The sequence below is a fragment of the Curtobacterium sp. 18060 genome (genome assembly GCF_902706105.1).
Classification (GTDB): domain Bacteria; phylum Actinomycetota; class Actinomycetes; order Actinomycetales; family Microbacteriaceae; genus Curtobacterium.
Genome location: NZ_CACSJV010000001.1, coordinates 56,470 through 111,663, shown reverse-complemented (window position 1 = coordinate 111,663; position 55,194 = coordinate 56,470). Strand labels below are relative to the sequence as shown.

Genomic DNA, 55,194 nt, shown 5'->3' with positions numbered 1-55,194 from the left:
GCGGTCACGCCTACGTCGCCGCCGACGACTCGGGCGACGTCTACTTCGACACCGGCAGCTGGGAGTCCTACGGGGCACTCACCCGGCAGCGTCGCGAGGACATGGTCGAGGCCGCCGACGCCGACCCCCGCGGCAAGCGGGACGCCCGCGACTTCGCGCTCTGGAAGGGTGCGAAGCCCGGCGAGCCGTCGACCGCGTCGTGGGACTCCCCGTGGGGCCCCGGTCGTCCGGGCTGGCACATCGAGTGCTCCGCCATGTCGCGGCGGTACCTCGGTCCGGCGTTCGACATCCACGGCGGCGGACTCGACCTGCGGTTCCCGCACCACGAGAACGAGCTCGCGCAGTCCACCGCGGCGGGCGACCCGTTCGCGTCGTACTGGTTGCACAACGGGCTCGTCACGGTCGAGGGCCAGAAGATGTCGAAGTCGCTCGGCAACTCGATCTTCGCCGCCGACTTCCTGGCCGCTGCCCGTCCGGCCGTGGTGCGGTACTTCCTGGGCGCCGCGCACTACCGCTCCTCGATCGACCACCACGACGGCTCGTTGGCCGAGGCCGAGGCGGCCTACGACCGCATCGACGGGTTCCTGCAGCGGGCCGAGGTGCGGCTCGAAGGCGTGCACCTCGCCGACGCCCCCGCCGTGCCGGACGCCTTCGCCGCCGCGATGGACGACGACCTCGCAGTGCCCCAGGCGCTGGCCGTCCTGCACGAGACCGTGCGCACCGGCAACGCTGCCCTGGACGCCGACGATGCGGAAACGCTCGGGGTCGCGTACCATCAGGTGGCCGCCATGGTAGAGGTCCTCGGCATCGACCCGCGAGCCGCCCACTGGTCGGGGGGCGGTCAGGACACCTCGGCAGGCCCGCTCGCCGCTCTCGTCGAACGCCTCGTGCAGGAGCGCGCGGACGCCAGGGCAGCACGGGACTTCGCTGCGGCCGACCGCGTGCGCGACGACCTCGCCGCCGCGGGCATCACGATCGAGGACACGCCGTCCGGAACACGCTGGAGCATCGCCTGAACACGGCAGTGCCGAACAGGAGCTACGCATGAAGAACGTCTCGGGAAGCAAGAAGGGTCGGCCCGGCGCCGTCCGCACCGGTCGCAAGGGCAACAAGCAGGTCGGTTCCGGTGGTCAGGGTGCCCAGGCGCTCGAGGGTCGCAAGCCGACCCCGAAGGCCGAGGACCGGCCGTACCACCCCGCCGGCAAGCGCAAGGCGGCGAAGGACCGCTTCGAGGCAGCCAAGGGCCGTCACGGTTCCTCGAGCACCCCGCAGGGCCGCACCGGTCGTCCGCCGGCCCGGAAGACCGATGACTCCGAGCTCGTGACCGGACGGAACTCCGTGCTCGAGGCGCTGCGCACGAAGACCCCGTCGACGACGCTCTACATCGCGTCGCGCATCGAGGTCGACGACCGCGTCAAGGAGATCCTGACGCTCGCGAACCACCGCAGCGTGCCGATCATCGAGCTCATGCGCCCCGAGCTCGACCGCATCACCGGCCACGACAGCGTGCACCAGGGCGTCGCGCTCAAGGTGCCGGCGTACCAGTACGCCGTGTCCGAGGACATCGTCGAGCAGGCCTTCTCGCGAGACCAGGTCCCGCTGCTCGTCGCGCTCGACGGCATCACCGACCCCCGCAACCTCGGGGCGATCATCCGCTCGACCGCCGCGTTCGGCGGACACGGCGTCATCGTGCCGCAGCGTCGTTCGGTCGGCGTCACCGCGTCGGCGTGGAAGACCTCCGCCGGTGCCGCGGCCCGCACGCCCGTCGCGATGGCCCCGAACCTCACCCAGACGCTGAAGTCCCTGAAGTCGATGGGCCTGTTCGTCCTCGGTCTGGACGGCGACGGCGACGTGGAGCTCGACGGCCTCGCGCTCGCCGACCGCCCGATCGTGATCGTCGTCGGTTCCGAGGGCAAGGGCCTGTCGCGCCTGGTCACCGAGACCTGCGACGCGATCGTGTCGATCCCGATCTCGAGTGCGACCGAGTCCCTCAACGCCGGCATCGCCGCGAGCGTCACCCTGTGGGAGGTCGCCCGGCGCCGTCGCGCCGAGTAAGCCCCCGCGCTTCGTCCGCAGGAACGGTCGCCTCCCCTCGTGGGAGGCGGCCGTTCCTGCGTGCGGTGCCGGCCGGGTCAGGCCGGACGGGTCAAGACACGTCGGATGATGCCCGCCGTGTGGTCACGAGTCGTCGCCGCGCGACGCCGTAGGCAACGGTCCGTGACCGGCCGACGTGCACCTGGCGGGGTGTCGTGACCGCTCGACGTCCAACGGCATTCACCGGCGGTGCAGGCGTGACGGTCTGGAGGCGCGGCGCCGGTCTCCGAGACGCGCGCCGGGCCTCCAGGCGGTCGCGTTCACGGACCCCGAACGGTCACGACATGTCGGCCGGTGTCCTCCGCGTGGTCGCGTGTCGTCGCTGCGCGACGCCGCCGGCGACGGTCTGCGACCAGTCGGCACCAACCCGGCGGAGTGTCGTGACCGACCGGCGACCGGGTCAGACGGTGGTGCGCCAGTCCTGGACGTCGGCGTCGTCGTCGGCGGGTTCCGCGTCGTCGACCACGGGGATCGGCAGCGTCATCGACGACGTCGGCGGATTGATGAGCAGGCGCTCGTCGCGGCGGTGGCGCAGCACGTCGTTGATGTACGCCGTGGTGGCCTCGGGCAGCGAGACCGACCGCTCCTCTTCCTGCGACATGAACCAGCGGTGCTCGAGCAGTTCGTGGAAGACCTCCGCGGGTTCGAGGCGACCGCGCAGGTCACGGGGGATCGAGCGGACGACGGGCTCGAAGACCCGCGAGACCCACTCGTGCGCCACCATCTCCTCGTCGAGTTCGTCGCGGCCGTTGCGTGCCCGGTACGAGTCGAGGTCGTTGAGCAGGCGTCGGGCCTGGTTCTCGCCGGCGTCCAGGCCGGTCAGCCGCAGCAGGCGTCGCTGGTGGTGTCCGGCGTCGACGACCTTCGGCTGGATCCGCACCTGCGAACCGCCCTCGGTCGTGTGGATCGAGAGCTCCTCGATGTCGAAGCCGAGCTCGTTGAGCCGCTCGACGCGGTCGTTGATCCGCCAGCGTTCCTTGATGTCGAACTGCTCGGTGCCCGTGAGCTCGGTCCAGAGCGTCCGGTACTGCGCCACGATCCGGTTGGAGACGTCCACGGGGTCGGCGTTCTCGTCGAGACGGCCGCCGGCCTCGAGGTCGAGGAGCTCGCCGGCGATGTTCACGCGCGCGACCTCGAGGTCGTTCTCGCGCTGCCCGTTCGACAGCCCGCCGGGGTAGAGCTTGCCGGTCTCGGCGTCGACCAGGTACGCGGCGAACGAGCCCGCGTCGCGACGGAACAGCGTGTTCGAGAGCGACACGTCGCCCCAGTAGAAGCCGATGACGTGCAGCCGGACGAGCAGCAACGCGAGGGCGTCGACGAGACGGGTCGCGGTCTCCGGGCGCAGGGTCTGCGAGTACAGCGCGCGGTACGGCAGCGAGAAGCGCAGGTGCCGCGTCACGAGCACGGGGTGCAGCTGCTCGCCGTCCGCGTCGACCCGACCGGTGATGACGGCGACGGGGTCGACGCACGGCACGTCCATGCGCTGCAGCGTGCGGAGCATCTCGTACTCGGAGCGCGCGATCTCCTCGCCCGTCTCCTTCACGGCGGCGACGTACCCACTCAGGTGCACGAAGCGCACCAGGTGCCGTGAGATGCCCTTCGGCAGGGCCACGATGGTCTCGTCCGGCCAGTCCGCCAGCGGCAGGTCCCACGGCAGGTCGAGCAGGCCGGGGTCGACGGTTGCTGCGGTGATGGACATCGAGTCGGGCACGGTGGATCCTTCGGTGTCGTGGGGGACAGCCGAGAGCCCGCGACCCGCCCTTGTGAGGCGGCGCGGGCTCTCGGGGAGTGCGCTTCGGTTACGCGCTGACGACGGCCTTGTCGTCCAGGCGCTCGCCCGACTCGGTGTCGAAGGCGTGCACGTGGCCCGACTTCGGCGTCACCACGATGGTGTCACCGATCGACGGGTGCGAACGGCCGTCCACGCGGGCGACGATGTCGACGCGCGTGCCCTTGACGTCGGCGTGACCGTAGAGGTAGCCGTCGGCGCCGAGTTCCTCGACCACGTCGACCGTGACCGGCAGGCCTTCGCCCGACTGCGCCACGACGACGTCCTCGGGGCGGATGCCCACGGTGATCTGGGCGGAACGCGCGTTGGAGAGCGTGTCGCGGTCGATCGCGTGGTTGAGCGTGCCGAACTTGATGCCGCCCTCGACGACGTCGGCCGGCAGCAGGTTCATCGCCGGCGAGCCGATGAAGCCCGCGACGAAGACGTTGTTCGGCTTCTCGTACAGGTCGCGCGGCGTGCCGACCTGCTGCAGGATGCCGTCCTTGAGCACCGCGATGCGGTCACCCATGGTCAGTGCCTCGGTCTGGTCGTGCGTGACGTAGACCGTGGTGACGCCGAGACGACGCTGGAGCGACGCGATCTGCGTACGGGTCTGGACGCGGAGCTTGGCGTCGAGGTTCGACAGCGGCTCGTCCATGAGGAACACCTGCGGCTGACGGACGATCGCACGGCCCATCGCGACGCGCTGACGCTGACCACCGGAGAGCGCCTTCGGCTTGCGGCCGAGGTAGTCCTCGAGGTCGAGGAGCTTCGCGGCTTCCTGCACGCGGGTGGCGCGCTCGTCCTTGCCGACACCGGCGATCTTGAGCGCGAAGCCCATGTTCTCGGCGACGGTCATGTGCGGGTACAGCGCGTAGTTCTGGAACACCATCGCGATGTCGCGGTCCTTCGGCGGGACGTCCGTGACGTCGCGGTCGCCGATGCGGATCTGACCGGAGTTGACCTCTTCGAGGCCGGCCAGCATGCGGAGCGAGGTGGACTTGCCACAACCCGAGGGGCCGACGAGGACGAGGAACTCGCCGTCGGCGACGTCCAGGTCGAGGGAGTCGACCGCGGGACGGTTGCCTCCGGGGTAGAGACGGGTTGCCTTGTCATAGGTGACGGACGCCATGAGCGTTCGGTCCTTTCTTCACCGGCAGGTACGTGCCGGACGATCCGAGTGAAGCGGTCAGCCCGCGAGGGCCCCGGATGGTCGTCGTCGACCATCGAGGTTCATACAACACGAGTTCTCGCGGGTGCGCCAGTGTTTTCCCCCTGGCCGGTCGGTTCCCAGAGCGTGGTTGGGTGGTTCCCAGAGCGGCCCACTACAATCGCCGGGTCCGTCCGCCGAGCGGGGGTAGGTCGTGCGGACGCCGATCAGGAGGACGACGCACCGATGACCAACCGCCCCGAGGGTGACGCCCGCGCCGCGCGGAACGAGCGCCGCGAAGCCGCCCGACAGCGAGCGCAGCGCCACAGGACACAGCAGAAGCGCCGCCAGCGCGGCACCCGGCTCGGACTCCAGATCGGACTCGGTGTCGTGCTGCTCGCAGCGGCCGCCGTCGTCACGCTCGTCCTGGTCGACTCCGTGAAGCCAGCAGGCCCCGGGCCCTCGACCATGTCGCAGGGCGGCATCACCCTCGGCGAGGGGCTCAAGCCCGTGACCGCGTCGAGCAGTGCGTCGCCGAGCGCCTCGGCGACCGCTGGTGCGGGCACGGTGCGCATCACGCTGTACGTCGACTACCTCTGCCCGACCTGCGGCGAGTTCGAACAGGCCAACGGCGACTACATCGAGAGCCTCGTCGACTCCGGCGCCGCCACCGTCGACATCCACCCGCTCGCGGTCCTGTCGAACCGATCGCAGGGCACCAAGTACTCACTGCGCGCCGCGAACGCCGCGGCCTGCGTCGCCGAGCACTCGCCGGACCAGTTCTACGCGGTCAACAAGGCGCTCTACGCCGAGCAGCCGGAAGAAGGCACACCCGGGCTCACCGACGCGCAGCTCACCAAGGTCGTCACCGGGGTCTCCGGCCTGCAGGACCGCCGGGCCGTCACGAGCTGCATCGCCGACCAGGACTACAGCAAGTGGGTCGACGAGCAGACGACCGCGGTGTCCGGCGGCGGCATCCCCGGGTCGACCCTGAGCGACTTCCCCGGCACGCCGCTGGTGCTCGTCAACGGGCAGCAGTACGAGCTCACGTCGCCGATCACGAACGACGACTTCCGCACCTTCGTGGTCACCGCGGCCGGTGCCACCGAGGCGACGCCCACCCCGACCCCCACGCCGAGCGCGACGCCGTCCCGCACGCGGAGCGCGACACCGACGCCCACGCCGACGAAGGGCTGATCGCTACAGCGACGAACCAGGGACGCTGAACGTGTCGCAGCTCGTCGCGCCCTGCTGGTAGCCGCGGACGAACCACTTCTGGCGCTGCTCACTCGAGCCGTGCGTGAACGAGTCCGGATCGACCCGGCCGCTCGAGCGCTCCTGGATGCTGTCGTCGCCCACGGCGCTCGCGGCGGACAGGGCATCGGCGATCTCGGACCGGCTGATCGGCTCGAAGAAGGTCTCGCCGCTCGCGTCCTCGGTGTTCGCCGCGTCGCCGACCCAGGCGCCGGCGTAGCAGTCGGCCTGCAGCTCGACGCGGACACTGCCGGACGAGGCCCCGGTGCCCGATCGGTCCGTGCTCGCGAAGGCACCCTGCAGCTGCTGGATGTGGTGGCCCCACTCGTGCGCGACGACGTACATCTGCGCGAGCGGCCCGCCCGACGACCCGTACTTCGACTGCAGGTCGTCGTAGAACGCGGTGTCGAGGTAGATCGCGCGGTCCGGCGGGCAGTAGAAGGGCCCGGTTGCAGCGGACGCCTGACCGCACGACGTGTCAGTCGAGCCGTCGAACAGGAAGAAGTCCGGCGCCGTGTACGAGATTCCGAGCTTCCGGGCCTCGGCCGTCCAGTAGCCGTCGAGTGACTCGGCTGCGCCCTCCATCCGGCACTCGACCTTGAGGTTGGCGTCTCGCCCGGTGCGGCACTCCGGCGCGGCGTCCACGGTCTCGCCCTGCTGCTGGATCTGCGTCGTGCCGCTGCCGCCGTCGACGAACCCGCTGAGGTCGAAGCCCGTGAACTGCGCGATCAGGAAGACGACGATCGCCGTGACGCCGACGGCGCCGCCGCCGACCGCGGCCGTCCGACCCCGGCGCTTCACCCTGCCGCCCTTGAGCTGCGAATCGTCGTTGAACGTCATGCCCCCGAATGTACGGCCCACGGGACTCGCACGCCGCACGCATGCCCCGCGCGTACCGTCTGGGACGTCGGCGACCCCGACACGTGTCGTACAACCGGAAGGAACCGCAACCATGGCCACTCCCATCAGCACCGTGATGAGCCCCGCCCGCTACGTGCAGGGCAAGGACGCGATCACCCGCGTCGGCGAGTTCGTCGCCCCCATCGGCAAGCGCCCCCTGATCGTCGCCGACGACGTCGTGTGGGGCATCGTCGAGGCCGCGGTGACGACGAGCTTCCAGGCGGCCGACCTGCGGGTCGAGCGGGTCGGCTTCGGTCGCTTCGCGACGCCGAAGGCGGTCGACGACCTCGTCGAGCAGATCCGGTTGACCGACGCGGACGTCATCGTCGGGCTCGGCGGCGGTTCGGCGATCGACGCGGCCAAGGCCTCCGGGCACCTGGCCGGCATCCGCTGGGCGAGTGTCCCGACGGCGGCGAGCACCGACGCCCCGACCTCGGCGCTCGCGGTGATCTACTCCGAGGAAGGGGAGTTCATCGAGTACCGGTTCTTCCCGCACAACCCCGACCTCGTCCTCATCGACACGAAGCTCGTCGCGAACGCTCCCGTCCAGTTCCTGGTCGCGGGCATCGGCGACGCCCTGGCCACCTGGGTCGAGGCCCGTGCCGCCAAGCGTGCGAACGCCGACACCATGGCCGGCGGGCTGCAGACCGAGACCGGCGTCGCGCTCGCCGAGCTGTCCTGGAAGCTGCTGCACGAGAACGCCCTGCAGGCCATCGAGGCCGTGAAGGCCAAGGTCGTCACGCCCGCGCTCGAGAAGGTCGTCGAGGCGAACACCCTGCTGTCGGGCCTGGGGTTCGAGTCCGGCGGACTGGCGGCAGCGCACGCGATCCACAACGGACTGACCGCCGCTCCGCAGGCGCACGGCTTGGCGCACGGGCAGAAGGTCAACATCGGCACGATCGCGCAGCTCGTGCTCGAGGGTGCACCGGCCGAGGAGATCGAGGACTTCGTCGTCTTCACCACGAAGGTCGGCCTGCCGAACACCCTGACCGAGATCGGCCTGACCGTCGACGACACGACGGAGCTCCGCGCCGTGGCCGAGGCCGCGACCGTCGAGGGCGAGACCATCCACAACATGCCGTTCCCGGTCACGCCGGAGCTCGTGGTGGACGCGCTCATCGCCGTCGAGGGCATCGCGCGGAGCATCCGCGCCGAGCACGGCCTGCCGGAGCCGGTCCTGTACCAGCACCACTGAGGGACGGCTGCGCTGACGGGTCGGGGTCAGGTGCGGACCAGCGGCTCCATCGTCGCCAGGTCCGCACCGATCCCGACGTCCACCAGCTCGATCCGTCCCGCGAGGGTGGCGGCCGGCCCCGTCAGCAACCCGGCCTTCACCCCGCCGAACGTGACCGTGACGTCGGCGTGCAGGACGTGGTCGTCCGCGATCCCGCCGGTGTCGACGTCGATGCCACTCGGCACGTCGACGGCGACGACGAACGGTGCACGCTGGTCGCGGGCGAGTTCACGGATGGCGTCGACGACCTCACGGGCGGGGGAGCGGAGGGCCGCAGGCCCCCGCACCCCGATCCCGAGGATCGCGTCGAGCACCAGGTCGGCGTCGAGTGCCGCGTCCGTCACCGCAGCCTCCGGTCCGGCAGGATCATCGAGGAGGCGCGCCCCGGCGTCCAGCGCCGCTGCCAGGCCCGCCTCGTGCACGCGTGAGCCGACGCGCAGGACTGCCACGTGCCTCCCGGCCGCCGCCAGCCGCGCACCCGCGAACAGGGCGTCTCCACCGTTGTCGCCGCTGCCCACCAGCAGCAGGACGGACCCCGGTCCGTCGCCCGGCCGGACGGCCGGGTCGTCGAGCAGGTCGCCGACGATGCGGGCCAGCCCGTCGGCCGCTCGTTGCATGAGGGGCTCACCCGCGTCGAGGTGCGGCCGCTCTGCCGCCCGGATCTGGTCACCGCCGTAGCCGTCCATGGCGACCACAGTGCCCCGGTACCCTGGAGGGGACATGTCACTCGTCCCCGAAGCGCCCCGTCCCCGCATCGTGATGTCGCCCGACGGCCTCCGGCTCGCGACCTACGACTTCGGCGATCCCGACGCCCCTGCGGTCGTCGCGGTGCACGGGTTCGCCTCCGGTGCGGTGCTGAACTGGCACGCCTCCGGCTGGACCCGCGACCTCGCCCGCGCCGGGTACCGCGTGCTGGCGTTCGACCAGCGCGGGCACGGCGCGAGCGCGAAGCCGCGCGACCCCGGTGCGTACTCGATGGACCTGCTCGTGGCGGACGTCACCACCGTGATCGACACGTACCTGCTCGACGAGGTGGCGTTCCTCGGGTACTCGCTCGGCGCCCGCGTCGGCTGGCACACCGCCGAACGGCTGCCGGACCGCATCACCCGCGCGGTGTTCGGCGGGATCCCCGACGCCGACCCGATGCGCCGCGTGCGGGTCGACCAGGCGAAGGCGTACCTGGCGGACGGCACCCCGATCGAGGACCGCGTGACCAACGGCTACCTGACCATGGCGGGGAACGTCGAGGGGAACGACCTCGCGGCGCTCGTGGCGATGGTCGAGGGGATGCGGAACAGCATCGAGCCGACGCCCGACAACGCCCCCGCGCAGCCGATCCTGATGGCCGCTGGCAGCGAGGACGGCATCCGCGACAGCGCCGTGCGGTTGGCGCAGGCGGCCCCGGACGCGTCGTTCTTCGAGATCCCGGGGCGCAACCACTTCAACGCGCCGACGTCGCGGGCGTTCCGCGAAGCCGCGCTGGCGTTCCTGCGCTCCTGACCGGCGCGCGTTGTCCGCCCCGCGCTGAGGGGTACTCGTAGGTCCTCGCTGTCGCCGGACACCGCGCGTACCGTCCCCGCCATGGACTACAGACTCCTCGGCAACAGCGGGACATCGGTGTCGACGCTGACCCTCGGCACCATGACGTTCGGCAGCGAAGCCGACGAACCCACCTCCCACACCATCATCGACACGTTCGTCGCGGCCGGCGGCACCCTGATCGACACGGCCGACGTCTACTCGGGCAACGAGTCCGAGCGGATCATCGGCCGCTGGCTGGCGGCGCACCCCACCGAGGCGCAGCAGGTCGTCCTCGCCACCAAGGGCCGCTTCCCGCAGGGTGACGGACCGAACGACGTCGGCCTGTCGCGCCGGCACCTTCGAGTCGCCCTCGACGCCTCGCTCGAGCGCCTGGGCGTCGAGCACATCGACCTGTACCAGATGCACGCCTGGGACGCCCTGACGCCGATCGAGGAGACGCTCCGGTTCCTCGACGACGCGGTCTCCGCCGGCAAGATCGGCTCGTACGGCTTCTCGAACTACCTCGGCTACCAGATCACGAAGGCCGTGTACGAGGCGAAGGCGCACGGTTGGGCGCCGCCGGTCACCCTGCAGCCGCAGTACAACCTGCTCGTCCGCGACATCGAGCACGAGATCGTGCCCGCCAGCCTCGACGCCGGGATCGGCCTGCTGCCCTGGTCGCCCCTGGCCGGCGGCTGGCTGTCCGGCAAGTACCAGCGCGACGAAGCGCCCATCGGCTCCACCCGCCTCGGCGAGAACCCGGCACGCGGCATGGAGGCCTGGGAAGCGCGGAACGGTGACGAGCGCACCTGGGCCGTCCTCGACGCGGTGTCCGCCGTCGCCGACGCGCACGGCGCCTCGCGGTCGCAGGTCGCCCTCGCCTGGCTGCTCGCCCGGCCGGCGGTGACGAGCGTGATCCTCGGCGCCCGGACCGTGTCCCAGCTCGAGGACAACCTCGGTGCGGCCGACCTCGTGCTGACCGACGCGGAGCTCACGCAGCTCACCGACGCCAGCGCGCCGCGCATCGACGACTACCCGTACGGCACCGCGGGCGTCGCACAGCGGGGGCGCAAGATCACCGGCGGGCGCTGAAGACCCGTGCACGTTCGTGCGGATTCGCGCTGATGTGGGGTCCGGGTGTGGACGCACGGTTCGATGAGGTGTCATCCTCTTCGCACGACCGGCTGGTTACCGCGTCCAGCGCCCGGAACACTCCCTGATCCGTGTTCCACACGCGCCGATGCCCCGGGTGAGTGATCACCCGGGGCATCGCTTCGTGCTCGGCAGTGCGTCGCGATCCCCGCCGCGCATGGTGTACGGCAGTATTCCAGCGTGCTGCTCTGTTTCGTCGACGAATCGTTCAAACCGGACCTCTACGGGTTCGGCGCCGTGATGGCGGATGCCTCGCAGACCCGCTGGCTCACGCAACGCATGCACGAGATCGTCGCCGCGCTCCAGGAGTACGGCGTCGAGCCGCAGACGGAGCTCCACGCCCATCCGATCTTCCACGGAAAGGGAGCATGGAGCGGGGTGCCTCCGCGCGTGCGCGTGAAGGTGTTCCTCGACGTCGTCGAAGCCGTTGTTGCCTCCGGCGCGACCGTGTTGCTCCGCGGCGCTCGGCCGGAGCAACTCCGCCGTTACCAGGACACGCGTGGGTTCCGCGATCGGCACACTCCGGAGCAGGTTGCGTTCCAGCACCTGCTGCAACGGGTGGACAGGAGGGCCGGCGACCTGGAGATGCACGCCCTGGTCATCGCGGACGAACGGTCGGATCGGGACCGTCATCGTGAGCGCTTCGCGGTGTACCAGGCCTACGGGACCCCGGGAACGTACATGCAAACCCGGCTTGAACGGCTTCTCGACACGGTGCACTTCGCGCCGAGCCACTACTCGAGGATGCTGCAGGTCGCTGATCTCGTCGCGTTCGTCTGGGTGCGGTCCCAGACCGTCGACGAACGGGATCATCGTCAGGCGCGGGTCCTCTCCGCACTCGTCTCGGACATCGAGAGCTGCGCGTACAGCGCGGGGGTCTGGCCCTGACGAGTGCGGGGTGGAAGAAGCCCTGGACGCACGACAGCCCCGCTCGCGGCGGGGCTGAAGGCGGTGCGGGCGGCGAAGAGGTCGCGGCCTGCGAATCCAGTATATGGGGCCGGCAGCGGGACTTGAACCCGCAACCCCCGTATTACAAGTACGGTGCGCTACCAATTGCGCCATGCCGGCTGACGCCGCTCATCTTACCGGTGAGGGCGTCGGGGTCTCACTCGGCCGGCTTCTCCGAGAAGTTCAGCGAGATCGAGTTCATGCAGTATCGGTCGCCGGTGGGCGTGCCGAAGCCGTCGGGGAACACGTGGCCCAGGTGCGAACCGCAGTTCGCGCAACGGACCTCGGTGCGCACCATGCCGAGCGACTTGTCGTCGATCAGCTGCACGGCGTCGGGGTTCACCGACTCGTAGAACGACGGCCAGCCGCAGCCGGAGTCGAACTTCGTGCCGCTCTTGAACAGCTCTGCGTTGCAGGCCGCACAGGTGTAGACGCCGGCACGCTCCTCGTCGAGGAGTTCACCGGTCCACGGCCGTTCGGTCCCCGCCTGACGCAGGACGGCGTACTGGTCCGGGGAGAGGTCCTCGCGCCACTGGGCGTCGGACTTGTCGACGTTGTATGCCATTGTTTCCTCCTGCTTCCGGTCGGGTTCTTCCGGGCACTCCCGACCACTTCAGTAAACTCGCGACGATGTCCGAGCATTCCGTGCACCACGCCCGCTGGACCCGTCTGACGACGGACGAACTGTACGGCATCGTGGTGCTCCGGAACCGCGTCTTCGCACTCGAACAACGGGTGACGGCCGAGGACTTCGACGGCCGTGACCGCGAGCCCGAGACCGAGCACTGGTGGTTCGGTACGGACACCGAAGCGGTTGGGTACCTGCGCCTGATCCGACCGGCTGCGGACGAAGAACACCCGGCGGACGCACCGCCGCCGGCCTGGGTGATCGGCCGGGTCGCGACGCACCCCGACCACCGTGGGCACGGCATCGCCGGCCGGCTCGTCGCTGCCGTGCTCGCGGCCCACGGGCACGAACCCGTCGTCCTGCACGCCCAGGAGTACGTCGCTGCGCTCTACGAACGCCACGGCTTCGTCCGGTTCGGGACGCCCTACGACGAAGCCGGCATCCGGCACGTCGGCATGCACCGCCCGGGGCGCTGATGGACACCCTCGGCCGCTACGCCGCCTACGCCGACCGCATCGAGGCCGTGTCCCCGTCCTACGCCGCCTGGGCGCGGTCGCTCGACCCCGTGTTGGTCGCGCTCCTCGACGAGGTCGCCGAGCAGCAGCGGCAGCCGGAACTCTTCTTCGCGGTCGCGCGGCGGCTCGGCGCGGATCCGTCGGACCCCGGTGCGCTGCGCGCGATCGGTCGGGAGGCCCGCCCCGCCCTGGTCACGGCCCTCGCCTCCGCCACGGTGCAGGCCAACGACCCGCGGCGGCTCGGTCCCGTCGTCCCGCTGTTCGCCGCGCTCGCCGAGCGGGCCTCGCGGCCGCTCGGGTTGGTGGACGCAGGGGGCGCCGCCGGGCTCTGCTCGATCCCGGACCGGGTCACGCTCGACCACCGGACGTCGGAGTCCCGGGTGCCGGCGGATCGCGCCCCGGTGCTGTCGTCGCGCCCCGACTCCTCGGGGCGCGACGACCACGGCGGGGTGCGCACCGAGCTCGTCCGGATGCACACGGCGGTCGACGACCCGTCGATCCGGCTCGTCGTCGAGGCCTCGGGGACGGTGCCGGCTCCGGCCCGCGCGCCGATCCGCGTCGGTGCGAGGGTGCTGCTCGACCCGAACCCGATCGACCTCGCCGTACCGGGCGCGTTCGACCGTCTGGTCGAAGCGGTCCCACCAGAGGCCCTGGACCGGACCGCCCTGATGCGCGAGGCGGCGCGCGCGACGCTCGCCGTGCCTCCCGTGCGGATCCGGGGCACGCTGCCGGGCGATCTCGACCGTGCACTGGACGCCCTGCCGGACGACGTGGAGCCGGTCGTGCTGACCACCGGCACCCTGGTCTACGTGCCGGGTGCCGAGCGCCAGCGGTTCGTGGACCGCGTCCGTGAACGCGGCGTGCACTGGATCGCGCTCGAACGCACCGGGATCCTGCGCGGTGTGGCGGCGACGCTGCCCGACGACGTCGACGCGGCGGATCCGGACGCCTTCGCCACGGCCTCGATCGACGGCACCGCGGTCGCCGTCTCGGAGCCGTTCGGCACGCGTGTGCGCTGGTTCCGCGACCTGAACCTGTGACCGGTGTTCGCGACAGTCCAGCGCCGTGCCAGGGTCCGGATGCTCTCCGCCCCTACGATGTGCGAGACCCGTTACCCGACCGTGATCGGAACCGCCGTGACCAGCCCCACCGACGAGCACCGTGCTGACGAGCACCGCGCTGACCAGCACCGCGCTGACCAGCTCAGTGAGCTCGCGCAGCGTGTGCTGTCGTTCGAGCATGACCGGGCACGGCACGACCGCACGAAGGAAGCGGAGATCCGGGTCGAGTTCGAGATGTCGGCGGCGCGCTACTACCAGGTGCTGAACCGCGTGATCGACTCGCCCGCGGCACTCGCGTACGACCCGCAGCTCGTCACCAGGCTGCAGCGGCTCCGGCACACGCGCACCAGCGCCCGGGCGACGCGCAGCTTCGTCGCGCCCGGTGCCGCTCCCGAAGGACGTGAAGAGGAACGATGAGCACCAGATTCCCCCGTGACCGGTTCGACGACGTCGCCGACGGCCCTCGGGTCGGCGCACACCGCGGTGCCCAGCGCCGCGGCCGTGGCTGGATCGCGTTCGCCTGGGCGGCACTCGCCACCGGTGTGCTCGTCGGCATCGGCGTGCTCGTCCTCGCGCTCCTGAACGGCAGCTACTCGTTCAGCGGCTCGGACTCGCCCTCGGCGTCGACGAGCTCGTCGGCCACGTCGAAGCCGTCCGCGTCCGCCACCTCGAAGCCCTCGACGTCGTCGTCGGCCGGGTCGGGTGCCGACTCCGGAGCCGCTGCCGCGACGCCGGCACAGCAGGGCACGACCACCGTCGTCGTCCTGAACGGCACGACGACCACCGGCCTCGCCGCCCGCGCCAGCGCCACGCTGACCGGTGCCGGCTGGCAGGTCGCCTCGACCGGGGACGCCGGCACGACCGGGTCGACCTCGACCGTCGTGTACTACCAGCAGGCCGCACAGGCGGCGGTCGCGCAGGGCATCGCGAAGCAGCTCGGGGTCACAGCCGTGCAGCAGTCGGCAGCGTTCCCGAACGCCGACGTGAGCGTCGTGCTCGGGGCCGACTACACCGGCTGATCCGCATTCCGCGGGCGCTTTCCACCCGCATTTGTGACGGTCGTGTTTCGGGCACGTTGATTTCTGACGGAATCGACGTGAAACAACGTCACACCTCTTGCCTGATCGGCGCGCTTCGAGCAGAGTCCCTTGCAGACGACGAACACGTCGTTCGCACAGCAGTACCAGGGAGCAAGAGATCATGGCCAACGGAACCGTGAAGTGGTTCAACGCTGAAAAGGGCTTCGGCTTCATCACCGTCGATGGAGGAGGCCAGGACGTGTTCGTGCACTACTCGGCCATCGACATGTCGGGTTACAAGGTCCTCGAGGAGGGCCAGGCAGTGGTGTTCGACGTCGGCACCGGGTCGAAGGGCCCGCAGGCGGAGGCAGTCCGACCGGCCTGAACGCACGACACTCATCGCGAACGCGCCGTCCCGTCAGGGGCGGCGCGTTCGTCGTGCGTGGCCCGCGCTGCATGACGTGCGTGGCGGGCGGTCCGCGGCAGTGGTCTGGGTGCGCTGTTGGCGGGGCGTGTCCTGGGAAGACGTGACGAGCCTCCCGATCGTGTTGCACTCGCACCGGTCGAGTGCCAGAATCGGCGTTGGCACTCGCTCACGTTGAGTGCCAGCACGACCCCACGACGTCCGGGAGGGACGAGAACTCACATGGCTAAGATCATTGCTTTCGACGAGGAGGCCCGCCGTGGCCTCGAGCGCGGCCTGAACCAGCTGGCCGACGCCGTGAAGGTGACGCTCGGCCCGCGCGGCCGCAACGTCGTCCTCGAGAAGAAGTGGGGCGCCCCCACGATCACGAACGACGGTGTCTCCATCGCCAAGGAGATCGAGCTCGACGACCCGTACGAGAAGATCGGTGCGGAGCTCGTCAAGGAGGTCGCCAAGAAGACCGACGACGTCGCCGGTGACGGTACGACCACCGCGACCGTCCTCGCCCAGGCACTCGTCCGCGAGGGCCTGCGCAACGTCGCAGCCGGCGCCGACCCCGTGTCGCTCAAGCGCGGCATCGAGAAGGCCGTCTCCGCCGTCTCCGACCAGCTCCTCGCCAACGCGAAGGACATCGAGACCAAGGACCAGATCGCCGCGACCGCGTCGATCTCGGCTGCCGACCCGACCATCGGCGCGCTCATCGCCGAGGCCATCGACAAGGTCGGCAAGGAAGGTGTCGTCACCGTCGAGGAGTCGAACACCTTCGGCACCGAGCTCGAGCTGACCGAGGGCATGCGCTTCGACAAGGGCTACCTGTCGCAGTACTTCGTCACCGACCCCGAGCGTCAGGAAGCCGTCTTCGAGGACGCCTACATCCTGATCGTCAACTCGAAGATCTCGAACATCAAGGACCTCCTGCCGGTCGTCGACAAGGTGATCCAGGCAGGCAAGCAGCTCCTGATCATCGCCGAGGACGTCGACGGCGAGGCCCTGGCCACGCTCGTCGTGAACAAGATCCGCGGCATCTTCAAGTCCGTCGCCGTCAAGGCCCCGGGCTTCGGTGACCGCCGCAAGGCCATGCTGCAGGACATCGCGATCCTGACCGGTGGCCAGGTCATCTCGGAAGAGGTCGGCCTCAAGCTCGAGAACGCGACGCTCGACCTGCTCGGTCGTGCCCGCAAGGTCGTCATCACCAAGGACGAGACCACGATCGTCGAGGGTGCCGGCGACGCCGAGCAGATCGCCGGCCGTGTCCGTCAGATCCGCGCCGAGATCGACGCGACCGACTCCGACTACGACCGCGAGAAGCTCCAGGAGCGCCTCGCGAAGCTCGCCGGTGGCGTCGCCGTCATCAAGGCGGGTGCCGCGACCGAGGTCGAGCTCAAGGAGCGCAAGCACCGCATCGAGGACGCCGTCCGCAACGCGAAGGCTGCCGTCGAAGAGGGCATCGTCGCCGGTGGTGGCGTCGCCCTCATCCAGGCCGGCAAGGTCGCGCTCGACGCACTCACCCTCGAGGGTGACGAGGCGACCGGTGCGAACATCGTCCGCGTCGCCATCGACGCACCGCTCAAGCAGATCGCGCTGAACGCCGGTCTCGAGCCGGGTGTCGTGGCCGCCAAGGTCCGCGAGCTCGAAGCAGGTTGGGGCCTCAACGCCGCGACCGGCGAGTACGTCGACCTCATCGCCGCGGGCATCATCGACCCGGCCAAGGTCACGCGCTCGGCGCTGCAGAACGCTGCGTCGATCGCTGGTCTGTTCCTGACGACCGAGGTCGTCGTCGCCGACAAGCCCGAGCGTGCCGCGGCCGCTCCGGCCGGCGACCCGACTGGTGGCATGGACTTCTAAGGAGTCCTGTTCGAAGGGCCCCGCACGCTGCGCGTGCGGGGCCCTTCCGCGTGCGGGGAAGGCTTGCGGGGCGCGCCGCTCAGGTTCGCCGAGCGGTCACCAGACGTCGGCAGCGCGAGCGCGTACCGACAGCAGTCGACCGGTCGCCGACGTGCGAACGGGGTGTTCTGGCCGTTGGTGGACACGCGTGCCGGCTCGGGCGGCGCCCAGTCCTGCACAGGAGGCCCGGCTCGCCTCCTCTTCCACAGTCCGGTCCGCCCGTGCCTCACGTCCCCTTCCAGCGGCTCAAGCTGGCCAGATGCCGACGCCGCGCCGCCTGCCCCGAGCCCTCGAAGTCCGCACCTTCACGGTGGCCGAGGCCGTGGGGAAGGGTGTGCATCCCGAGCGGCTCCGCCGGAGTGACCTCGTCGCGCCGGTCCGAGGTGTTCGCGCGCCGGCAGGGTCGGCGGACTTCTTCGAGGCCGTCGCGCAGGTGATGCGCCCTGATCAGTACTTCAGCCACACCACGGCCGCTCGGCTCTGGGGTGCGCCGCTTCCCGCGTCGATGCGGTCCGAGACGGCCGTCCACGTGACGACGGTTGAGAACGGGGTGCGGATGCGCCGTCCGAACGTCGTCGGGCACCGACGGGCAGAGCCCGAGGTGGTGGAGCACAGGGGCCACCGGGTCAGTGCCCCGTCCGCGATGTGGTTCGAGTGTGCTGCGAGTCTCGACGTCCCCGCGCTCGTTGCGGTCGGTGATCACCTGGTCGGCCGATCCGGATTGGCGACGATCGACGACCTCCGGGCGGCGGTGTTGCCGGGCAGCCGCTACGTCCGCCGGGCGCGGAGCGCGCTTGACCGGATCCGCGTGGGGGCAGAGTCCGCGATGGAGACCTGGCTCCGGCTCGCTGTCGAGGACGCAGGGTTCCCGGAGCCGGAACTCAACCTGGACGTGCACGACCCGAGCGGGCTGTTCCTTGGTCGCGTCGACCTCGTCTGGCCGGCGCTCCGGATCGGTCTCGAGTACGACGGCGACCACCACCGGGAGCGCGACGCGTTCCGTCACGACCAGCGACGCGACAACGGATTCGTGGTGAACGACTGGCTCATCATCCACGCGACGGCTGCCGACGCGGGGCGGCCAGCGGTGCTGTTGGAGCGGCTTCGCCAGGCCTTCGAGGCGCGGACGGTCACGATCCGTCTCCGCCGGACGTGAACTCCCGGCAGTCCGGCGCCACAGAGTGGTCGCAACGTGCTGTCGGGTGCACGTCGAGTTGGTCAGGGCTCGTCGCACGGACAGTTGCGGGGCGACGGTTCGTGACCAGTCGGCAAGCGCCCGCGTCAGGCGGCGTAGTCGCGGGGGAGCAAGGGCAGCCAGACGCGGAAGGTCGCGCCGCCGCCCTCGGTGTCGAAGACCTCGACCGAGCCGTGGTGCGCCGCGACGATGCCCGACACGATCGCGAGCCCGAGGCCCGAACCACCGGTGTCCCGCGCACGCGAGGTGTCGGCACGCCAGAACCGCTGGAAGATCTTGTCGCGCAGCTGCGCCGGGATCCCCTCACCGTGGTCGATGACGTCGATGTGGGCCATGCCGCGGTCGTCGTCCACCCCGACGCCGATCTCGATCGGGTCGTCGTGCTCGGTGAACCGCATGGCGTTGCCCATCAGGTTCGTGACGATCTGGCGGATCTTGTTCTCCTCCGCCAGCACGATCGGGGGACGCTGGGGCATGACGACCGTCGGCAGCGGCGTCGTCTCGTCGGTGGGGGCGGCACCGGCTTCGATGTCCATCGCCCGGGTCCGCCGAGCACGCAGTCGCGCGATCGTCTGCCGCGAGAACGCGATGGGACCCGTGGTGTTCGCCGACGTGGGCGATGCCGGGGGGACCTCGCCCGTGTCGGACAAGGAGCCCGACGAGTCCGACGACCCCGACGAGAGCGAGGACGACGACGCGGGCGGCCGCACTGCCTGGGGGACGCTCTCGCCCGTCATGGCGTCCTCGACCAGGACCTGGATCTCGCGATCCGGGTTGGACGCCATGGTGTCGAGCGCCGAGTCACGGGCGATCGCGACGAGGTCGACCGGGCCGAGCTCGAGCGGCTTGGACTCGTCGATGCGGGCGAGCTGGAGCAGGTCCTGCACGAGCAGGCCCATCCGCTTCGCCTCTTTCTCGATGCGCTCCATCGCCTGGGCGACGTCTTCTTCCTTGCGCAGGGCGCCCATCCGGTACAGCTCGGCGTACCCGCGCAGGGACACCAGCGGGGTGCGGAGTTCGTGCGAGGCGTCGCCGACGAACCGCCGCATCTGGTCGATGGTGCGCTGGCGGTCCTCGAACGCGGTGTCGATGCGCTCGAGCATGACGTTCAGGGAGCGGTTCAGTCGCCCGACCTCGGTGTTCGGCGTGTCGGCCTCGAGGCGCTGGTTGAAGTCACCGGCGGCGAAGCGTGCGGCGGTGTCCTCGACGTCGCGCAACGGGTCGAACGTGGCGGTGACGAGCAGCCGTGTGAGCATGGCGCCGAGCAGGATCACCGAGATGCCGAAGCCGAGGAAGATGACGGTGAACCGGGCGATGGTCTGGTCGGTGTCGGCGCTCGACACCGCGACGAGCACGAAGCCCGTCTCGGTGGAGCCGCTCGTCTGGTTCTGCAGTGAGGCCGGGATGACCTGGGCACGCCACTCGTGGTTGTGCTGGCTGTCGTAGAGCGAGAAGCGCGCACCGTTCTGCGCCGCTGCGGAGAAGTCCAGTTCGCGGATGTCCGGGCGGCTCGATGCCTTCGTCTGGCAGATCTGGTCGCCGTCGGCGTCGTACGCGGCCACGTAGGCGCTCTGCGACAGCACGACCGACAGCTTGCAGTACTGCTCGCCGTCGCTGATGTTCTGGCCCTCGAGCTGCTCCGTGGTGCCCTTGACGTTGTTGTCGAGCTGCGCCATCAGGTACGTCGACAGGACGGTCATCGTGCCGAGTCCGGCCACAAGCAGGCCGAGCGCCACCAGGAGTACCGTGATCCCGGTGATCTTGGTGCGCAGGGAGATCCCGTCCCACCAGCGGCTCATTCGCGTGTGCATGCTGCCCCAACGATAGACAGCGGCCGCCCGGTGAAACCGGACGACCGCCGTGAAGAACGAAACGGGCTACGAGGCCTTGGACGCCTTGAGCATGTACCCGAAGCCGCGCTTGGTCTGGATGATCGGCTCGGCCGAGTACTGGTCGAGCTTGCGACGCAGGTACGAGATGTAGCTCTCGACGATGCCGGCGTCGCCGTTGAAGTCGTACTCCCAGACGTGGTCGAGGATCTGCGCCTTCGACAGCACGCGGTTCGGGTTGAGCATCAGGTAGCGGAGCAGCTTGAACTCGGTGGGGGAGAGCTCGATCTGCGCGTCACCGATCGTGACCTCGTGCGTGTCCTGGTCCATGGTGAGCTCGCCGGCGCGGATGATCGCGTCTTCCTCGTCGTTCATGGTGCGACGGAGGATGGCCTTGATGCGAGCGACGATCTCGTCGAGCGAGAACGGCTTGGTGACGTAGTCGTCGCCGCCGACGGTGAGGCCGGTGATCTTGTCCTCGGTGTCGTCCTTCGCGGTGAGGAACAGGATCGGCGAGGTGTACCCGGACGACCGCAGGCGCTTGGTGACGCCGAAGCCGTTCATGTCGGGGAGCATCACGTCGAGGATGATCAGGTCGGGTTCTTCCTCGAGCACGGCCGAGATCGCCTGTGCGCCGTTGCCGACGGCACGCACGGCGAACCCGGCGAAGCGCAACGAGGTCGTCAGGAGGTCGCGGATGTTCGGCTCGTCGTCGACGATCAGGATCTTGGGGCCATCGCTCATGGTCCTATCTTCTGACCGTTCCCTAATGGTTTCCTGAGAGCGGTGCGTACGTCAGCCCACGGGCGCCTGGACCTGGTCGGCATCCAGGATCGTGTAGGAGTACCCCTGCTCGGCGAGGAACCGCTGCCGGTTCTGCGCGAAGTCCTGGTCGACGGTGTCCCGCGCCACGAGCGTGTAGAACGACGCGGGCAGGCCGTCCTTGTTCGGGCGGAGCAGTCGACCGAGGCGCTGCGCTTCTTCTTGCCGTGACCCGAACGACCCGGAGACCTGGATCGCGACGGTGGCGTCGGGCAGGTCGATGGAGAAGTTCGCGACCTTCGACACGACGAGCACGTCCACCTCGCCGGCTCGGAACGCGTCGTACAGCCGCTCGCGCTCGTCGACGGGCGTCGCACCCGTGATCTCGGCGGCGTCGAGGGACGAGGCCAGTGCGTCGAGCTGGTCGATGTACTGCCCGATCACCAGGATCTGCTCGCCGCGGTGCTTCTCGATGAGCTCGCGGACGACCGGGGTCTTCGCGGGCGAGGTGGCAGCGAGCCGGTACCGTTCGTCGTCGCTCGAGGCCGCGTACTCCAGGCGTTCCTGGTGCGGCAGGTCGATGCGCACCTCGTAGCACTCGGCCGGGGAGATGTAGCCCTGGGCCTCGATCTCCTTCCACGGGGCGTCGTAGCGCTTCGGGCCGATGAGCGAGAACACGTCGCCCTCGCGGCCGTCCTCGCGCACGAGCGTCGCGGTCAGGCCCAGGCGTCGGCGGGCCTGCAGGTCGGCGGTCAGCTTGAACACCGGGGCCGGCAGCAGGTGGACCTCGTCGTAGACGATGAGGCCCCAGTCGAGGGCGTCGAGCAGGGACAGGTGCGTGTACTCGCCCTTCCGACGGGCGGTCAGGATCTGGTAGGTCGCGATCGTGACCGGCCGGATCTCCTTGACGCTGCCCGAGTACTCGCCGATGTCCTCGGCCTTCAGGGTCGTGCGCTTGAGGAGCTCGCTGCGCCACTGCCGTGCGGACACGGTGTTCGTCACGAGGATGAGCGTGGTCGCCTTGACGGTCGCCATCGCCCCGGCACCGACCAGGGTCTTGCCGGCGCCACAGGGCAGCACGACGACTCCGGACCCCTGCGCGAAGAAGGTGTCGACGGCCTGCTCCTGGTACGGGCGCATGTGCCACTCGGCCGTGTCGAGGTCGATCGGGTGCGGCTGCCCGGGGGTGTAGCCCGCCAGGTCCTCGGCCGGCCAGCCGAGCTTCACGAGTTCCTGCTTGATCTGCCCGCGTGCCCACGGCTGCAGCTCGACCTCGGAAGGCGTCCGCATGTCGCCGAGCAGTGGCTTGATCCGCTTCGACCGGATGACCTCGGCCAGTACGGACGGGTCCTCGGCGGTCAGGAGCAGGACGGGCAGGCGCTCGAGTTCCTCGGTGGGGGAGTTCGCGATGACCGGGGCGTCCTCGCGTTCCTCACGCCGGATGACGAGTCGGCCGTAGCGGGACACCGTGTCGCGGATGTCCACGGTGACGCTCTGCGGTACCGGGAACTTGGCGAAGCGCTCGAGGGTGGCGATCATCGCCTCGGCGTCGTGTCCGGCGGCCCGTGCGTTCCACAGGCCGAGGCGGGTGATGCGGTAGGTGTGCACGTGCTCGGGGGCGCGTTCGAGTTCGGCGAAGGCCGCGAGCTCGTGGCGTGCGTCCTCGGCGTCGGGGTGTGCGACCTCGAGGAGCACGGTGCGGTCGCTCTGCACGATCAGCGGTCCGTTCATGACCTGCCAGCCTAGCCGTCGTCACCTGCGTTCGGGTGACCGTGCACCTCAGGCGTCGCTCTCGACCGCCACGACGAGCGACAGCGGCAGCGTGCGCTCGACGTCGACGCTGGTGTCGCGCCCTCGGACGCGTCCGGCGGCGACCGAGGTCGGGATGATCGAGAACGGCCGTTCGGAGCCGTCCGGCATCCGCACCGTCAGCCGGATCGGTGTGCGACCGCGCACGGCCAGGTCGATCTGCCGCCCGAGCCACTCCTGCTCGGGTTCCGCATCGCCACGCTGGGTGGTCAGGCGGAGCCGTTCCACGAGTGCGTGCGCCGCCTGCTCCGGCGAGCGTCCGGTGGGGCTGCGCCGACCGGGAGGCCCGTGGTGCGTCTCGGGGCGGGCGCCGGTCGCGAGCACGGCCGGGTAGCGCTGGTCCTCGAGCGCGGTGTGCACGACGTGCGCCGGGTAGCGGGTGGTGAGCGTCGTCAGGTCGCTGCGCTCCCACGCCATCTGCCGGAGTTCGGCGTCGACACCGATCAGGTCGAGCTGGTCCGCGGTGCCGCGGACGACGGTGCCGACCCCGCCCTCGCCGCGGTCGACGACGATGCTGCCGTCGCGTCCGGCGACCTGGTCGACCAGGTAGGCGAGGGGCTGCGGGACGCCGGTCGACGACAGTCGGGTGAGCAGCGCCAGGACGTCGTCGCGGGAGTGCCCGGCACGGAACGCCGTGCGCAGGGTGTCCTCGGAGATGCGGTAGCGGGCGGCCAGACCGGGTGCCTCGAGCACGGCGACCGTGCGCAGGGCGGCGTCGTCGACCGGGGCGAGGGGCCCGGGGGCGATCACCGTCAGGTCGTGCTGCAGGTACACCTGGCTGACGGTGCCGGGCAGGTCGTCCGCTGCGGGCCTGGCGTCACCGTCCAGCAACGCGCGGCCGGTGCTCGTGACGATGCCGTCGACCGCGAGTCCGAGCGACGCGGCGGTGCCGGCCGCCTCGAGCAGCACGGCGTCGAGCCAGCGGGAGCCCGCCGGGTACGCCCAGCGGCCGAGTGCCACGAGGTCGCGCAGGTCGTCGTCGGCGAGTGCGAGGACCTCGTGCACCGCGGGGCCGAGGGTGTCCGCCCAGGCCGACACGAGCGTCGCCCAGCGGTCCGGCCAGCCGGCGACGAGCCAGTCCTGTCCGGCGTCGGTGACCGTCCACCGGCCGGAGCCCGGGTCGGCGAACCCGACCCGGTCGAGCAGTGCGAGGCGGCCGGGCACGACGTCGGCGTCGGTGCCGATGCGCTCGGCCAGGGTCTTCGCGAGCGGCGTGCCGATGCCGCCCTTGACGAGTTCGCGGACGGTGCCGGCGTCCACCGCACGCAGCAGCTCGGCGAGCACGGTCATGCTCGAGAACGCCTGCTCCGCGCCGGTGGTGCGCGCGCGGTCCTGGCCGGCCACGTCGTCGGCGTGGGCGGCGCGGTCGGGGCGATCCGGGCCTCCCGTCGATCGCAGTGCCACGAGGTCGGGGTGGGCGGCCACGCGTGCGGCGACCGCGTCGTCGACGGCGCCGTCCTCGTCCGCCAGGCCGAGCGTGATCGCCGGACCGAGGCGGTCGGCGTCACCGCCGTCGCGGAGCGCCAGGATCGTGGCGCGGGGCAGGTGCTCGACGGCGGCGTCGACCGCGTCGTCGGTGCGGAGCGCCTCGGCCAGGTCGAAGAAGTCGGTGATCCGTTGCGGACCGGTCTCGCCGAGGGCGGCCGGGGGCAGGCTCCGCGCAGCGACGAGTCGTTCGAGGGAGTCGTCCGGCAACGCCCGGAGTCGGGCGGCCAGGTCGGCGGTGGTCGTCATCGTCCGGTGCCAGCGTCCGGGGCGGACGTCAGCGAGCCGTCCGGTTGGCTCGTGCGCGGCGCGTCCAGGTGATGCCGAGGAGGGCGAAGACCAGGACCATGGCGATCGGGAAGCCGTAGAGCGGTATGGCCATGACCACCGGCCACGGCATCGTGCCCCGGGCGGCCGGAGCGGTGAGCCACATGATGATCATCGCGACGAAGCAGAGCAGGCCGAGGATGATGATCCCACCGATCATGAACGCCAGAGCGCGTTCGGTACGATTGAACGTCACCGGGGGTTCTGCGGAATCCTGCGGGTTCCCGGTTGATCGGGTCGGATTGGCCATCGACCCAGGATATCCGACGCACCACGGCCGTACCACGACCTCGAGGAGTCCACGCATGCCCACCGGCAAGGTCAAGTTCTACGACGACGACAAGGGCTTCGGCTTCATCACCGGAGACGACGGCGACCAGGTGTTCCTGCACGCGTCCTCGCTGCCCGACGGCGTCGTGACCGTGAAGGCGGGATCCCGGCTCGAGTACGGCGTCGTGCAGGGGAAGAAGGGGTCGCAGGCGTTGTCCGTGCGGCTCCTCGACCCGCAGCCGTCGTTGTCCCGGATGACCCGTCGCTCCGCAGACGACATGGCCGTGATCGTCGAGGACCTGGTGAAGGAACTCGACCGGATCAGCGGAGACCTCCGCCACGGCCGCTACCCGAAGAACGGCGATCGACTCGCCGCCATCCTGCGGCATGTCGCAGACCAGTTGGAGGCGTGACGCCATGACAGACAGCGACGCAGTACCTGTGGACTACACCGACCTGGCGCGGACCGCGCTGCTCGAGGTGACCCCCGAGTCGAGCATCGGCGCGCCCGTCGGCACCGTGGATGAGGGCGACGGCGTCGTCTCCGTCCTGTTCGCGAACCGCATGCCGGGCTACCCCGGCTGGCGCTGGACCGTCAGCGTCGCGAAGGTCGGCGACGAGGACCCCACCGTGCTCGAGGTCGAGCTGATGCCCGGCGACGGCTCGCTCGTCGCGCCGGAGTGGGTGCCGTGGTCCGAGCGACTGGCCGAGTACCGGGCGGCGCAGGACCACGAGTCGGACGAGGGGTCCGACGACGAGGGCGACGACGACGAGTCGGACGACGAGGACGACGAGGACTTCGATGACGAGTCGGATGACGACTCGGACGACGACGAGGACGCCGACTACGACGACTCGGACGACGACGAAGCCGACGACGAGTCGGATGACGACGAGGACGACGAGGACGCCGAGTTCGAAGCGGACGAGGACGACCTCGACGAACCGGACGACGACGACATCGATGGTGTGGACGTCGACGCGCTCGCCGACACCGCTGACGAGGACGTCGACGACGCCCCGCAGCCCCCTCGCCGTCGTCGCGCACAGCGCGTGCAGCCCGTCGACCCGGACGCCGACCTCGACGGCGCCCAGCTCGATGCCGGTGAGGTCGACCCGGACTTCCACCGCTCCTGACACGCACCCGAACAACGACGAAGCACCACGGGATCCCGTGGTGCTTCGTCGTTTCCGTGGTGTTCGTCGCCGGCGCTGGCCCGCGCGACGGACGGGTCAGCGCAGGGCGTCGACCGTGAAGTCGATCGCCTGCACGAGCTTCGCGACGTCGTCCGGGTCGATCGCGGTGAACGTCGCGACGCGCAGCTGGTTGCGCCCGAGCTTCCGGTACGGCTCGGTGTCGACGATGCCGTTCGCGCGCAGGGTCGCGGCGACGGCCTTGGCGTCGATCGAGTCGTCGAGGTCGATCGTGGCGACGACCTGCGAGCGGGCTGCGGGGTCGGTCACGAACGGCGTCGCGTAGTCGACCGACTCGGCCCAGTCGTACAGCGTGGACGACGAGGTCTTCGTGCGGGTGTCCGCCCAGGCCAGGCCGCCCGACTCGTTGATCCACCGGACCTGGTCGTCGAGCAGCAGCAGCGTCGAGATCGCCGGGGTGTTCAGCGTCTGGTTCAGGCGCGAGTTGTCGACGGCGTTCTTGAGCGACAGGAACTCGGGGATGTACCGACCGCTCGCTGCGATGCGCTCGACGCGCTCGATCGCGGCGGGGGAGAACAGCGCGAGCCACAGGCCGCCGTCGGAGGCGAAGTTCTTCTGCGGGGCGAAGTAGTAGACGTCGGTGGCGTCCACGTCGAACGCGGCACCACCGGCGGCGCTCGTGGCGTCGACGACGGTCAGTGCTCCGGCGTCACCGGCGGCGCGGACGACCGGGGCCATGACACCGGTCGAGGTCTCGTTGTGCGGGTAGGCGTAGACGTCGACGCCGTCGACGGGCTCGAGCGCGGCGAGCGATCCGCCGGGGGCCTCGACGACGTGCGGTGCCTCGAGCCACGGGGCGCTGGCGGCCTTGGCGAACTTCGACCCGAACTCGCCGAAGGACAGGTTCTCTGCGCGACGCTCGATGAGGCCGAACGCGGCGGCGTCCCAGAACGCGGTCGAGCCGCCGTTGCCGAGGACGACCTCGTAGCCCTCGGGGAGCTGGAACAGGTCGGCGAGCCCGGAGCGGACGCTGCCGACCAGGTCCTTCACGGGCTTCTGGCGGTGGGACGTGCCGAGGATCGTGGCCCCGCGCGTCACGAGGGACTCGAGCTGCGCGCCGCGGATCTTGGACGGTCCGCAGCCGAAGCGGCCGTCGGTGGGGAGGAGTTCGGCGGGGATGACGATGTCTGCCATGCACCGATCCTACCGAGCGCGATCCCAGTGCTGGTGCGCCTGTACCGGCCGGACGGGGAGGCCTGGAGCGCTGTGGCCACGGCCCTCTTCTTGCCCCGTGCAAGTGTCGGTCGGAGTTCGTCGGTCCGAACAAGTAGGGTGGTGGCCGCTGGGCCCAGACATGAGAGGCGGACCGTGACCGATCTCGTCGACACCACGGAGATGTACCTTCGCACCATCCTCGACTTGGAGGAGGAGGCGATCGTTCCGCTGCGCGCTCGCATCTCGGAGCGCCTCGGCCACTCGGGCCCGACGGTCTCGCAGACCATCGCCCGCATGGAGCGCGACGGCCTGGTCGTCGTCTCCGGCGACCGCCACCTCGAGCTCACCGACGAAGGGCGCTCCCGGGCCACCCACGTCATGCGCAAGCACCGTCTGGCGGAGCGCCTGCTGGCCGACGTCATCGGACTCGACTGGGCGTTCGTCCACGACGAGGCCTGCCGGTGGGAACACGTCATGAGCGAGCAGGTCGAGGTCCGCCTGCTCGAGATGCTCGGCAACCCGACCGAGTCGCCCTACGGCAACCCGATCCCCGGCCTGGCCGAGATCGGCGGCCCCGCGGCCGCGGGGTTCCTCGACGGCGTGCAGAACATCGTCGCCGCGACCGAGGGCACCGACGCCGTCGCGACCGGTGTGATCCGTCGTCTGGGCGAGCCCGTGCAGTTCGAGCCCGAGCTCCTGCACCAGCTCCGCACGGCCGGCGTCATGCCCGGTCGTCTGGCGAGCGTGCAGCGCGCCGGGGCCTACGTCGCCGTCCGCGTCGAGGGTGAGGACTCGGGCATCGAGCTCCCCGTCGAGGTCGCGCAGCACGTGTACATCGAGCGGGACTGATTTCAGGGCCCTGACCAGGGCTTCTTTACCGTTTCGTTACAAACGGCCCGTTTCATCTCGACAAGGTAACGACGGCCCCGTACACTCGTCGAGTCCCCGCGCTGCGCCTGAGCCGGAGACCCGTGGCAGGACGTCTCGAACCCGTCTCCTGCCTCGATCGGAAACGATGACGAACGGATGGGGTTGCACGTCGCCGGACACCCACGGCAGCGTGATGACGAGACGCCGGAGACCACACCCTTGACGCAGACCGGTTCCGCCGCGGACGACCAGACGCCCGCCAACCCGACGAACACCGAGAACGCCACCGACGCACCGCTCACCCGGCGGTCCGTCCGCCAGGCCGACGCGCGCCCGACCCGCAAGGTCGTCCCGGTCCGCTCCGCCCCGCTCCCCGGTGGCCGTCGTGCCGCACAGGCCGCAGCCACCGCGACCGCTGCCAAGGCGAGCTCGTCGTCGCGCAAGCGCAAGTTCCTCGCCCCCATCGTCCTGACGGTCGCCGCCGGCATGTTCGGCACCGTGGCGGTCGCGCCGGCCTTCGCCGCGCAGACCTCCACCGGCACCGAGGCTGCGAACGCGCAGCGTCAGGTCCGTGCGACGCAGAGCCAGGAGTTCTCGGTGTCCGACGCCGTCGCACTGGCCGGCACGAGCCGCGACGGCTACGGCGCCACGTCGACCGCGACGCTCGACGCACGTGCAGCGGCCAAGCAGGCTGCAGCCGACCAGGCCGAAGCGACCGAGGCAGCCGCTGAGCAGGCCGAGCAGGCAGCATCGGCCACGCAGGCGGCGCGTGCCCAGACCGCCGAGCAGTACGCCTCGTACACCGGCCCGTCCGCCGCCGACTACGTGGCCAGCTCCAGTGCCGCGGACACCCCGTTCTCGCTGCCGGCCGTGGTCGCCACCGCCAAGCAGTACATCGGCACCCCGTACGTCTTCGGCGGCGCCGACCCGTCCGGCTTCGACTGCTCGGGCTACGTCATGTTCGTCTACGCCCAGTACGGCATCAACCTCGCGCACTCCGTGCCGCTGCAAGACCAGGCCGGCACCACGATCCCCGAGTCCGAGGCGCAGCCCGGCGACGTCGTCATCTTCAACAACGAGGCGCACGACGGCTTCTACATGGGCAACGGCATGATCATGGACGCCCCGAAGCCCGGCGGCTCTGTGTCGATCCGTCCGATCTGGACCAGCGACTACCACATCGTCCGCTTCGGCATCTGAGGCATCAGACCCGACCGCGGGGCATCGAACCCGTGAACATCGCCGAAACCGGCCCGTGCACCCTCGTGCCGGGCCGGTTTCTGACGTAGCCTGGCGCTGCACCGGTCCGCAAGGCCCCGAGCAGGGAGACCCCATGTCGTTGTTCCGCACGACCCGCACCATGGGTCGGCGCGCGCGCATCGACATACGGTCGACCACCGCCTGCGTGCACGAGCACGCCCCTGCATGACCAGAGCACTGCCCATCCGGGTGGTGCTCTTCGTGGTTCAGGGGACGTGTGCGCGAGCGACGGTCACCTGCGAAGGACCCCGGTCCGACGCACCCGCAGCGCCTGGAAGCCGTCCAGGCACGTCGGAAGGGAACCAATGCGCACTCTCGTCCTCAACGCCGGTTACGAGCCCCTCGCGGTGATCTCGTTCCGACGAGCCCTCGTGCTGGTCATGAACCAGAAGGCCTCCGTCGTCGCAGCCGACCTCGAACACCCGGTGACCGGGTCGACCTCGAGCTTCGATCGGCCGTCCGTCATCATCCTCACCCGGTACGTGCGCATCCCGCACTCGAGACTCGTGCCGGTGTCGCGCCGCGGAGTCCTGCGCCGCGACGCCAACCGGTGCGCGTACTGCGACCGGCACGCGACGACGATCGACCACGTGCAGCCGAAGTCGCGTGGTGGGCAGGACTCGTGGGAGAACCTCGTGGCCTGCTGCCTGGCGTGCAACAACGAGAAGGGTGACCGCACCCCGCAGGAGATGGGGTGGCGGCTGCGTTTCCGTCCGAAGATCCCGCACGGCTCGTCGTGGGTCGTGCGCGGTATCGAGCGTCCGCAGGCGGAGTGGGACGAGTACCTGGTCGCCGCGTAGCGGACGGGAGGCACGTGGCGGGCCCGCCACGGGCCTCCCGTCCGCCGTTCGCTCGCAACAAGTCAGCGAACGCTGTATGGTCAGCGAATGCTGACCATAGCCCCGCGGCTCGACGTCATGCACCGGCTCGGCCGGGCGATGGCGGACCGGACGCGCTCCCGGATCCTGCTCGAGATGCTCGAAGCGCCGGTCTACCCGGGTCGGCTCGCGACCGACCTGGGGCTCACCCGGTCGAACGTCTCGAACCACCTCGCCTGCCTGCGCGGATGCGGCATCGTCGTCGCGGTGCCCGAGGGTCGCTCCACCCGGTACGAGATCGCCGACCCGCACCTCGGGGCCGCGATCCGCTCGCTCCTCGAGGTCGTGCTCGCCGTCGACGACGGGGAAGCGTGCACCGACGAGGAGTGCGACGTCCCGCTCTGCTGCGGACCCGGCGCATGACCGGGTTGATGGCTCCGGTCGTGCCCGATCGTCGACGGGTGCTGCAGCGACGGATCCGGTGGATCGTCGCCGCGACGATCACGTACAACGTCATCGAGGCCGTCATCGCGATCGCAGCCGGTTCGGTGGCGTCGTCGACCGCCCTGATCGGCTTCGGCCTCGACTCCGTCGTCGAGGTCCTGTCCGCCGCGGCGGTCGCGTGGCAGTTCGCCGGGCCGGACCCCGAGGCGCGGGAGCGCGTCGCGCTCAAGGTCATCGCGGTGTCGTTCTTCGCACTGGCGCTGTACGTCAGCGTCGACGCGGTGCTGACCCTGACCGGGGTGCGCGAGCCGGAGCACAGCACCGTCGGGATCGTGCTGGCGGCGGTGAGCCTGGCCGTGATGCCGTTCCTCAGCCTGCTCGAACGGCGCACCGGGAAGGAACTCGGTTCGGCGTCGGCGATCGCGGACTCCAAGCAGACCCTGGTGTGCAGCTACCTCTCCGCCGCGGTGCTGGTCGGGCTGCTCCTCAACACGCTGTTCGGCTGGTCGTGGGCTGATCCGGTGGCCGGCCTGGTGGTCGTCGTGTTCGCGGTGCGCGAGGGGCTCGAGGCCTGGCGGGGCGATGCCTGCAAACAGCCGGTCGCCGCCCTGACCGGCGAGCGCACGGCCGACGCCTGCGACTGCTGCTGACGCGGGCTCGGGTGCGGTGACCGCCGTCCACGTGTCGGTCCCGCTGAGTAGCGTCGCGGGCATGGGCGAGACACCGCAGATCGACGACGCGACCATCGAGGACCTCCGCGCGCGACTGCGGGCCACGCGCTGGCCGGACGCACCCGCCGGCGCCGGATGGTCGCTCGGGGCGGACGTCGACGAGCTCCGGTCGCTCATCGAGTACTGGGCCGACGGCTTCGACTTCGACGCGCACCGAGCGGCGCTCGCCGCACTGCCCAGCCGACGGCTGACGATCGACAGCACCGGGATCCACGTGCTGCACGCCCGAGCGGGCACGCCCGACGCGTTGCCGCTCCTGCTCGCCCACGGCTGGCCGGACTCCGGATGGCGGTACCGCAAGGTCCTGCCGATGCTCGTCGAGGCCGGCTTCGACGTGATCGTGCCGGACATGCCCGGGTACGGCTTCTCCGACGCGCCGCCGCAGCCGATCGACGCCCGCGCGGTCGGCGGCATGTGGGCCGAGCTCATGACCGAGCTCGGCTACGAACGCTTCGCGGTCGCGGGCGGGGACATCGGCACGCACGTCGCCCGCTACCTCGCGCTCGACCACGCCGACCGGGTCGTCGCCGTGCACCGCATCGACGGCGGGCTCGCCTGGCCCGGCATCGACCTCGACACGTTGTCGCCGGAGGAACGCGGGTTCGTCAGGGCGACCGCCCGGTGGCGCGACGCCGAGGGTGCCTACGCGATGATGCACCGCACCAAGCCGCAGACCGTCGCGGTCGGCCTGAACGACTCACCCGCCGGGCTCGCCGCGTGGATCGTCGAGAAGCTGCGGTCGTGGAGCGACTGCGACGGCGACCTGTGGTCCGTGTACACGCAGGACGAGGTGCTCGCGCTCCTGACCGAGTACTGGGCCACCGGCACGATCGGTTCCGCGATGCGGATGTACCACGCGAACGCCGCGATCCCGCCGGAGCAGTCGGCCCGACGGGTCGAGGTGCCCTCCGGGTTCTCGCTGTTCCCCGGCGACCTGGTGGAGCCGCCGCGGGCGTGGCTGGAGCGGACGACGAACCTGGTGTCGTACCGGATGATGCCGCGCGGCGGGCACTTCGCGCCGTTCGAGCAACCGGCGCTGTACGTCGACGAGCTGACGACCTTCCTGGAGCCGTTCCGCCGCTAGAGTGGACGGGCCAGCCTCTGTAGCTCAATGGAAGAGCAGTTCCGTCCTAAGGAAACGGTTGGGGGTTCGAGTCCCTCCAGGGGCACCAGCAGGTCGACGGGGTTCGAGTCCCTGCAGCGCCTGCCAGGGGCACCAGTCGTTGTACCGCTTGGACTCCCCGTACGATTGACCCCGTGTCCAAGGTCCTGAGCAGTCTCCCCGTCGGCGAACGAGTCGGCATCGCGTTCTCAGGGGGTCTCGACACCTCCTGCGCCGTTGCCTGGATGCGCGAGAAGGGGGCGATCCCCTGCACGTACACGGCCGACATCGGTCAGTACGACGAGCCGGACATCGACGCCGTCCCGAGCCGCGCCCACGAGTACGGTGCCGAGATCGCCCGCCTGGTCGACGCGAAGAGCGCCCTGGTGGAAGAGGGCCTCGTCGCCCTGCAGACCGGCGCGTTCCACATCCGCTCCGGCGGCAAGACGTACTTCAACACGACGCCCCTCGGCCGTGCGGTGACGGGCACGATGCTCGTCCGTGCGATGAAGGAGGACGGCGTCGACATCTGGGGCGACGGCTCCACCTACAAGGGCAACGACATCGAGCGGTTCTACCGCTACGGCCTGATGGCGAACCCGCGTCTGCGCGTCTACAAGCCGTGGCTGGACTCCGAGTTCGTCGAGGAGCTCGGCGGCCGCAAGGAGATGAGCGAGTGGCTCGTCGCCCGCGGCTTCCCGTACCGCGACTCCACCGAGAAGGCGTACTCGACCGACGCCAACATCTGGGGTGCCACGCACGAGGCGAAGAGCCTCGAAGAGCTCTCCAGCGGCCTGGACATCGTCGAGCCGATCATGGGCGTCGCCGCCTGGCGTGACGACGTCGAGGTCGCCACCGAGATCGTGAGCATCCGCTTCGAGGCCGGACGCCCCGTCGCGATCAACGGCGAGGAGTACACGGACGCCGTTGCTCTCGTCTACGAGGCGAACGCGATCGGCGGTCGTCACGGCCTCGGCGCGTCCGACCAGATCGAGAACCGCATCATCGAGGCGAAGAGCCGCGGCATCTACGAGGCACCGGGCATGGCCCTGCTGCACATCGCGTACGAGCGGCTGCTCAACGCGATCCACAACGAGGACACCGTGGCGTCGTACCACAACGAGGGCCGCCGCCTCGGGCGCCTGATGTACGAGGGCCGCTGGCTCGACCCGCAGTCGCTCATGCTCCGCGAGTCCCTGCAGCGCTGGGTCGCGTCGGCCGTCACGGGCGAGGTCACGCTGCGCCTGCGTCGCGGCGACGACTACACGATCCTCGACACGACGGGTCCGGCGCTGTCGTACCACCCTGACAAGCTCTCGATGGAGCGGGTCGGCGACGCCGCCTTCGGTCCGGACGACCGCATCGGGCAGCTGACGATGCGCAACCTCGACATCGCGGACTCCCGCTCGCGGCTCGAGCAGTACGCGGCCGCCGGTCTCATCGGCGGTGCGACGGCCGAGCTCGTCGGCGAGCTCGAGGCGGGCGAGTCCGAGGAGATCCTCGGTGGCGCCGTCATCGCCTCGGACGCCGAGGACGCGCTCGGACGCCGGACGGACCTCGCGTCCGAGGGCGCAGCCTTCGACTCCGGCACCGACTGACCAGAGCGAGACCACGCGACCGGTCACGTGCCCTGATGGCACGGACCCGACGGACGGGAGGCGCGGTGCCAGCTGGCATGGCGCCTCCCGTCCGTCGTCCTGCCGCCGACTCAGGCCGTGGCACCTCCGAGCAGCAGCTCCAGCTGCTCGACGACCAGGTCGGGCCGCGTGATGAACGGGTGGTGCCCGGTCGGCACGTCGACGCTGCGCGTCGCCCGCGCCGCGTGCGCGCGCTGCAGCCCCACGGTGGTGCTGCGGTCCTCGGTGCAGACGAGGGAGGTCGAGTCGACGTCCTGCCACCCTGCTGCCGTCGTCGGCGTCACGAACGCCGCCGCCGACTGGGCGGTCACCCGCCCCCATGCCGCTCGCTGCGTGTTCCCGTCGGCGTCCTGCAGGAAGCGCGCACCGAAGGACGCAGCGTCGTACCCGGCGACGGCGAGGACACCGTCACCGGCCGGGCCGATCGACACGGGGTCGGGCTCGTCTGCCATGATGCCGGCCTGCGCGGAGCCGACGTCGGGCAGGTACGAGGACACGTACAGCAGGTGTGCGACGGCGTCGTGCCGTCCGGCCTCGGCGATGACGGTGCCGCCGTAGGAGTGCCCGACGACGATCGCCCCGTCGCTGTCGTCGAGGGCGGCGCGCAGGGCGGCTGCGTCCTCGGCGAGCCCACCGTCGGGGTGTCCCGACGGCCCCTCGCCGCAGGACGGCAACGAGACCGCTCGACTGCGGATGCCGGTGCGGCCGCGGGTTCCGGTGCGACTGTGCAGCAGGTCGGCGGTGGGCTGCCACCACCAGGCACCGTCGCGGACCAGGGCGCCGTGGACGAACAGGATCTCCATGCCCCGACGCTACGGCGATCCGGGCGGCGGCGTGCGATCGGCCGAGAAGCGCACCGCGCTCGACGGCGTCGGACGCAACCCCTACCGTGGAGGTACCGGATCGGTCATCAGGGATCCGTCGTCACGATGCTCCTCACAGATGTGGGGTCTGGCACAGCGGGTCGATCCGGACGAATCCGAGATGCGCATCATCTCGACGAAGGGCTGGTCGTCATGACCGCCAGGATGCAGCACGATTGGCACCGCCACGGCCTCCGGTCGCCGGAGGACCTCGAAGCCCTCGTGGCCGAGCGCCTCGAAGGAACCGGCCACGCTTCCACCAGCACGGGTGACGCACGGCGCGAGCCGTCCTACGCCGACTTCCTCGGCGAGCAGATCTGATCCGTCCCGGTCCGCTGCTCTACGGCTTGTAGAGTCTGTGCATGCGGACAGGACGAACGACGGCAGCTTCCCTCGCGATCGTCGTCGGAGGGCTCCTGGCGCTCGTCGGGGTTCAACCGGCCTCGGCGCACTCGGCCCTGACCGGCAGCTCGCCCGCTGACGGCGCGGTCGTCACCGAACCGCTCGACCGGGTCGACCTGACGTTCAGCGAGGCACCGCTCGCCGGTCTCGACGCCGGACTGCGGATCCAGGTCACCGACGCCGACGGCACCGACGTGTCGACGGGCGAGGTGACCGTCTCCGGGATGACGATGGGCAAGGCCGTCGACCTCGAGAACGGCGCCTACACGGTGCTCTGGCGGTACGTGTCGCCGGACGGGCACCCGATCGACGGCTCGTACGGGTTCGAGTACCGGGCCGCCATCACGACGCCGTCCGCGACGACGCCGGCGACGACATCGCCGACGTCGGATGCCGTCACCCCCACTCCGACGTCGACCGCGACCGCCACCGGGGCATCCGACGGCGCGCCCGACTCGGCGCCGGGCATCGCCCCGGGTGTCTGGGTCGCGCTCGGCGCCGGCACGGTCCTCGCAGCCGTGGCCGTCGTCGTGCTCCTCCTGCGCCGCACCCGACGCACTTCGTGAGCAGGAATGGTCGGGTGGCCGAGCGCCACGCGACCATTCCTGCGCACCATGCGCCGTGCCTGCCACCCGGCCACGCGCCGGACGGGAGGCCCGCCACCCGGCCGCCACGGGCCTCCCGTCCGACGCTGGCCACGTTCACCCCCGTTTCGTGAGCAGAAGAGGTCGGGTCCTGGAACGGGACTCGACCTCTTCTGCTCACCATGCGAGCGCGCCGCGCACCGCGCGCCGCGCACCGCGCTACGCGGCGGGCGCCTCCTCGAGCGCGGCGTCCGCCCGCTCCTCGCTGCCGGCGGCCAGGCCGCGCGCGATCTTCCCGCGCGACGCCAGCCACAGCACCACCGCAGCGACGAACACGATGACCTCGGTGACGGTCAGCGCCCAGATGATCCCGGCGAGTCCGAACCACAGGTTGCCGACGATGACGATCGGGATGAACAGCACGCCCTGCGCCAGCGACAGCACCATCGCGGGCAGCACCATGCCGGTCGCCTGGAACAGCGAGGTGAGCAATCCCGTGAACCCGTTCACGATGGCGGCGACGAGCTGCGCCGTCAGGATCGTCAGGCCGATCGCGAGGACCGAGTGGTCGCCGGAGAAGATCGTGAACACCTGCTCGCGGAAGGTGAAGACCGCGCCGGAGAACACGAGGACGATCGCGCCGACCGTGAAGGCGGCTCCGCGCAGGGCGGCCCGGAGGCGTGCGGCGTCGCCCTTGCCGAACGCGTAGGCGAGCAGCGGCAGCACGCCGATCGTGACGCCCATCACCAGGAACTCCGGCACCTGCGCGATGCGGACCGCGACGCCCATGGCGGCGAGCGGGTCGTCGCCGTATGCGGCGGCGAGGTTGTTGAGCACGAGCGTCGTGACGATCAGGAAGGCGGACTGCAGCAGTTCGCCGACGCCGATGCCGAAGACGGGCTTCAGGATGTCGGCACGGAGCGTGAACCACTTCGGCGCGAAGCTGACGTTCTCGCTGTTCCGCTGCAGCCAGGTCACCCAGTAGGCGATCGACACGACGTTCGCGAGTCCGACGGCCAGTGCTGCACCGCCGACCCCCCAGTGCAGCACGAGGATGAAGAGCACGTCGAACACCAGGTTCCCGATCGTCGACAGGACCAGGCCGATCATCGCCTGGCGTGCGGCACCCTCGGAGCGGACGATCTGCTCGAGGGCGAACGACGAGGCGAGCACCGGGACGAACGCGAGCATCACGGCGACGTACTCGCTCGTGGCGGGGACGGCTGCTGCGTCGGCACCGAGCACGGCGACGAGGGGGCGGAGGAACACGAGCCCGACGACGGCGAGGACGGCGCCGGTGACGACGGCACCCCAGAGGGCGAACGAGGCGACGTGCTTGATGTCCCGCGCTTTGGCGGGGTCGTGCTCCGAGGCGCCGAGCAGGCGGGACATCAGAGCGCTGCCACCGACGCCGAACACGCCGCCGACGGCCATCACGATGCCGAGCAGCGGGGTGCCGAAGGTGATCGCGGCGAGCAGTGACGTGTCATGCTGCGAGCCGATGAAGCCGGCGTTGATGACGTTGTACAGGGCGCTGACGACCATCGCAGCGGCCATCGGCACACACAGGTGCACGAGGGCCCGGGCGATCGGGGCGGCAGAGAGGTACCAGCGGTTGGTGGCCGCGGCGGTGTTCTCGGGGGTGGTGGTGGTCATGACTGCCTCCTCGTGGGCAGGGCTGAGGGCGCGACGGGATGCCGTCGCGTGCGGGGGTGGGGCCGGGAGGCCCGTGGCGCGTCGAGCGCGCCGGTGACGTCGGTGCCGGGGCGGCGCTACCGCGTCGGCGGTGCGAGCTCCGCGGTCACCTTCTGCAGCAGGTGCCGCAGGGTGGCGCGTTCGTCCGTGTCGAGTGGTGCGAGCAGGGTGTCGTCGAGGGCGACCATCGCGTCGGTGAAGCCGGCGATGAGGTCGATGCCCGCCGGGGTGGCGTGCACCGTCTTCGTCCGACCGTTCGTGGCGTCGGTACGTCGTTCGACGAGGCCGCGCCGCTCGAGGCCCTGCAGGAGGCTCGAGACGCTGGCCGCGCTGGTCCGGGTGATCTCGGCGATGTCGCGTTGGATCGCCCCGGGGTTCTGCTGCAGGTACCCGAGCACGAAGCTCTGCTCGCGGGTGAGGTCCCGATCACGGACCCACTCGTCAGCCGCCTTGCGTTGTGCCCATCCGATCCACCGCATGAGTTCGAGCGGGGTGGTGAGATCCGGTGCCTGCATGATCAGGACTCTAACTGTTTGATCTCTAACTGTCAACGAGGGTCTGACCCGTGGCTCGGCCCCGGAACGGGGGTATGGCCTCGGGGTGTGGCGCTGGTAGCTTGCACAGGAAGACGGCCTCACCAGCCGTCGTCCTCGGTCCGGTACCGGACCGTTCGGGTCTCCCGTCGAACCGCTGGGGGACGGATCAGCAGCGGCGGACCTCCGCCCGGGAAAGGGACCCATGACTCGCACTGCGCTCCGAGCGCGACGCCGCCGGCGTCCATGAACTCCGACGCGCGCCGGCGGGTACCGGCGTGCGTCTCCACGGGGCCGCGGCGTTCGGGTCGCCTCGGGCCCTCCGGTGCGGTGGCGGTTCGGACCGCCACCGCACCGGACATCCACACCACCACGAGTCAGTGAGGACCACCGTGCACGATCACGACACCCACCCGCTCGACCGTCGAGTCGGCCCGCCGCACGTCGAGCGGTTCCGACTGACGCAGAGCGCCGAGACGCTCGGCGTCGTCTGCACCTGCGCGATCGGCGTCGACCACGACAACACGATCCGGCCGGTGCACGCAGAACCCGTCCGCTGAACGCTGTGCACTCCGGCGGGTGCAGCGGGATACTGGGGTGGTGCGTGAACTCCAAGCCGCCATCGCCGCGGACCTCAACGTCCAGCCGACCATCGAGCCGGAGCAGGAGATCGCCCGCCGTGTCGGGTTCCTCCGTGACTACCTGCTCACGACCGGCGCGAAGGGGTTCCTGCTCGCGATCAGCGGCGGCCAGGACTCCACGCTCGCCGGGCGCCTGACCCAGCTCGCGGTCGAGTCCCTCTCCGCCGAGGGCCACCCCGCCGAGTTCACGACCGTCCGCATGCCGTACCGCGTGCAGGCCGACGAGGACGACGCCCAGCTCGCCCTGCAGTTCATCGCAGCCGACCCGGGCATCACCGTCAACATCGAGCACGGCGTCGACGGCGTCATGCTCGACACCGCTGCCTCGGGCGTCGAGCTGAGCGACTTCGTGAAGGGCAACGTCAAGGCCCGGATGCGCATGGTCGCCCAGTACGCCGTCGCCGGCCAGCGCGGACTGCTCGTCGTCGGGACCGACCACGCGGCCGAGGCGGTCACCGGCTTCTTCACGAAGTACGGCGACGGCGGCGTCGACCTGACGCCGCTCACCGGCCTGTCGAAGAGCCAGGGGCGGCAGCTGCTCGAGCACCTCGGAGCGCCCGCCCGCCTGTACGAGAAGGCCCCCACCGCGGACCTGCTCGACGAGACGCCCGGCCAGACCGACGAAGCGAACCTCGGGTTGTCCTACGCCGAGATCGACGCCTACCTGCAGGGGCACGACGTGCCGCTCGAGGTCGCCGAGGCGATCGAGTCGCGGTACCGCGCGACCGAGCACAAGCGCCAGGTGCCGGCGACACCGTTCGACGACTGGTGGCGTGCGGGCGCGTAGGCGCTGACGCAACCATCGACAGGAGGCGCGCTGCAGGTCATCCTGCACCGCGCCTCCTGTCCGTCCTGGTCTAGAGCCCCAGCGCCCAGTCCAGTTGGGGCGAGTCGAAGGCCACGCGCATCGCTTCCCGCTCGTCCCCACCGATCCCGACGCCGGCCGCGACCCGGTCCCACCCCGCCACCGCGCCCGCGACACGCTGGAGCACCTGCTCCGCGTCCGGGCGCCGGAGCCGGAAGGCGTCCGCGATGTCGAGCAGGTTCCGCAGGTCGCGGGACCTGGGGTCGTCCGACGGGGAGATCGCCCGGGAGTCGATCACCCCGCGCTGTCGACTCGGGTTGACGTCGAAGACTGGCGAGAGCCGCCACCCGGTGGGCGTGTGGAGGAAGGCGTGGTTCCGCCAGTGGTCGTCGACGTTGTTCACGAGGACGGACAACGCGATCCGGCCGAACATCTCGCGGAGGTCCGCTGCGGGAGCCGAACTCCAGTGGTCGACGACGTCGGTGAGGTCCTCGTAGGTCAGTCGTGACCCGTCGTCGTGGGCGCCGAGCTCGAGCGCCGTCCGCGCCGACATGTACCCGAGTCGGTCCCCGGAGCCGTCTCGGTCGAAGCGCTCGGAGAGCAGGACGGCACGTCCGGACTCCGGTCCCACGAGTGACCACACCGGCGCCCTGAGCCCGGCATCCGTCGCGAGGGTGAGCGCGACTCCTTCCCAGCGCTCGACGTCGAAGCGGCCGTCCTTCGAGTGCGGCAACTTCGCGATCGCGAGCGTCCCGCGCGGGGTGAGGACGTTCGCCTTCGGCCGAGCGCCGCCGGGAGAGGTCGCGACGTCACCGAGGTACGCGATGTCCTCGTTGGTTGCCTCGTCGTCCTCGTACCGAGCGGCAGCGGCGAGGATCCGGGCGAGGTCGTGGAGGTTCGCGACCCCGGTCTCCGCAGACGACCAGGAGCCACCCACCCGGAACCGGAGCGCTCCGATCCTGGTGTGGTCCGCGACGCCGAGGAGGTAGTCGAACTCGCCGAGCCGAGCGGCAAGTGACGGGTCTCGCTGTCGTCGCGCGGCGTGGTCTGCGCGGATCAGCTTCTGTCCCCACTCGTCCGGAGCCGCGTCGCTGAACGCACCGGGCAGGGTCTGGCTGTCGGCCGTGTACGTCCGACCGGGGCGGAGTGGGAGGTCGGGGGAGACCTGCCAACCGTGTCGGAGGAAGTCGTCGTCGTACTCGAACGACGACGAGGCCAGCGTCCGCAAGCCCTGGAAGGAAGGGCGCAAGGTACCCACGCGACGTGGTTCCGCGGACTCGCCGGTCCAGACCTCGACCGATTCGTCAATCACAGGGCACCGCCGCTGCGGAGGATGTCATCGATCCGAGCGCGCGCCGTCTCGCTCCGGAACGGGTCGATCGCCTCGATCGTGGTGTCTGCGATCCCGAGTGCGCCGAGGACTGCGAAGAGGGAATCGATGCGCCCACCGGTGCCGGTCTCGATCGCTCGCAACGTGTCGCGCGTCACCGCAGCCCGTTCGGCCAACTCCGCAGCGGACATGCCGTTGACAGACCGCCATCGGCGGATGTTCTCACCGAATGACACGAGCTGCTGTCGGCGGCGGGGTGACGATCGCTGGACCATGGGACCTCCTGGCAGGGAAGTCTGTCACAAAGAGGTCAAATTGACCGGAAAAGCTGCCAAACTCGCTCCTCCGGCCGCCGCGCGTCATCGACGGCTCGTAGGATGGGACCCAACGGAACAACAGATGCGGAATCCAGGCTGGCGCCTGGTCCGGAGGGGGAGTCATGGAAGTCCTGTTCGCGCTCGGAGCCATCCCGCTGATCATCGTGGGGATCATCGTCCTCGCCGTGATCGCACTGATCTACGCGAAGGTCGTGTACCGCAACGCCGGCGCCGACGAAGCGCTCATCATCACCGGCAAGCGCTCGCGCAAGGTCAAGAACGACGACGGCACCGAGACCGTCGAGTCCGGCATCAAGGTCGTGCTCGGCGCCGGCGTCCTCGTCCGACCGTTCTTCGAGAAGGTCGCGAAGCTCTCGCTCAGCTCCCGGGCGATCGACATCAACGTCAACGCGCAGGACTCCCGCGGCGTGACGATCGACGTCGAAGCGGTCGCGCTGGTCAAGGTCGGCGAGACCGACGCCTCGATCCGGGCGGCCGCGCAGCGGTTCCTCGGGCAGGAGAAGAAGATCGACGACTTCGCGCGCGAGGTCCTGTCGGGATCGCTCCGTGCGTCGATCGGCGCGACCGACGTGTCCACGATCATCCGCAACCGCGACCAGCTCACCGTCGCGGTGCTCGACGTTGCGAAGGAGGCCCTGCACAGCCAGGGGCTCGACGTCGACTCCTTCGAGATCAAGGGCATCTCGGACCGCAACGAGTACATCAGCGACCTCGGTCGTGCCGAGCGCGCCCGCGTCCGGCTCGAGGCGGAGAACGCCGAGGCGCAGGCCGACCGCGAAGCGCGAGAAGCCCGTGCCACCGCCGACCAGGCCATCGCCGAAGCCGAGAACACCCTGGCGATCCGACGTGCCGCACTGCAGCTCGACGCCGACCGGGCATCGGCCGAGGCCGCAGCCGCCGGTCCGCTCGCCCAGGCCCGTGCGGCGCAGGGCGTCGTCGAGCAGGAGCAGATCACCGCGCAGAAGCGTGCCGAGCTGCGCCGTGCCGAGCTCGAGTCCGAGGTCTCCGCCGTCGCCGAGGCGCAGGCGCGCAAGACCCGCGTCGAGGCCGAAGCGGCCGCCGGTGCCCAGGTCGAGACGGCCCGCGCCCAGGCCGAGGCCCGTCGGATCTCCGCCGAAGCGATCGCCGCCGAGGCGAAGGCCGAGTCCGAGGCGCGCAAGCTCGCCGCCGACGCCTCCCGTGCCGAAGGTGAGGCAGCGGCCGATGCGATCCGCGCCAAGGGTCAGGCCGAGGCAGACGCCACGAAGGCGCAGGCCGACGCACTCGCACAGCACTCCGAGGCCGTCCTGCGCGTCAAGGCCATCGAGACCCTGCCGAGCATCGCCCGCGAGCTCGCGGCGCCGATGGGCAACATCGACAAGCTGACCGTGGTGTCCTCCGACGGCGCCGGCGCCCTGTCGAAGAGCATCGTGAGCCAGTTCAGCGAGGTCGACGCCCTGCTCGGGACGACCGCCGGGTTCACCCTGAGTGACATCGTCAAGAGTTCGACGACGGGGCAGGCTGCCGCTCGGGCCGTCGTGCGTGAGCAGTCCACCGCTGTCGCGGAGCCGACCGAGTAGTCCTCAGCGGTACCCGGGGCGGGCGTGGCGAGGATCAGTCCTCGTCGCGCCCGTTCTCGTCCCGGCGCTCGCGCTGCTGGCCACCGGCGTCCTCGCGCTGGCCGCCGCCGCGCGGGTCCGCGGCACCGGCGGCATCGCGCTGGTCGGCGAGCCGCTGCTGCCACACGACGCTGCGGGCCGCGCCCTCGAGGATGTCGTCGACGCTCCGTCCGGTCTGCGCCGCGAGCGCACCGCTGAGTCCGGCGGTGAGGGTCCCGCCGGCCGATGCCAGTCGTTCGACGACCTGCTCCTGGCGTGGGGTCAGGGGCTCGTCGACCATCTCGTCGATGGTGTCGCGGATGTTCTGTTCGCTCGCGTCCAGTGCCGCCTCGTCACCGGAGTGCAGTGCCGCTGCTTCTCCGACGACGACGAGACCGAGGCGCGCGGCGTCGTCTTCGGGACGCGGAGTGCGGTGCTCATCAGTCATGCGGGGGACCGTACGCTCCGTGGTGCCGCGCTTGCTGGACAGACGGGGTACCCGACGCCTGTTGCTCGTCGTCAGCGCGGCGCCGCGTCCCACCGGCGGAGCAACCACTCCGCCGCGGCCACACCCTCGCGCCGTTGGAAGTCGCGGATGGTCGGCATGTTCGGCGGTGCCGGCGGCAGCGCGTGCTCGAAGAACAGTCCGGCGAGACCAGCGAGGACGGCGTCGACCGTCGCGGCGGGCAGGCCGGCGAACACCGGGTGGGTGGCGAGGTGGTGCTCGACGTCGCTGTCCTCGCCGCGGACGAGTGTGTCGATCAGGTAGGTCAGCGGGTCGAGCCAGTGCGCGCCGATGCTCGCCCACGGCCAGTCCACGACCCAGACGACCCCGGAACCGTCGACGAGCAGGTTGTCGGCACGGCAGTCGGCGTGCACGAGGTGGTTGCCGTCGACGAGTGCCGCTGCTCGGTCGGCGGCTCGGGCGATCGCGGGTCCGGCGGTGAGGACGTGTGCCGGCACGATCTCGGCCACCCGGTCGGCCAGGGTCGGGTCGCCGAGCATCCGGTCCCAGGCGCCGAACTCGTGGCGCAGGTCGTCGGCGATCCGGGGGAGCGTGCCGAGGTCGCCGGTCGCCGGCGGCAGGGTGTCCAGTGCATCGAGCACCGCCGCGGTGTCGCTGCCGTCGAGTGCTGCCCCGGGGTGCTTGCCCTCGATGTCGTCGAGGACCAGGACGACCCACTCGTCGCCGTCCACGGCGGCGTCGAAGGCGTCCAGCAGGGGTGGTGCCTGCACCGTCGACGGCAGCTGCGCCACCACGCGGGCTTCCCGGCGGTGCAGGGCGAAGGCATCGGCGTTCCGCGATCGCGAGACTGTCTTGACGAACGCCCGTCGCCCCGTCGCCGTGACCACACGGTCGGCACTCCCCGGCGACCACCCGGCCGTCTGGGACTCAGTGGTCGTCACCGCTCCGCCGAGGGTCTGCTCCACCCGGTCGCGCAGGATCGCCGGCACGTCCGTCCACGCAGTTCGCCCCATGGCCGACGACGCTACCTGAGAAGCCGTTCACGAACGTGCACGGACGGCAAGTTTGCGTTGGCCGCAAACGTGCTGATGATGTAAAGTTGCAGCGTCTGCAAGGTTGACCCGCCGTTCGACGGCCCGCCACACACGCTCCGGCGTCCCTTGCCCGCACGACGACCACCACGCACCCCTGAAGGACCCTCATGTCTACTGCCACCGCACCCGTCGAGGTGTCGCGCGGACGACACGACTCCCCGGCCAGCACGCCGGGCAAGCCGATCATGTCGCACCGTCAGATCCTGCTCGTCATCTACGGCCTCATGGCCGGCATGTTCCTGTCGTCGCTCGACCAGACGATCGTCGGCACCGCTATCCGCACCATCGGCGACGACCTGCACGGCCTCGACCAGCAGGCGTGGGTCACGACCGCGTACCTGATCGCGTCGACCATCACGACGCCGATCTACGGCAAGCTCTCCGACGTCTTCGGCCGCCGGCCGCTGTACATCTTCGGCATCGCGGTCTTCATCCTCGGCTCGCTGCTCTCGACGATGTCGACCTCGATGATCATGCTCGCCGCGTTCCGTGCCTTCCAGGGCATCGGTGCCGGTGCGCTGATGTCGCTGCCGCTCGCGATCATGGGTGACATCCTCGCCCCGCGTGAGCGCGCCAAGTACCAGGGCTACTTCCTCGCGGTCTTCGGCATCTCGTCCGTCATCGGCCCGCTCATCGGTGGCCTGTTCGCCGGCGCGAGCACGATCCTCGGTGTCACCGGCTGGCGCTGGGTCTTCCTGATCAACGTGCCGATCGGCGTCGCGGCCCTCCTGATGGTCATCGCCTTCCTGCACCTGCCGAAGTTCGGTGACGCCAAGGCGAAGCCGCGCATCGACTGGTGGGGTGCCACCTCGGTGATCGCGACGCTCGTCCCGCTCCTGCTCGCGGCCGAGCAGGGCCGCACCTGGGGTTGGGGTTCGGCCGGCGCCATCGCCTGCTACGTGATCGGTGCGCTCGGGCTCGTCGCCTTCCTGGTGATCGAGACCCTGATGAAGGACGACGCGATCATCCCGCTCAAGCTCTTCCGCTCGGGCACCTTCTCGATGGCCACGATCCTCGGGTTCCTGGTCGGCTTCGCGATGTTCGGCGCCATGCTGACCATCCCGCTGTACCTGCAGATCGTCACGGGGCTGACCCCGACGGAGTCCGGCTTCGCGACCCTGCCGATGATCGGTGGTCTGATGATCGCCTCGATCGCCTCGGGGCAGATCGTCGCCCGCACCGGTCGCTACCGGATCTTCCCGGTGATCGGCACGGCCCTGGTCTCGGTCGGCTACGTCGTCCTGACGTTCATGACGATCGACAAGCCGCTCTGGTTCCTGATGATCGGCATGTTCCTGATCGGCCTCGGCCTCGGGCAGCTCATGCAGAGCATCACCCTCGCCTCGCAGAACTCCGTGCAGCCGCGGGACATGGGTGTGGCGACGTCGTCCGCCACGTTCTTCCGCCAGATCGGTGGAACGCTCGGTACGGCGGTGCTGCTCAGCATCCTGTTCTCGATCATGCCGGCGAACATCCTGCACGCCACCGCGGACCAGAAGAACCTGTCCGGTGCGCTCGACGCCGCTCTGAACCCGACCGTCGCCACGGCGAAGGCGAACGCGGGCGTCATGGAGCAGATCTGGAACCCGATCGTCACCCCGGTGAAGTCGCAGGTGCAGTCCGGCCTCGACCAGGCCACCGCGCAGGTCACCGCTGCGACGACCGGCGCTCCGGAGGCCGTGCAGCAGCAGGCCCTCACCGCCGCAGCCGACAAGGCGCACGCCAGCGTGCAGGACGGCAAGCTCGTGGTCGACTGGTCCGACGCCTCGCAGCGCTCGTACTGGGTTGGTGAGCTCGCCCCCGAACTGTCGAAGCAGATCGACAAGGGGGCCGGCGACGGCAGCAGCTCGAGCAGCGAGACGAGCGACACGTCCTACCTCAACGGTGCGACCCCGGCGCTGACCAAGCCGTTCATGACCGGCTTCAACGCGTCGGCCGTGACCGTCTACTGGGTCGGCTTCGCCGTGATCCTGCTGGCGTTCATCCTCAGCTGGTTCTTCAAAGCGCCGCCGCTCCGCAAGAGCTCGGCCCTGCAGGAGCAGGCCGACCAGGCCGGCACCGCCGACGACCTCGAGGTGCAGGCCGTCAAGGCGGCCGACACGATGGGGTCGCCCACGGCGCCCGTCACCGGATCGATCCCCGTGCAGCGGGACCGCGCGTAGGACCGGCTACCGGGGCCTCTCGTCACCAGACGGGAGGCCCCGACCCGCACCAGGAGCAGCAGTGAGCACGATCGAATCGCACCCGGCAGGCGACAGTGGCCTGCGGGAACGCAAGAAGCAGCAGACCCGGCACGCGATCCACCAGGCCGCGCTGGCGCTGGTCTCCGACCGGGGCCTGGCCGGCGTCACGGTCGAGGAGATCTGTGCCGATGCCGGCGTCTCGCCCCGCACCTTCTTCAACTACTTCCCGTCGAAGGGCGACGCGGCACTCGGGCTCCCCGAGAGCTCGGTGCCCGAGGCGGCACGGCAGGCGTTCCTGACCGCGGAGGGCCCGCTCGTGTCGGACCTCTGTGACCTCGTCGCCCGGACGGTGACACTGCCGGCGGACCGCCGTCGCATGAAGGAACTCGTGCAGGCGCGACCCGAGATGGTGCCCGCGATGCTGCAGTGGATGGCGCGTGCCCGGCTCGCCGTGTTCACGGTCGCCGCCGAGCGCACCGACGTGGACTCCGCGCGGACCGCGGTGACGCTCGTCATGGCGGCGCTCATCGAGTCGGCACACCGCTTCGCCGACGGCTCGCGCGACGAGCTGGCGGACCGCCTCCGCGGCGTGGTGGCCGAGATGGGCCGGCTCGCCTCCGCCTGAGGCGCGACCACGGACGGGAGGCGCGGCGCGGGTCCGACCCGCACCGCGCCTCCCGTCCGTGGTCCGGTCGCCCCCGCCGAAGCGACAGATGCGCGTGCTCCGCTGTCGACGGTTCCGCGAAAGCGACAGATCTCCGCGAACAGTTGGCGGGGATCTGTCGCTTTGGCGGATCGGCCACGCCGCCGCAATCCACGCCGACGCGACGCGCAGCCATCCGACGACTCGGCCCCGTTCGAGACCAGAACGAGACGAAGAGTTCTCTTGACGCGCGAGACATCCGATGTTTTGATTGCCTCGTTCGGTCGACGGAGACCGGACGGCAGGAGACACGAATGAGCCGCATCACCGGTCTGCACGTGCGCGACATCCGTTTCCCGACCTCTCGGGAGCACGACGGATCCGACGCCATGAACCCCGCGCCCGACTACTCCGCCGCGTACGTCGAGATCACGACCGACGCCCTGGACGGACACGTCGGCACGGGCTTCGTGTTCACGATCGGCCGCGGCAACGAGGTGCAGGAAGCCGCGATCGCCGCCCTGCGCGGGCACGTCGTCGGTGCCGACGCCGAAGCGGTCCTCGCCGACATGGGCGGCACCTGGCGCGCGATGGTCCACGACTCGCAGCTGCGCTGGCTCGGCCCGGAGAAGGGCGTCATGCACATGGCGATCGGCGCCGTGGTGAACGCGCTCTGGGACCTCCGGGCGAAGCGCGCGGGACAGCCGCTGTGGGCGCTGCTGGCGGACCTGAGTCCCGAGGAGCTCGTCGACCTGGTGGACTTCCGGTACCTCACCGACGCGATCACCCCGGACGAGGCGCTCGAGCTGTTCCGAGCCGCCGAACCGCACCGTGCGACCCGTCGGGCTCGGCTCGAAGCGCAGGGCTACCAGGCGTACACGACCACCCCGGGCTGGCTCGGCTACGACGACGAGAAGCTCGCCCGGCTCTGCCGCGAAGCCGTCGACGAGGGCTTCGAGCAGATCAAGCTCAAGGTCGGCGGCGACCTCGACGAGGACGTCCGCCGGATGGGCATCGCCCGCGCCACGGTCGGCCCCGACATCCGCATCGCGGTCGACGCCAACCAGCGGTGGGACGTCGACGAGGCCGTCACCTGGATCGAACGGCTCCGCCCGTTCGACCTCGCCTGGGTCGAGGAACCCACGAGCCCCGACGACGTCCTCGGGCACGCCGAGATCGCCCGGCGCATCGCCCCGATCCCGGTCGCGACCGGCGAGCACATGGCCAACCGGGTGATCGCGAAGCAGCTCATCCAGGCCGGGTCGATGTCGGTGCTGCAGATCGACGCCACCCGGGTCGCGGGGGTCAACGAGAACCTCGCGATCCTGCTGCTCGCCGCGAAGCACGGCGTCCGGGTGTGCCCGCACGCCGGCGGGGTCGGCCTGTGCGAGGCGGTGCAGCACCTGTCGATGTTCGACGCCGTCGCGCTGACCGGCGACCTCGACACCCGGTGCATCGAGTTCGTCGACCACCTGCACGAGCACTTCGTGACCCCGGTGGACGTCCACGACGGCCGCTACTGGCCGCCGACCGCTCCGGGAGCCGGCACCGAGATGCTCGCCGACTCCCTCGACGCCTACGCGTTCCCGGACGGCCCGGCCTGGGCCGTCGTCGACACCGAGACGGTCCCCGACGCGGTCCGCGTCGCCTGATCCCACCCCACACACCCATCACCACGACGAAGTGGAGACTCCGATGCAACGACGACGCATCATCACCGGGCTCGCGGCAGCAGCTGCCGCGGCCCTCGTGCTCACCGGCTGTTCCTCCGGCAGCAGTGCCGGTGGAAGCCAGTCGAAGGACGCCCTGACCTGGTCCATGTGGATCGCCGGGAAGGAGGACAAGGCCGCCTGGCAGAAGGTCGCCGACACCGTGAAGAGCGAGGACGACATCACCCTGACGATCCAGGGCGCGCCGTTCGAGAACTACTTCACGAAGCTCAGCACGCAGTTGAGCGCGGGCGGCGCCCAGTGCGTCGTGAGCATGCAGTCGCTCCGCACCGCGAACTACACGTCGTCGCTGCTGCCGCTCGACGACCTCGCGAAGCAGGACGGCACCGACCTGTCCGCGTTCGACAGCACCGCGCTCGACGGCATGAAGGTCGACGGGAAGCTCTACGGCCTGCCCTACGACACCGGGCCCATCATGATGTTCTACAACAAGGACGTCTTCACGAAGGCGGGCGTGGCCGAGCCGAAGCCGGGATGGACCGTCGACGACTTCGAGGCGGCGGGCGCCGCGCTCAAGGCGAAGGGCGTCACCATGTTCGGTTCGACGGTGGGTGACCTCAACCTCGAGTCGATGGTCTACGGCTACAACGGTGGCCGGGTGATCACGTCCGACGGCGAGCTCGACGCGTCGAACGCGAAGTTCGCGGACGGCCTCGACTGGCTCTCGACACTGGTGGAGAAGGGCTACGCGACGCAGGCGTCGTCGGACGCGTCGACGCCGGGCAACGACTTCGCCGCCGGCAAGGTCGCGATGTACACCGACGGTCCGTGGTCGCTCATCAGCCAGAAGGCCAAGGTGAAGTTCGACCTCGGGGTCACGACGCTCCCCGCGGGGACGTCCGGTCCGTCGACCTTCGCCGCCGGCTCCGGCTTCGGTGTCTCGAAGCAGTGCAAGTACCCGGAGCAGGCGTTCAAGGCCGTCCAGACGATGACCAGCGAGAAGGTCCTGACGTCGCTCGCCGAAGCGGGACGAGCCTTCCCCGGCCGCACCGCTGCCCAGTCGGCGTGGTACTCGAGCGCCGGCATCGACGGCGCCGAGGCCGCGCTCAAGGCAGGGCTCGCCAAGTCCTCGCCGCTCCTCGGGAACAAGCAGAGCGACCAGCTCTCCCAGCTGTTCACGCAGTACGCCCTGCAGGCGGTGAACGGGCAGACCTCCGGCAAGGAGACGATGTCCTCCATCGCCGGCCAGCTCGGCACGCAGTGACCAGCTGAACCAATGAGCGGACTGGAAGCCCGTTGCGGCCCCGCCACGGGCCTCCCGTCCGATCCATCCCCTGTTCAGGACCGCGCGAACGACGAGGAGGTCGTCGCATGACCACCATCCAGGACCCACCGGCCGAAGCGGCCGTCCCCGCGGTCGCGACCGCGGTCGCGGTCGGAGCCGCGACCCCGCGGCGGAAGGACGGCGAGGACACGAGCGCACTCGGGCGCCGCTCCTGGTGGGGCGCCGCGTTCGCGGCACCGCACTCGATCGGACTCGTCGTCTTCACGGCGTTCCCGATCGTCGCCTCACTCGTCGTCAGCTTCATGAACTGGCCCATGCTCGGCGAGCGCAGCTGGGCCGGCATCGAGAACTACACCCGGCTCTTCGCCGACCCGGTCTTCCGCACCGTCGCCCTCAACACGGCGCTGTTCGTGGTGCTCTACGTGCCGCTCAACCTCGTCGTGTCGCTCGGGCTCGCCGCCTGGCTGACGCCGCGGATCGCCGGCCGACACGTCTTCCGCGTCCTGTTCTTCATCCCGACCATCACGCCGATCGTCGCGAACGTCGTGGTGTGGCGGATGCTGTACCAGCCCGGGGGAGCGATCGACGCGTCACTGCAGTCCACCGTGGGCGTGCACGCGCCGAACTTCCTCGCCGACGAGCACTGGGCGATGCTCGCCATCGTCGCGATGAGCGTCTGGCAGGGCTTCGGCTACAACATGCTGATCTTCTCGGCGGCCCTCGACGCCGTGCCGGAGAACCAGATCGAGGCCTCGCAGCTCGACGGCGCGAACGCCTGGCAGACCTTCTGGGCCATCAAGTTCCCGCTCATCTCGCCGTCCGTGTTCTTCGCGACGATGATGACGCTGATCACCTCGTTCCAGGTGTTCGTGCAGCCGTTCGTCCTCACCAAGGGCGGGCCGGGCACCGCGACGGAGACCCTCGTGCAGTACATCTACAACACCGGCTTCCAGAACCAGCAGCTCGGTCTGGCCTCGGCCGGTGCCTGGGTGCTGTTCGTCATCATCCTCGGGATCACGGCCGTCCAGTTCCTCGGGCAGAAGCGGTGGGTGCACTATGAGTGAAGCGGTCCGCGGGCACGTCGCTGCCACCACGTCGAACCGGACGGTCAACCCGCGTGCCGTCGCCAGGACGAAGTCCGCGCCACGACCGGGGCGGGTCCGGCACGCGATCGGGTACGCCCTGCTCTGCCTCGTCACGCTCCTGTTCGTCTCGCCGCTCATCTACATGGTCGCGACGAGCCTCAAGCCCGCCGACCAGGTGTTCACCACCCCGCCGACGCTCTGGGGTCGCTCGCTCGAGTGGGACAACTACGTGCAGGCGTTCACCTACCTGCCGTTCGCCCGCTTCATCCTCAACGGCGTGTTCGTCGCGGCGGTCGGGACGGCGATCAACGTCGCCGTGGCCGTGCTCTCCGGGTACGCGTTCTCACGGTTGCGCTGGCGCGGCCGGAACACGGTGTTCCTGCTGTTCCTCGTCACGCTGATGATCCCGCAGGACGTCCTCGTCATCCCGATGTACGTGATGATGCAGGGCTTCGGCTGGGTCGACACGTTCCAGGCACTCATCATCCCGTGGGCGTTCACGGCCCTCGGCGCGTTCCTGGTCCGGCAGTTCTTCCTGACCGTGCCGCAGGAACTCGACGACGCCGCCCGGGTCGACGGGGCTGGCGCGATCCGGACCTTCTTCTCGGTGATGATGCCGCTCGCCCGACCGACCATGGCCGTCCTCGCGGTGTTCTCGTTCATCTCGTACTGGAACTCGTTCCTCTGGCCGCTCGTCATCGTCAACGACGTCGAGGCCCGGGGCACCATCCCGCTCGGCCTGCAGCAGTTCTTCGGCCAGCAGGGCTCCGAGTGGAACCTCGTGATGGCGGCATCGGTGATCTCGATGCTGCCCACCGTGATCCTGCTCGTCCTGCTGCAGAAGCACCTCGTCAAGGGCATCGTCACCAGCGGCCTCGGCGGCCGGTGACACCCCTCCCCCCTCTGAAAGGAACACTGGCCTCATGACCATCACCGCACCTGCAGAGCCGCAGACCGCGACCGACGCGAGCGGCCTGCCCGCCTGGTTCACCCACGACCGGTTCGGCATGTTCATCCACTGGGGGCTGTACGCCCTGCCGGCACGGCACGAGTGGGTGAAGAACCGCGAACGGATCACCGACGCCGACTACCAGAAGTACTTCGACCACTTCGACCCCGACCTGTTCGACGCCGCCGACTGGGCCCGCCGTGCTCGCGAAGCCGGCATGAAGTACGTCGTGCTCACCACGAAGCACCACGAGGGCTTCTGCCTCTGGGACAGCAAGCTCACCGACTACAAGTCCACGAACACCCCGTTCGGCCGCGACATCGTGCGCGAGTTCGTCGACGCCGTCCGGGCCGAGGGACTGCGGGTCGGCTTCTACCACTCGCTCATCGACTGGCACCACCCGGACTTCACCGTCGACGGCGTGCACCCGAGGCGCGACGACTCGCCCGAGGAGATCGAGGCGTTCAACCAGGGCCGCGACATGTCGCGCTACCGGGAGTACCTGCACGGGCAGGTCGAGGAGCTGCTCACCGACTACGGGCAGGTCGACTACCTGTTCTACGACTTCTCGTACCGGGACAACGACCACGAGGACATCTGGGGCGGCAAGGGTCGCGACGACTGGGGATCCTCGGAGCTGCTCGAACTGACCAGGCGGCTCCAGCCCGGCATCATCGTCAACGACCGGCTCGACCTGCCGGGCGACATCGTCACCCCGGAGCAGTACCAGCCGGACAAGCCGATGGAGGTCGACGGCGCCCAGGTGCCGTGGGAGGCCTGCCAGACGCTCAACGGATCGTGGGGCTACGACCGCGACAACGTGAACCTCAAGCCCGTCGACCTGCTCGTCCGCATGCTCGTCGACGGCGTCTCGAACAACGGGAACATGCTGCTCAACATCGGCCCCACCGGCCGTGGCGAGTTCGACGGGGTCTCCCGCCAGACCCTCGACGGGATCGGGACGTGGATGCACCAGCACGCCCGGTCCGTCTACGGCGCCGGACCGTCGTCGTTCGTCGCGCCGCGCAACACCGTCTACACGCAGAACGGCAACCGCCTGTACCTGCACCTGTTCGCGTGGCCGTTCGAGCACGTGCACCTGCCCGACCTGGCCGGCCGAGTCGCCTACGCCCAGCTGCTCAACGACGCGTCGGAGCTGCACTTCCGCGAGATCCCGCCGGGGACCCGCGCGCAGAACACCGGGCTCGGCGGGCAGCCGGCGGGGACGCTGACGCTCACGCTGCCGATCGTGCGACCCGACGTCGCCGTGCCGGTCGTCGAGCTGTTCCTGCGCGACTGATGCAGCGCATCCTGTCGAGGACCCGGCTGCGGGCGGGGAACGAGGCCGCGTACGACGCCGTGCACGCGTCGATCCCGCCCGCGCTCGCGGCCCGGCTGCGTGATGCCGGGGTGCACGACTGGACGGTGTGGCGTGACGGGCAGGACCTGATCCACCTCATCGAGGTCGAGGACTACCGGGCGATGCGTCGGGCGCTCGCCGACGACCCGGTCAACGCGGAGTGGCAGGAGACGATCAACCCGCTGCTCGAGGCCGACGACGACTACTCGGGGAACGACGACGGTGTGCCGCAGGTCTGGTCGCTCTCCGGACAGGTGGACGCATGACTGGCCTCGACCTCGACCTCGACCTCGACCGCGGTCCGTTCTGGTTCGGCGGCGCCGGCATCGGCAACCTGCTGCGCCCGGTGTCCGACGACGACGCCCGTGCCACGGTCGACGCCGCCTGGGACGCCGGCGTGCGCGGGTTCGACACCGCGCCGCACTACGGCCTCGGGCTGTCGGAGCGGCGGCTCGGGGCGGCGCTCGCCGACCGTCCGCGTGACGCGTTCCTGGTGTCGACGAAGGTCGGGCGGCTGCTCGTCCCCGGGCGTGGCGACGGGGACGACCTGGCCTCCGGCGGGTTCGCGGTGCCGAACGACACCGTGCGGCAGTGGGACCCCTCACCGTCGGGTGTCCGGCGGTCGTTGGACGAGTCGCTCGGGCGGCTCGAACTCGACCACGTCGACGTCGCGTACCTGCACGACCCCGACGTCTACTCGCTCGAGGACGGCCTGACGCAGGCGCTGCCGACGCTCGCCGAGCTGCGGGACGACGGCGTGGTCCGGGCCGTCGGCGTCGGGTCGAACTCGGTCGAGGCCCTCGACGCCGCGGTGTCCACCGGGCTGTGCGACGTGGTCATGCTCGCGGGCCGGTACACGCTCCTGGAGCAGCCGGCGGCGGAGCTCGTCGCCCGGTGCGCCTCGCTCGGCGTCGCGGTCGTCGCGGTCGGGGTCTACAACTCGGGACTGCTCGGGCGGGACCGGCCCGACGCCACGGCGACGTACGACTACGCCACGGCACCGGCGGCACTCGTCGCGCGGGCGAACGCGATCGCCGACGTCTGCGAGCGGCACGGGGTCACGCTGCCCGAGGCGGCGCTGGCGTTCCCGCGGCGTGCTGCTGCGGTCGCCGCGATCGCCCTCGGCGTGCAGTCCGCCGAGCAGGTGCGCTCGAACGTCGCCCGGGCCGCGGCCGTGGTGCCGGAAGCTCTGTGGGACGACCTCCGCGCCGCCGGCCTGCTGACCGGCTG

The 55,194-nt window shown here is 70.3% G+C and carries 55 protein-coding genes and 2 tRNA genes (2 of these 57 cut by a window edge); 38 read left to right on the top strand and 19 right to left on the bottom strand.

Going from position 1 to position 55,194, the window contains the following annotated elements; all coding sequences use genetic code 11:
• A protein-coding gene (cysS, locus tag GVL05_RS00560) for a cysteine--tRNA ligase (RefSeq protein ID WP_123671505.1) crosses the window boundary here: on the top strand, positions 1 to 1,016 show its 3' portion. It extends 394 nt beyond the left edge of the window; only the last 1,016 of its 1,410 coding nucleotides appear in the window; its start codon lies off the left edge, out of view; its stop codon occupies positions 1,014 to 1,016.
• A 28-nt stretch (positions 1,017 to 1,044) separates the two neighbouring features.
• Positions 1,045 to 2,055 (top strand): 23S rRNA (guanosine(2251)-2'-O)-methyltransferase RlmB, encoded by a 1,011-nt coding sequence (gene rlmB, locus GVL05_RS00555; protein WP_123936859.1) that lies wholly within the window; start codon positions 1,045 to 1,047, stop codon positions 2,053 to 2,055.
• 439 nt (positions 2,056 to 2,494) lie between these two features.
• Here the strand turns inward: rlmB and GVL05_RS00550 are convergent, their stop codons facing one another.
• Together GVL05_RS00550 and GVL05_RS00545 are read right to left on the bottom strand one after the other, a co-directional pair.
• A complete protein-coding gene (locus GVL05_RS00550; protein WP_123293300.1) occupies positions 2,495 to 3,805 on the bottom strand; it encodes a DUF4032 domain-containing protein in 1,311 nt (436 codons plus the stop codon).
• 88 nt (positions 3,806 to 3,893) lie between these two features.
• Positions 3,894 to 4,994, bottom strand: coding sequence for an ABC transporter ATP-binding protein (locus tag GVL05_RS00545; RefSeq protein WP_123293301.1), 1,101 nt, complete (start codon positions 4,992 to 4,994; stop codon positions 3,894 to 3,896).
• A 264-nt stretch (positions 4,995 to 5,258) separates the two neighbouring features.
• On the opposite strand from GVL05_RS00545, the gene GVL05_RS00540 reads away from it, so the two are divergent.
• Complete coding sequence (locus GVL05_RS00540) at positions 5,259 to 6,209, top strand: thioredoxin domain-containing protein (protein WP_159570319.1); 951 nt, start codon at positions 5,259 to 5,261, stop codon at positions 6,207 to 6,209.
• A gap of 3 nt (positions 6,210 to 6,212) precedes the next feature.
• Here the strand turns inward: GVL05_RS00540 and GVL05_RS00535 are convergent, their stop codons facing one another.
• Positions 6,213 to 7,106: a neutral zinc metallopeptidase gene (locus tag GVL05_RS00535; protein WP_159570316.1), complete on the bottom strand. Its 894-nt coding sequence runs from the start codon at positions 7,104 to 7,106 to the stop codon at positions 6,213 to 6,215.
• Between the two features lie 112 nt (positions 7,107 to 7,218).
• Here GVL05_RS00535 and GVL05_RS00530 point away from each other — a divergent pair, with 112 nt between their 5' ends.
• Positions 7,219 to 8,361 carry a glycerol dehydrogenase gene (locus tag GVL05_RS00530; RefSeq protein WP_159570313.1) on the top strand — a complete coding sequence of 381 codons (1,143 nt, stop codon included), beginning with the start codon at positions 7,219 to 7,221 and terminating at the stop codon, positions 8,359 to 8,361.
• Positions 8,362 to 8,387: 26 nt separating this feature from the next.
• Here GVL05_RS00530 and GVL05_RS00525 read toward each other — a convergent pair whose 3' ends face one another.
• On the bottom strand, positions 8,388 to 9,122 hold the full coding sequence (locus GVL05_RS00525) for an NAD(P)H-hydrate epimerase (RefSeq protein ID WP_235035777.1): 735 nt from the start codon (positions 9,120 to 9,122) through the stop codon (positions 8,388 to 8,390).
• Between GVL05_RS00525 and GVL05_RS00520 the strand changes: the two genes are divergently transcribed.
• From GVL05_RS00520 to GVL05_RS00510, 3 genes are all read left to right on the top strand, one after another.
• Positions 9,121 to 9,900: an alpha/beta fold hydrolase gene (locus tag GVL05_RS00520; protein WP_159570307.1), complete on the top strand. Its 780-nt coding sequence runs from the start codon at positions 9,121 to 9,123 to the stop codon at positions 9,898 to 9,900. The genes GVL05_RS00525 and GVL05_RS00520 overlap by 2 nt on opposite strands.
• An 81-nt stretch (positions 9,901 to 9,981) precedes the next feature.
• Entirely contained in the window at positions 9,982 to 11,013 is a 1,032-nt protein-coding gene (locus GVL05_RS00515; RefSeq protein ID WP_159570304.1) for an aldo/keto reductase, read from the top strand.
• A gap of 240 nt (positions 11,014 to 11,253) precedes the next feature.
• A complete protein-coding gene (locus GVL05_RS00510; protein ID WP_159570302.1) occupies positions 11,254 to 11,961 on the top strand; it encodes a DUF3800 domain-containing protein in 708 nt (235 codons plus the stop codon).
• Positions 11,962 to 12,065: 104 nt separating this feature from the next.
• Here GVL05_RS00510 and GVL05_RS00505 read toward each other — a convergent pair.
• Positions 12,066 to 12,141: transfer RNA gene (locus GVL05_RS00505), tRNA-Thr, on the bottom strand.
• A 37-nt stretch (positions 12,142 to 12,178) separates the two neighbouring features.
• Positions 12,179 to 12,586, bottom strand: coding sequence for a peptide-methionine (R)-S-oxide reductase MsrB (msrB, locus tag GVL05_RS00500; RefSeq protein WP_131846058.1), 408 nt, complete (start codon positions 12,584 to 12,586; stop codon positions 12,179 to 12,181).
• A gap of 65 nt (positions 12,587 to 12,651) precedes the next feature.
• On the opposite strand from msrB, the gene GVL05_RS00495 reads away from it, so the two are divergent.
• The 7 genes from GVL05_RS00495 (at position 12,652) to GVL05_RS00465 (ending at position 18,708) form a co-directional block, all read left to right on the top strand.
• Positions 12,652 to 13,125: a GNAT family N-acetyltransferase gene (locus GVL05_RS00495; protein ID WP_159570299.1), complete on the top strand. Its 474-nt coding sequence runs from the start codon at positions 12,652 to 12,654 to the stop codon at positions 13,123 to 13,125.
• Positions 13,125 to 14,204 (top strand): DUF2332 family protein, encoded by a 1,080-nt coding sequence (locus GVL05_RS00490; protein WP_159570296.1) that lies wholly within the window; start codon positions 13,125 to 13,127, stop codon positions 14,202 to 14,204. The genes GVL05_RS00495 and GVL05_RS00490 overlap by 1 nt, the downstream gene beginning before the upstream one ends.
• A 96-nt stretch (positions 14,205 to 14,300) precedes the next feature.
• Positions 14,301 to 14,642, top strand: a complete 342-nt coding sequence (locus GVL05_RS00485) for a DUF3263 domain-containing protein (protein WP_235035776.1) — start codon at positions 14,301 to 14,303, stop codon at positions 14,640 to 14,642.
• On the top strand, positions 14,639 to 15,244 hold the full coding sequence (locus GVL05_RS00480) for a LytR C-terminal domain-containing protein (protein ID WP_159570293.1): 606 nt from the start codon (positions 14,639 to 14,641) through the stop codon (positions 15,242 to 15,244). The genes GVL05_RS00485 and GVL05_RS00480 overlap by 4 nt, the downstream gene beginning before the upstream one ends.
• A 181-nt stretch (positions 15,245 to 15,425) precedes the next feature.
• Positions 15,426 to 15,629, top strand: coding sequence for a cold-shock protein (locus GVL05_RS00475; protein ID WP_111085222.1), 204 nt, complete (start codon positions 15,426 to 15,428; stop codon positions 15,627 to 15,629).
• Positions 15,630 to 15,890: 261 nt separating this feature from the next.
• Complete coding sequence (groL, locus tag GVL05_RS00470) at positions 15,891 to 17,513, top strand: chaperonin GroEL (RefSeq protein ID WP_111085221.1); 1,623 nt, start codon at positions 15,891 to 15,893, stop codon at positions 17,511 to 17,513.
• A 298-nt stretch (positions 17,514 to 17,811) separates the two neighbouring features.
• Complete coding sequence (locus GVL05_RS00465; RefSeq protein WP_159570290.1) at positions 17,812 to 18,708, top strand: hypothetical protein; 897 nt, start codon at positions 17,812 to 17,814, stop codon at positions 18,706 to 18,708.
• 125 nt (positions 18,709 to 18,833) lie between these two features.
• Here GVL05_RS00465 and GVL05_RS00460 read toward each other — a convergent pair whose 3' ends face one another.
• The 5 genes from GVL05_RS00460 to GVL05_RS00440 all read right to left on the bottom strand — a co-directional run bounded on the left by GVL05_RS00460 (position 18,834) and on the right by GVL05_RS00440 (position 25,209).
• Complete coding sequence (locus GVL05_RS00460) at positions 18,834 to 20,558, bottom strand: cell wall metabolism sensor histidine kinase WalK (protein ID WP_123671511.1); 1,725 nt, start codon at positions 20,556 to 20,558, stop codon at positions 18,834 to 18,836.
• A gap of 66 nt (positions 20,559 to 20,624) precedes the next feature.
• Positions 20,625 to 21,320 (bottom strand): response regulator transcription factor, encoded by a 696-nt coding sequence (locus GVL05_RS00455; protein WP_017888045.1) that lies wholly within the window; start codon positions 21,318 to 21,320, stop codon positions 20,625 to 20,627.
• Positions 21,321 to 21,371: 51 nt separating this feature from the next.
• Positions 21,372 to 23,069: a DNA repair helicase XPB gene (locus tag GVL05_RS00450; protein ID WP_133938840.1), complete on the bottom strand. Its 1,698-nt coding sequence runs from the start codon at positions 23,067 to 23,069 to the stop codon at positions 21,372 to 21,374.
• 48 nt (positions 23,070 to 23,117) lie between these two features.
• Positions 23,118 to 24,881: a helicase-associated domain-containing protein gene (locus GVL05_RS00445; RefSeq protein WP_159570287.1), complete on the bottom strand. Its 1,764-nt coding sequence runs from the start codon at positions 24,879 to 24,881 to the stop codon at positions 23,118 to 23,120.
• A 28-nt stretch (positions 24,882 to 24,909) separates the two neighbouring features.
• Positions 24,910 to 25,209: a hypothetical protein gene (locus GVL05_RS00440; RefSeq protein ID WP_146249737.1), complete on the bottom strand. Its 300-nt coding sequence runs from the start codon at positions 25,207 to 25,209 to the stop codon at positions 24,910 to 24,912.
• A gap of 55 nt (positions 25,210 to 25,264) precedes the next feature.
• Here GVL05_RS00440 and GVL05_RS00435 point away from each other — a divergent pair, with 55 nt between their 5' ends.
• Both GVL05_RS00435 and GVL05_RS00430 read left to right on the top strand, forming a co-directional pair.
• Positions 25,265 to 25,642, top strand: coding sequence for a cold-shock protein (locus GVL05_RS00435; RefSeq protein WP_111085215.1), 378 nt, complete (start codon positions 25,265 to 25,267; stop codon positions 25,640 to 25,642).
• 4 nt (positions 25,643 to 25,646) lie between these two features.
• On the top strand, positions 25,647 to 26,366 hold the full coding sequence (locus GVL05_RS00430; protein WP_200849127.1) for a DUF3027 domain-containing protein: 720 nt from the start codon (positions 25,647 to 25,649) through the stop codon (positions 26,364 to 26,366).
• A gap of 96 nt (positions 26,367 to 26,462) precedes the next feature.
• Here GVL05_RS00430 and serC read toward each other — a convergent pair whose 3' ends face one another.
• The gene (gene serC / locus GVL05_RS00425) at positions 26,463 to 27,578 is read right to left on the bottom strand and encodes a phosphoserine transaminase (RefSeq protein ID WP_159570281.1); all 1,116 of its coding nucleotides are present in this window, start codon (positions 27,576 to 27,578) and stop codon (positions 26,463 to 26,465) included.
• A 174-nt stretch (positions 27,579 to 27,752) separates the two neighbouring features.
• Here serC and GVL05_RS00420 point away from each other — a divergent pair, with 174 nt between their 5' ends.
• The 8 genes from GVL05_RS00420 (at position 27,753) to argG (ending at position 34,422) form a co-directional block, all read left to right on the top strand.
• On the top strand, positions 27,753 to 28,448 hold the full coding sequence (locus GVL05_RS00420; protein ID WP_111085212.1) for a metal-dependent transcriptional regulator: 696 nt from the start codon (positions 27,753 to 27,755) through the stop codon (positions 28,446 to 28,448).
• Between the two features lie 177 nt (positions 28,449 to 28,625).
• A complete protein-coding gene (locus GVL05_RS20320; protein WP_123936842.1) occupies positions 28,626 to 29,669 on the top strand; it encodes a C40 family peptidase in 1,044 nt (347 codons plus the stop codon).
• Between the two features lie 365 nt (positions 29,670 to 30,034).
• Positions 30,035 to 30,529, top strand: a complete 495-nt coding sequence (locus GVL05_RS00410) for an HNH endonuclease (RefSeq protein WP_111085210.1) — start codon at positions 30,035 to 30,037, stop codon at positions 30,527 to 30,529.
• A gap of 87 nt (positions 30,530 to 30,616) precedes the next feature.
• Positions 30,617 to 30,970: a helix-turn-helix transcriptional regulator gene (locus tag GVL05_RS00405; protein ID WP_159570278.1), complete on the top strand. Its 354-nt coding sequence runs from the start codon at positions 30,617 to 30,619 to the stop codon at positions 30,968 to 30,970.
• Complete coding sequence (locus GVL05_RS00400; protein ID WP_159570275.1) at positions 30,967 to 31,641, top strand: cation diffusion facilitator family transporter; 675 nt, start codon at positions 30,967 to 30,969, stop codon at positions 31,639 to 31,641. The genes GVL05_RS00405 and GVL05_RS00400 overlap by 4 nt, the downstream gene beginning before the upstream one ends.
• A 61-nt stretch (positions 31,642 to 31,702) precedes the next feature.
• The gene (locus GVL05_RS00395; protein WP_159570272.1) at positions 31,703 to 32,806 is read left to right on the top strand and encodes an epoxide hydrolase family protein; all 1,104 of its coding nucleotides are present in this window, start codon (positions 31,703 to 31,705) and stop codon (positions 32,804 to 32,806) included.
• 13 nt (positions 32,807 to 32,819) lie between these two features.
• Positions 32,820 to 32,894 (top strand) — tRNA-Arg (locus tag GVL05_RS00390).
• Positions 32,895 to 32,979: 85 nt separating this feature from the next.
• Positions 32,980 to 34,422: an argininosuccinate synthase gene (argG, locus tag GVL05_RS00385; protein WP_123936837.1), complete on the top strand. Its 1,443-nt coding sequence runs from the start codon at positions 32,980 to 32,982 to the stop codon at positions 34,420 to 34,422.
• A gap of 110 nt (positions 34,423 to 34,532) precedes the next feature.
• Here the strand turns inward: argG and GVL05_RS00380 are convergent, their stop codons facing one another.
• Positions 34,533 to 35,264: an alpha/beta hydrolase gene (locus tag GVL05_RS00380; protein WP_159570269.1), complete on the bottom strand. Its 732-nt coding sequence runs from the start codon at positions 35,262 to 35,264 to the stop codon at positions 34,533 to 34,535.
• A 213-nt stretch (positions 35,265 to 35,477) separates the two neighbouring features.
• On the opposite strand from GVL05_RS00380, the gene GVL05_RS00375 reads away from it, so the two are divergent.
• Positions 35,478 to 35,645 (top strand): hypothetical protein, encoded by a 168-nt coding sequence (locus tag GVL05_RS00375; RefSeq protein WP_159570266.1) that lies wholly within the window; start codon positions 35,478 to 35,480, stop codon positions 35,643 to 35,645.
• Positions 35,646 to 35,686: 41 nt separating this feature from the next.
• Entirely contained in the window at positions 35,687 to 36,292 is a 606-nt protein-coding gene (locus GVL05_RS00370; RefSeq protein ID WP_159570259.1) for a copper resistance CopC family protein, read from the top strand.
• 237 nt (positions 36,293 to 36,529) lie between these two features.
• Here the strand turns inward: GVL05_RS00370 and GVL05_RS00365 are convergent, their stop codons facing one another.
• Both GVL05_RS00365 and GVL05_RS00360 read right to left on the bottom strand, forming a co-directional pair.
• Entirely contained in the window at positions 36,530 to 37,966 is a 1,437-nt protein-coding gene (locus GVL05_RS00365) for an MATE family efflux transporter (protein ID WP_159570256.1), read from the bottom strand.
• 116 nt (positions 37,967 to 38,082) lie between these two features.
• Positions 38,083 to 38,520 carry a MarR family winged helix-turn-helix transcriptional regulator gene (locus GVL05_RS00360; protein ID WP_159570254.1) on the bottom strand — a complete coding sequence of 146 codons (438 nt, stop codon included), beginning with the start codon at positions 38,518 to 38,520 and terminating at the stop codon, positions 38,083 to 38,085.
• A 410-nt stretch (positions 38,521 to 38,930) separates the two neighbouring features.
• Here GVL05_RS00360 and GVL05_RS00355 point away from each other — a divergent pair, with 410 nt between their 5' ends.
• A complete protein-coding gene (locus GVL05_RS00355; protein ID WP_159570252.1) occupies positions 38,931 to 39,098 on the top strand; it encodes a hypothetical protein in 168 nt (55 codons plus the stop codon).
• A gap of 40 nt (positions 39,099 to 39,138) precedes the next feature.
• Entirely contained in the window at positions 39,139 to 39,966 is an 828-nt protein-coding gene (gene nadE / locus GVL05_RS00350; RefSeq protein WP_159570243.1) for an ammonia-dependent NAD(+) synthetase, read from the top strand.
• Between the two features lie 70 nt (positions 39,967 to 40,036).
• Here nadE and GVL05_RS00345 read toward each other — a convergent pair whose 3' ends face one another.
• Both GVL05_RS00345 and GVL05_RS00340 read right to left on the bottom strand, forming a co-directional pair.
• The gene (locus tag GVL05_RS00345) at positions 40,037 to 41,242 is read right to left on the bottom strand and encodes a type II toxin-antitoxin system HipA family toxin (RefSeq protein ID WP_268839176.1); all 1,206 of its coding nucleotides are present in this window, start codon (positions 41,240 to 41,242) and stop codon (positions 40,037 to 40,039) included.
• A 50-nt stretch (positions 41,243 to 41,292) separates the two neighbouring features.
• On the bottom strand, positions 41,293 to 41,589 hold the full coding sequence (locus GVL05_RS00340; protein WP_123340833.1) for a helix-turn-helix domain-containing protein: 297 nt from the start codon (positions 41,587 to 41,589) through the stop codon (positions 41,293 to 41,295).
• Positions 41,590 to 41,753: 164 nt separating this feature from the next.
• Here GVL05_RS00340 and GVL05_RS00335 point away from each other — a divergent pair, with 164 nt between their 5' ends.
• Positions 41,754 to 43,211 carry an SPFH domain-containing protein gene (locus GVL05_RS00335; RefSeq protein ID WP_123936833.1) on the top strand — a complete coding sequence of 486 codons (1,458 nt, stop codon included), beginning with the start codon at positions 41,754 to 41,756 and terminating at the stop codon, positions 43,209 to 43,211.
• A 34-nt stretch (positions 43,212 to 43,245) separates the two neighbouring features.
• On the opposite strand, the gene GVL05_RS00330 is transcribed toward GVL05_RS00335, so the two are convergent.
• On the bottom strand, positions 43,246 to 43,677 hold the full coding sequence (locus GVL05_RS00330) for a hypothetical protein (protein WP_159570239.1): 432 nt from the start codon (positions 43,675 to 43,677) through the stop codon (positions 43,246 to 43,248).
• A 71-nt stretch (positions 43,678 to 43,748) separates the two neighbouring features.
• Entirely contained in the window at positions 43,749 to 44,708 is a 960-nt protein-coding gene (locus GVL05_RS00325; RefSeq protein WP_159570237.1) for a phosphotransferase, read from the bottom strand.
• A gap of 188 nt (positions 44,709 to 44,896) precedes the next feature.
• Here GVL05_RS00325 and GVL05_RS00320 point away from each other — a divergent pair, with 188 nt between their 5' ends.
• The 9 genes from GVL05_RS00320 to GVL05_RS00280 form a co-directional block, all read left to right on the top strand.
• Positions 44,897 to 46,951: an MDR family MFS transporter gene (locus tag GVL05_RS00320; RefSeq protein ID WP_159570235.1), complete on the top strand. Its 2,055-nt coding sequence runs from the start codon at positions 44,897 to 44,899 to the stop codon at positions 46,949 to 46,951.
• 61 nt (positions 46,952 to 47,012) lie between these two features.
• On the top strand, positions 47,013 to 47,597 hold the full coding sequence (locus tag GVL05_RS00315) for a TetR/AcrR family transcriptional regulator (protein ID WP_123293333.1): 585 nt from the start codon (positions 47,013 to 47,015) through the stop codon (positions 47,595 to 47,597).
• A 332-nt stretch (positions 47,598 to 47,929) separates the two neighbouring features.
• Positions 47,930 to 49,267, top strand: a complete 1,338-nt coding sequence (locus tag GVL05_RS00310; RefSeq protein ID WP_159570233.1) for an enolase C-terminal domain-like protein — start codon at positions 47,930 to 47,932, stop codon at positions 49,265 to 49,267.
• Positions 49,268 to 49,310: 43 nt separating this feature from the next.
• Complete coding sequence (locus GVL05_RS00305; protein ID WP_235035775.1) at positions 49,311 to 50,549, top strand: sugar ABC transporter substrate-binding protein; 1,239 nt, start codon at positions 49,311 to 49,313, stop codon at positions 50,547 to 50,549.
• 107 nt (positions 50,550 to 50,656) lie between these two features.
• Positions 50,657 to 51,634, top strand: a complete 978-nt coding sequence (locus GVL05_RS00300) for a carbohydrate ABC transporter permease (protein WP_159570231.1) — start codon at positions 50,657 to 50,659, stop codon at positions 51,632 to 51,634.
• A complete protein-coding gene (locus GVL05_RS00295) occupies positions 51,627 to 52,544 on the top strand; it encodes a carbohydrate ABC transporter permease (RefSeq protein WP_111086328.1) in 918 nt (305 codons plus the stop codon). The genes GVL05_RS00300 and GVL05_RS00295 overlap by 8 nt, the downstream gene beginning before the upstream one ends.
• Positions 52,545 to 52,578: 34 nt before the next feature.
• Positions 52,579 to 53,904 carry an alpha-L-fucosidase gene (locus tag GVL05_RS00290; RefSeq protein ID WP_111086327.1) on the top strand — a complete coding sequence of 442 codons (1,326 nt, stop codon included), beginning with the start codon at positions 52,579 to 52,581 and terminating at the stop codon, positions 53,902 to 53,904.
• A complete protein-coding gene (locus tag GVL05_RS00285; RefSeq protein ID WP_159570229.1) occupies positions 53,904 to 54,230 on the top strand; it encodes an L-rhamnose mutarotase in 327 nt (108 codons plus the stop codon). The genes GVL05_RS00290 and GVL05_RS00285 overlap by 1 nt, the downstream gene beginning before the upstream one ends.
• Positions 54,227 to 55,194 carry the 5' portion of an aldo/keto reductase gene (locus GVL05_RS00280; protein ID WP_159570227.1) on the top strand. 1 nt of this gene lie beyond the right edge of the window, so only the first 968 of its 969 coding nucleotides appear in the window; its start codon is at positions 54,227 to 54,229; only part of the stop codon is in view: it crosses the right edge, with 2 bases visible at positions 55,193 to 55,194. Before GVL05_RS00285 ends, GVL05_RS00280 begins: the two co-directional genes overlap by 4 nt.

What these genes read in the sequence shown, in the direction of transcription:
- rlmB (WP_123936859.1), top strand. Translation starts at nt 1,045, where the DNA reads ATGAAGAACGTCTCGGGAAGCAAGAAGGGTCGGCCCGGCGCCGTCCGC.
- GVL05_RS00545 (WP_123293301.1), bottom strand. Translation starts at nt 4,994, where the DNA reads ATGGCGTCCGTCACCTATGACAAGGCAACCCGTCTCTACCCCGGAGGC.
- GVL05_RS00540 (WP_159570319.1), top strand. Translation starts at nt 5,259, where the DNA reads ATGACCAACCGCCCCGAGGGTGACGCCCGCGCCGCGCGGAACGAGCGC.
- GVL05_RS00535 (WP_159570316.1), bottom strand. Translation starts at nt 7,106, where the DNA reads ATGACGTTCAACGACGATTCGCAGCTCAAGGGCGGCAGGGTGAAGCGC.
- GVL05_RS00530 (WP_159570313.1), top strand. Translation starts at nt 7,219, where the DNA reads ATGGCCACTCCCATCAGCACCGTGATGAGCCCCGCCCGCTACGTGCAG.
- GVL05_RS00520 (WP_159570307.1), top strand. Translation starts at nt 9,121, where the DNA reads ATGTCACTCGTCCCCGAAGCGCCCCGTCCCCGCATCGTGATGTCGCCC.
- GVL05_RS00525 (WP_235035777.1), bottom strand. Translation starts at nt 9,122, where the DNA reads ATGTCCCCTCCAGGGTACCGGGGCACTGTGGTCGCCATGGACGGCTAC.
- GVL05_RS00515 (WP_159570304.1), top strand. Translation starts at nt 9,982, where the DNA reads ATGGACTACAGACTCCTCGGCAACAGCGGGACATCGGTGTCGACGCTG.
- msrB (WP_131846058.1), bottom strand. Translation starts at nt 12,586, where the DNA reads ATGGCATACAACGTCGACAAGTCCGACGCCCAGTGGCGCGAGGACCTC.
- GVL05_RS00495 (WP_159570299.1), top strand. Translation starts at nt 12,652, where the DNA reads ATGTCCGAGCATTCCGTGCACCACGCCCGCTGGACCCGTCTGACGACG.
- GVL05_RS00490 (WP_159570296.1), top strand. Translation starts at nt 13,125, where the DNA reads ATGGACACCCTCGGCCGCTACGCCGCCTACGCCGACCGCATCGAGGCC.
- GVL05_RS00480 (WP_159570293.1), top strand. Translation starts at nt 14,639, where the DNA reads ATGAGCACCAGATTCCCCCGTGACCGGTTCGACGACGTCGCCGACGGC.
- GVL05_RS00475 (WP_111085222.1), top strand. Translation starts at nt 15,426, where the DNA reads ATGGCCAACGGAACCGTGAAGTGGTTCAACGCTGAAAAGGGCTTCGGC.
- groL (WP_111085221.1), top strand. Translation starts at nt 15,891, where the DNA reads ATGGCTAAGATCATTGCTTTCGACGAGGAGGCCCGCCGTGGCCTCGAG.
- GVL05_RS00465 (WP_159570290.1), top strand. Translation starts at nt 17,812, where the DNA reads ATGCCGACGCCGCGCCGCCTGCCCCGAGCCCTCGAAGTCCGCACCTTC.
- GVL05_RS00460 (WP_123671511.1), bottom strand. Translation starts at nt 20,558, where the DNA reads ATGCACACGCGAATGAGCCGCTGGTGGGACGGGATCTCCCTGCGCACC.
- GVL05_RS00455 (WP_017888045.1), bottom strand. Translation starts at nt 21,320, where the DNA reads ATGAGCGATGGCCCCAAGATCCTGATCGTCGACGACGAGCCGAACATC.
- GVL05_RS00450 (WP_133938840.1), bottom strand. Translation starts at nt 23,069, where the DNA reads ATGAACGGACCGCTGATCGTGCAGAGCGACCGCACCGTGCTCCTCGAG.
- GVL05_RS00445 (WP_159570287.1), bottom strand. Translation starts at nt 24,881, where the DNA reads ATGACGACCACCGCCGACCTGGCCGCCCGACTCCGGGCGTTGCCGGAC.
- GVL05_RS00440 (WP_146249737.1), bottom strand. Translation starts at nt 25,209, where the DNA reads ATGGCCAATCCGACCCGATCAACCGGGAACCCGCAGGATTCCGCAGAA.
- GVL05_RS00435 (WP_111085215.1), top strand. Translation starts at nt 25,265, where the DNA reads ATGCCCACCGGCAAGGTCAAGTTCTACGACGACGACAAGGGCTTCGGC.
- GVL05_RS00430 (WP_200849127.1), top strand. Translation starts at nt 25,647, where the DNA reads ATGACAGACAGCGACGCAGTACCTGTGGACTACACCGACCTGGCGCGG.
- serC (WP_159570281.1), bottom strand. Translation starts at nt 27,578, where the DNA reads ATGGCAGACATCGTCATCCCCGCCGAACTCCTCCCCACCGACGGCCGC.
- GVL05_RS20320 (WP_123936842.1), top strand. Translation starts at nt 28,626, where the DNA reads ATGGGGTTGCACGTCGCCGGACACCCACGGCAGCGTGATGACGAGACG.
- GVL05_RS00410 (WP_111085210.1), top strand. Translation starts at nt 30,035, where the DNA reads ATGCGCACTCTCGTCCTCAACGCCGGTTACGAGCCCCTCGCGGTGATC.
- GVL05_RS00405 (WP_159570278.1), top strand. Translation starts at nt 30,617, where the DNA reads ATGCTGACCATAGCCCCGCGGCTCGACGTCATGCACCGGCTCGGCCGG.
- GVL05_RS00400 (WP_159570275.1), top strand. Translation starts at nt 30,967, where the DNA reads ATGACCGGGTTGATGGCTCCGGTCGTGCCCGATCGTCGACGGGTGCTG.
- GVL05_RS00395 (WP_159570272.1), top strand. Translation starts at nt 31,703, where the DNA reads ATGGGCGAGACACCGCAGATCGACGACGCGACCATCGAGGACCTCCGC.
- GVL05_RS00380 (WP_159570269.1), bottom strand. Translation starts at nt 35,264, where the DNA reads ATGGAGATCCTGTTCGTCCACGGCGCCCTGGTCCGCGACGGTGCCTGG.
- GVL05_RS00375 (WP_159570266.1), top strand. Translation starts at nt 35,478, where the DNA reads ATGACCGCCAGGATGCAGCACGATTGGCACCGCCACGGCCTCCGGTCG.
- GVL05_RS00370 (WP_159570259.1), top strand. Translation starts at nt 35,687, where the DNA reads ATGCGGACAGGACGAACGACGGCAGCTTCCCTCGCGATCGTCGTCGGA.
- GVL05_RS00365 (WP_159570256.1), bottom strand. Translation starts at nt 37,966, where the DNA reads ATGACCACCACCACCCCCGAGAACACCGCCGCGGCCACCAACCGCTGG.
- GVL05_RS00360 (WP_159570254.1), bottom strand. Translation starts at nt 38,520, where the DNA reads ATGCAGGCACCGGATCTCACCACCCCGCTCGAACTCATGCGGTGGATC.
- GVL05_RS00340 (WP_123340833.1), bottom strand. Translation starts at nt 41,589, where the DNA reads ATGGTCCAGCGATCGTCACCCCGCCGCCGACAGCAGCTCGTGTCATTC.
- GVL05_RS00335 (WP_123936833.1), top strand. Translation starts at nt 41,754, where the DNA reads ATGGAAGTCCTGTTCGCGCTCGGAGCCATCCCGCTGATCATCGTGGGG.
- GVL05_RS00330 (WP_159570239.1), bottom strand. Translation starts at nt 43,677, where the DNA reads ATGACTGATGAGCACCGCACTCCGCGTCCCGAAGACGACGCCGCGCGC.
- GVL05_RS00325 (WP_159570237.1), bottom strand. Translation starts at nt 44,708, where the DNA reads ATGGGGCGAACTGCGTGGACGGACGTGCCGGCGATCCTGCGCGACCGG.
- GVL05_RS00320 (WP_159570235.1), top strand. Translation starts at nt 44,897, where the DNA reads ATGTCTACTGCCACCGCACCCGTCGAGGTGTCGCGCGGACGACACGAC.
- GVL05_RS00310 (WP_159570233.1), top strand. Translation starts at nt 47,930, where the DNA reads ATGAGCCGCATCACCGGTCTGCACGTGCGCGACATCCGTTTCCCGACC.
- GVL05_RS00305 (WP_235035775.1), top strand. Translation starts at nt 49,311, where the DNA reads ATGCAACGACGACGCATCATCACCGGGCTCGCGGCAGCAGCTGCCGCG.
- GVL05_RS00300 (WP_159570231.1), top strand. Translation starts at nt 50,657, where the DNA reads ATGACCACCATCCAGGACCCACCGGCCGAAGCGGCCGTCCCCGCGGTC.
- GVL05_RS00295 (WP_111086328.1), top strand. Translation starts at nt 51,627, where the DNA reads ATGAGTGAAGCGGTCCGCGGGCACGTCGCTGCCACCACGTCGAACCGG.
- GVL05_RS00290 (WP_111086327.1), top strand. Translation starts at nt 52,579, where the DNA reads ATGACCATCACCGCACCTGCAGAGCCGCAGACCGCGACCGACGCGAGC.
- GVL05_RS00285 (WP_159570229.1), top strand. Translation starts at nt 53,904, where the DNA reads ATGCAGCGCATCCTGTCGAGGACCCGGCTGCGGGCGGGGAACGAGGCC.